Here is a 52,761-nt window from a genome sequence, read left to right as displayed (position 1 = left end):
TCACCTTCGTCACCATCGTTTTCGGCGAGCTGGTGCCCAAGCGCATCGGCCAGCTCTATCCCGAAACCGTGGCCATCGTGGTCTCACGGCCCATGACGTGGGTGGCGTCGGCAGCCAAGCCTTTTGTGCGGCTGCTGGCCTTCTCCACCCGCGCCATGCTGACCTTGCTGCGCATCAATGAATCGGCGGCACGCTCCGTGACCGAGGAGGAGATCGCGGCCAGCCTTGCCGAGGGCCGCGATGCCGGCGTCATCGAGGCCAGCGAACACCAGATGGTGCAGAACGTCTTCCATCTCGATGACCGCTCGCTGACGTCGATCATGGTGCCGCGCGGCGATGTGCAATGGCTGGATGCCGACATGACCGTCACCGAGGCATTGCAGGCCTCGGCCGATGACCACGCAAAGGGCGGCCATTCCTGGTATCCGGTGTGCCGCAATTCCCTTGATGACGTGGTCGGCATCATCAGCGTGGCGCGCCTGCTGGCATTGGGTCCCGATGCGGCGGGCTCCACGCTCTACGAGCATGTGCTGCCGGCCTCGTTCCTGCCCGAGACGCTCAGCGCCATGGAACTGCTGGAGCAATTGCGTGCCCGATCCGGGCGCATGGTGTTCGTGGTGGATGAATATGGCGTGGTGCAGGGCATCATGACGCCGCGCGATTTGCTGGAGGCGATTACCGGCGAGTTACAGCCTGTGACCGAAACGGAAGCATGGGCCATGCAGCGTGGGGATGGCTCCTGGTTATTGGACGGGCTGATGCCCATATCGGAGCTGAAGGCGCGCCTCGATATTCGTGACCTGCCCGATGAGCACCGTGGCCGATACAACACCGTTGCCGGCCTTCTCATGGCGGAAAGCGGTCATTTGCCGGTTCTGGGAGAGCGGATCAGCTGCGCGGGCTGGATCTTCGAGGTGATTGATCTCGATGGCAAACGCATTGACAAGGTGCTTGCCATTTCGGAATTATCCGAAGGGTCCTCGCTGCAATAGGCAACTGCGATATTGTGGATTTTGCTTACATGCGTCTTGCCCTGTAGGGCGATTATGTTTTTATAATGAAAGCTCTTAAACAACTTTCAAGGCGCACACCATGAGCTCTTACAAGGAATTGCTGAAGCAGCGACAGGAACTGGAGCAACAGATCCAGGAAGCGCGCAAGCGTGAACTGTCTGACGCCGTGGGCAAGGTTCGCAATTTGATTGCCGAATATGGCCTGACTGCGGATGACGTCTTTCCTTCGGCTCGTGGTCGCGGCAATGCGGGGGCAACGGGCACCAAGGTGGCGCCCAAGTACCGTGATCCCGCCACTGGCCAGACCTGGACCGGACGCGGCAAGCCGCCGAAGTGGATTCAGAATCAGGACCGCGAAAAGTTCGTCATCTGATTTTTCCATCGCGCATGTTGAAAGAGCCCGCCTTGTGCGGGCTTTTTTCATTGGCACGGCCATTTGTCAAAAATTGACTCGGTTGAGAATGACTATCATGCGCTGTGCAAAGCGTGGGCCTGTGCACGGACATTGCGCGGCGGCGATGCCAGGGGCGATTTCTGGCGGTAACGCAAAATGCACGGTGCCAGTGATGCACCTTGCGGCAGTTTGGAGCATGCGAGGTGGGTGTTTCCGGGTCGCGGCGTCTCAACGCATGGCGGATGCATGCGTGTTTCAGACAAATCCGATGATTTTTTGATTTTCTTCAGTGGTGGCCGACTTGAATATCCAGGCACCAGCCACCATGGGCGAAGGCAGGGGCACAATACGCGCATGAACAAGCAGGTGTTGATTGCCGGCGGCGGCATTGGTGGCCTGGCTGCCGCGATTGGTGCATCGCGGGCGGGCTGGGAAGTGCGTCTTTTCGAACAGGCACGCGTGCTCAGCGAAGTGGGGGCTGGAATCCAGCTGGGGCCGAATGTGGTGCGCCGCCTGCAGGCCTGGGGCCTGCAAAAGCCGCTGCAGCAGGTGGTGGCGCTGCCGGACAGCCTGCGGGTGCGCAGCGCCGCCACAGGGCAGGAACTGGGGCACATGCCTCTGGGCAGCGAGGCCGTGCATCGCTACGGCGCTGCTTACGCCACCATCCACCGGGCCGATCTGCAGCAGCTGCTGCGGGAAGCCGCTCAGACTTATCCGGGCATGCACCTGAACCTGGGCCAGCCCATCGAGAGCTTTTCCGAGACTGACGGCGTGGTCACCGTGCGAACCCAGGCCGGCAAGCTGATCGAAGGCGATGCCCTGGTCGCCGCCGACGGCGTGCGCAGCGTCCTGCGCCAGCAGCTGCTGGGCGACGGCCCGCCTCGTGTCACCGGGCACCTGGCCTACCGCGCCCTGGTGCACCAGGCCCAGTTGCCCAAGCGGCTGCGTGCCACCGATGTCACGGCCTGGCTGGGCTCGCGCATGCATGCCATCCAGTACCCCGTGCGCCGGGGCGAGCTGCAGAACCTGGTGGTCATCGTCCAGGGCCCGGCGCCCGAGGACCTGGCGAACTGGGACCACGCGGGCAATCTCGATGATCTGGTGCGGGTGCTGCAGGGCAGTTGCCCGCATCTGCTGGACCTGATCCAGCATGTGCCTGCCGCTGGCGGTGACTGGCGGCTGTGGCCGGTGGGCGATCGCCCGCCCGTGCAATCGGCCGCGCAGATGGCGCGCGGCGTGGTGGCCTTGCTGGGCGATGCCGCCCACCCCATGCGACCCTATCTGGCCCAGGGCGCCGGCATGGCGATTGAAGATGCAGCGGAGCTGCAGCGCGCCCTGTCCATGCATGACCTGGATGTGAACATGCGCCTGCGCCGCTACGCGCTCAATCGCTGGCAGCGCAATGCGCGCGTGCAGGCGCGCTCGCAGCGCAATGGCCGCATCTTCCATGCCACGGGTCCGGTGCGCTGGGGGCGTGACCTGTCGCTGCGCCTGCTGGGCTCCCGGCTGATGGATCTGCCCTGGCTGTACCGTGGCGATGGCTCGGCCGCCAACGCCTTGTAGAGGCACAGACTCCGGCCGCTAGGCGGATGCCTGGCGCAGCAGCGGCGAGGAGGGCAGGAAACGGAACGCGGTTGACGCGCCCACCAGCGTGGCCGCAATCGAGATCATCACGGCCTTGTAGGGCTCCACGCCCCAGGCCTCGGCCCAGGCCGCCACCCAGCCCGTGAACCATTGCACCAGGGCCACGCCCAGGAACATGGCCATGGTGAACAGCGACAGCGCGCGGCCGGTCATCTCGGGCGGGTAGGAGGCGCGCACATCGGCGTACTGCAGCACCGAATAGCCGGACAGCAGGCCCATGGCGAAGATCAGCGCCACATTGGTCCAGCCATGGTGCAAAAAGGCCATGAGCATGAACAGGCTGCCCATGAGCAGCGAGTAATTGGTGAGCCAGCGCCGGCGCCGCCCTGGGCCGGGATCCATGCGCCCGAAAATCGCGGGGCTGAACAGCGAGATCATCGATACGACCAGCGCCACATTGCCGCTTTCCACCAGCGAAAAGCCATAGCGATGGATGAGCAGCGGCCCCAGCCACAGGCCGCGCAGCGCCAGAAACGATGCATAGCAGGCCATGGCCAGCAGGACGATACCCAGGGTGTGCGGCAGCGTGAACAGCTCGGCCATGCGGCGTGCCGCCACGCCCCAGCTTTCCCGTGCGGCGGTCTGTGCTCCGCGGCGGACGGGCTCGTGCACGCGCCACCAGATCAGCAGCCACGACAGGGCCGACATCACGGCCAGCAGCGCAAAGCCCGAGCGCCAGCCGAAATGCTGGACCAGCCAGGCCAGCGGCGTGCCTGTGAACAGCAGCCCCAAGCCGCCCACGCCCATGCCCACGCCCGACAGAAAGGCGAAGCGGTCCATGGGAAAGTGGCGCGAGATGAACATGGTGCAGGCCAGGAAGGCCGGCGAGCAGCCCACGCCGATCAGCAACTGGCCCACCATCAGCCAGCCGTAATTGGGTGCGGCGGCAGACAGGGCCGATCCCGCGATCGCCAGCGGAAACGACAGCAGCACCGTGCGCCGCAGGCCGTAGAGGTCCATGCCGATGCCCATCAGCAGCTGGGCCACGCCGAAGGACAGTCCGAACAGGCCCGCAAAGGCCCCCAGCGACTGGGCCGTAAGCCCGAAATCCTGCTGCAGGCCGGTCGCCATGACCGAGGTCGTGGTGCGAAAGGCCTGGCTCAGCGCAAAGGCCGAGAGCAGGGCCAGCAGCATGGCCCACAGCAGCTGGCTGCGTGGCGGCGGTGCTGCGGTGGAGGTCTGCGAAGCCTCTGTGTGTGTGTTGTTGTGTGGGGGCTGTTGCGGCGCTGCGGACACGGTATTTCTCCTGGCGCCGCAGCTTACCCGTTTGCGCGCATGCGCGCTGTCGCCACCGCAGCGGTCTGCCGTCGGTGGCGCCCGCCAGTTCTTACAGCTCGGTGCGCAGCGCCCAGATTTCGGGGAACAGCACCACGTCCAGCATCTTGCGCAGGTAGCTGACGCCGCCGGTGCCGCCCGTGCCGCGCTTGAAGCCGATGACGCGCTCCACCGTGGTCAGATGGCGGAAGCGCCAAAGTCGGAAGGCGTCCTCGATGTCGGCCAGCTTTTCGCCGAGCTGGTACAGGTCCCAGTGCTGGTGGGGATCGCGGTAGACCGTGATCCAGGCCTGCTTGACGCCTTCGCTGGCCTCGTAGGGCTGGGTCCAGTCTCGCTCCAGCCGGTCGGCGGGCACCTCGATGCCCTCGCGCGCCAGCAGTTGCAGGGACACGTCGTAGAGCGAGGGCGAGCGCCATGCCGCCTCCACCTGGGCCAGCAGATCGGGCCGGTGGGCATGGGGCTGGAGCATGGCGGCATTCTTGTTGCCCAGGGAGAACTCGATGCAGCGGTACTGGTAGCTCTGGAAGCCGCTGGAGTTGGCCAGGTAGGGACGCATGGCCGTGTACTCGGGCGGCGTCATGGTGGACAGCACGGTCCAGGCGCTGACCAGTTGCTCCATGATGCGGCTGACGCGGGCCAGCATCTTGAAGGCGTCGGCGCGCGTGCCGCCTGCGATGGCGGCCGTGGCGGCGCGGACCTCATGCAGCATCAGCTTCATCCACAGCTCGCTGGTCTGGTGCTGGATGATGAACAGCATCTCGTCATGCGCGGGCGACAGCGGGTGCTGTGCCGTGAGGATCTGGTCCAGGTGCAGGTAGTCGCCATAGCTCATGGACTGGCTGAAGTCCAGCTGGGCGCGCTCCTCTTTGACGATGGATTCGGTGCGGCCGGAGCTGTTCATGGGACAGCCGGAGTGTTCGGTGGTCATGTGGGAGTCTCGCAAGTCTCGATGCGGAAAATGCAGGGCGCAGCGTAACCGAATCCCGCGCAGCAATCCTGCGGCTTGCAAGAAGCGGGATGCGCGCCCGCGCCGGGCTGCGTAGAGTAGGGCATCCGATGACCCTGAAAGACATGCCGTGTCCCACCAAGCCATGAATCAAGCCAGCGATGCCCCTGCCAACCCCGCTGCCCTGGTGGCCCGATGCTGCCGCTGGCTGGAGACCGAGGAGCCGCCCCCCGCCCTGGGCGCGCTGGCAGAACGCTCGGGGCTGAGCCCCTGGCAGCTGCACCGATTGTTCAAGCAGGCCACGGGCCTCACGCCCAAGGCCTATGCCAAGGCGCACCGCGCGCGTGCGCTGCGCCAGGCGCTGCAGCCAGGCCAGAGCGACTCGGTCACCGATGCCGCCTACCTCAGCGGCTATGCGGCCAGCAGCAGTTTCTACCGCGACGCAGGCGCCATGCTGGGCATGGCGCCCGGTGACTACCGGCGCGGCGGCATGCGCCAGACCATCCGCTTTGCGGTGGCCGAATGCACGCTGGGCAGCATCCTGGTGGCCAGCACCGATCGCGGCGTGTGCTGCGTGCTGCTGGGCGACGATGCCGAGGCCCTGGTCCAGGACCTGCAGCAGCGCTTTCCGCTGGCCGAACTGGTGGGCGGCGATGCCGGATTCGAGCACACCGTGGCCCAGGTCGTGGCCCTGGTCGAGCAGCCGCGCCGGGGCCTGGCACTGCCGCTGGATGTGCAGGGCACGGCCTTCCAGCAACGCGTATGGCAGGCGCTGTGCGCCATTCCCGCCGGGCAGACGCTGAGCTATTCGGAACTGGCCCTGCGCCTGGGCATGCCCACGGGTGCCCGGGCCGTGGCCAGCGCCGTCGCGGCCAACCCCATTGCCGTGGCCGTGCCCTGCCACCGCGTGGTGCGCAACGACGGCAGCATCTCCGGCTACCGCTGGGGCGTGGAGCGCAAGCGCGCCTTGCTGCTGCGCGAGGCGCGCCAGGCGCAGGAGGCGTCTGGCAAGGACGCTGGGCACGCACCGCTGCGCCAGGCAGGAAGCGCATGAGCGGGCAGGGGCAGGGGCGAGGGCGTGGCACCGGCCAGACCTATCAGGCGCAGCAGCAACTGACGCTGCCGGCCGGCTACCGCATGACCGAGTTCTGGGGCTTTCACCGGCGCGATGCCCAGCGCCTGTCCGAATGCGATCTGCAGGATGGCGGCACCATCCGCATGCACAAGGGCCTGATGTGGAAAGGCCTTCCCACGCTGCTCACCCTGGAGCTGAGGCAGCATTGCGAAGAGGCGGCCGTGGTGCAGGCCCGATGGCGCCTGCCCGCCGGTGCAGGCGCCATCGCCGGCATGGACGATGTGCTGGCCGCCATGCTGCGGCGCATGTTCGGACTGTCCCAGGATGTGGGGGAGTTCGAGCGCCGCTTTGGCCGCCATGAGCGGCTGGGACCGCTGCTGGCGCGCCAGCCTGGCCTTCATGTGCCCGCGGCCTGCACGCCCTGGGAGGCGCTGAGCTGGGCCGTCACCGGGCAGCAGATCAGCGTGGCGGCAGCCGTGTCGCTGCGCCGCCGCCTGATCGCTGCAGCCGGCCAGCCGGTGGCGCTGCACGATGGCCATGCCGACGCGCCGCAGCAGCTGTGGTGCATGCCGGAGGCCGCGCAGGTGGCGCAGCTGAGCGAGGACGACCTGCGCGCAGCCGGCTTTTCGCGGGGCAAGACGCACACGCTGCGCCTGCTGGCGCAGGCCGTGCAGTCGGGTGAATTGCCGCTGGACGACTGGGCGGCCTTGCCTGAACTGCCGGTGGCCGAGATCCGCGAGCGGCTGCTGGCTCTCAAGGGGATAGGCCCGTGGACCGTGAACTACATGCTGCTGCGCGGCTATGGCCACCTGGACGGCCCGCTGCACGGCGATGTGGCCGTGCGCCGCGCCCTGGCGCGGCTGCTGGAGACGGAATCCGTGGACGCCGCGCAGACCGAGTTGTGGCTGCGGGACTTCGCGCCCTGGCGCGCCCTGGTCGCGGCCCATCTCTGGGCCTCGCTGTCGTCCACGGCGTTCTGAAGGGCTGGCTCCAGGCTTCAGGTCACCGCATTGACGCGGTTGAACTCCGGCTTGCGCCATTCGCCCGATTCCAGCACCTGGCGCAGGTGCTCCACGGCATGCCAGACATCTTCGAATCCCACGTACAGCGGCGTGAAGCCGAAGCGCAGGATGTCCTTGTGCAGGCCCGTGCCGTCGCCCTTGCGGAAGTCGCCGATCACGCCGCGCGCGATCAGCGCCTGCACGATGGCATAGGCGCCGCTGTCCTTGCCGTCCACGCCCAGCCCCTCCTCGCGCGTGAGGCAGACCTGGGAGCCGCGCCGGCCGTGCTCGCGCGGCGTGGCCAGGCCCAGGCCGTGGCCCTGGCAGCGTTCCTCGACCAGGGCGATGAACAGGTCGGTCAGCGCCAGCGACTTGTTGCGCAGCGCGTCCATGCCGCCCAGCGGCTCCACGGCCGTGAACACATCCAGGCCGCACTGCAGCACGCTCAGGCTGACCATGGGCTGGGTGCCGCACAGGTAGCGCTGTATGCCCTGGGCCGGGTGGTAGTCCGGCACAAACTTGAAAGGCTCGGCATGGCCGAACCAGCCCGACAGCGGCTGCCAGAAGCGGTTGATCAGGCGTGGATGGGCCCAGACAAAGGCCGGCGCACCGGGGCCGCCGTTGAGGTACTTGTAGCTGCAGCCGATGGCGAAGTCGGCATTCGCGCCCTTGAGATCGACAGGCACGGCGCCCGCGCTGTGGCACAGGTCCCAGACGCAGAGAATGCCCTTGCCCTGCGCGGCAGCCGTCACGGCAGCCATGTCGTGCATGGCACCCGTGCGGTAGTTCACATGGGTGAGCATGCAGATGGCGACCTCGTCGGTCAGCGCATCGGCAATCTCCTCGGGTTCGAGCAGCACCAGCTCCAGGCCGTATTCCTGGCAGACCGACTGGGCGATGTAGAGGTCGGTGGGGAAGTTGCTGCGCTCGCTGATCAGGCGCTTGCGCTGCGGAGCGTCCTCGCGCGCGATGCGGGCCGCAGCCGTCAGCACCTTGTAGAGGTTGATGGAGGCCGTGTCGGTGAACACCAGCTCGCCCGCGCCCACGCCCAGCCAGGGGGCGAACTGGTCGCCCAGGCGCTGGGGCAGGCTGATCCATCCGGCATCGTTCCACGAGCGGATCAGGCCCTGGGCCCATTCCTGCTGCACCACCTCGGCCACGCGCGCGGCGGCGGCGCGGGGGCTGGCGCCCAGCGAATTGCCGTCAAGGTAGATCACGCCTTCGGGCAGCGTGAATTGGTCGCGCAGGGCGCGCAGCGGGTCTTGCGCATCGAGGGTGAAGCAGTCTTGCAGGCTCGTCACGGGGTCTCCTTGGGTATGGAAAAGGCGAAAGGCGAAAGGTGCGGCCCGGGAATCAGGCCAGGGCACGCAGCACGGCGCGCACGGGCGAGGCATCGGCCTCGACCAGCTTGAGCGGCAGGGCGATGAGCTCGTAGTCGCCCTCGGCCACCTCGTCCAGCACCAGGTTCTCCAGCACGCGCAGGCCGCGCCGGCGGATCACCTGGTGGCTGTCCAGGCTCTTGCTGCTGGCCGGGTCGATGCTGGCCGTGTCTATGCCGATGAGCTTCACGCCCAGGTCGGCCAGACGCTCGACCGTGGCCGGTGCATAGGCTGCCAGTTCCTGGTCCCAGGTGGCGGGGGCGCGCTCGTAGGTGCGCACCAGCACGCGGGCCGGAAGATGCTCCACGGCGTGGGCGATGTGCTCCCATTCGACCAGCGGTCCCTTGCCGATGGCGTGGATCACGCGGCAGGGGCCGAGGAAGGCGTCGAGATCCACGTTGCCGATGGATGCCCCGTCGGCGTCATAGTGCAGCGGTGCATCGGCATGCGCTCCCACATGGGGCGACAGCGTGATGGCGCTGACATTGACCGGGCAGCCCGGCCCGATGGTGGCGCACCATTGCTGGCTGTAGGCCGTGTCGCCGGGAAAGACGGGGCTGGCGGCCTGCACGGCCGGGGAGATGTCCCAGAGTCTGCGGGTCATGGTTTCACTCCTTCGGGGCGGTTCGGGCGGCCTGTGCGCGCGGCCGGTACCACAGCGCATACACCAGGGCCAGCAGGCCCAGGAAGGGCAGGCCCGTGAGCAGCGTCATGTGGAAGACCTCGGTGAAATAGGTGGTGACGATCACGCCCAGCATCAGCGCGGCGCCGGCCAGTGTGAACAGCGGATAGCCCCACATGCGGAACTGCAGGCGCTGGCCCGGATGCTCGCGCGACCAGCGCGCGCGGAAAAACAGATGGGTCACGAAGATCATGAACCAGGTGAACATGGCGCCGAACATGGACACGGACATCATCCACAGCAGCGAGCCTTCGGGCTTCCACAGGTTCACGGCCACGGCCACGGCAATGCCCAGGCAGGAGATGGCAATCGCCGCCACGGGCACGCCGCGGCTGTTCAGCCGCCCGAACACCGAGGGCGCATAGCCGCCGCGCGACAGGCTGAACATCATGCGCGAGGTCACATACAGCTGGCTGTTCATGGCCGACAGCGCGGCCACCAGCACCACGAAGTTGATGATGCTGGCAGCGCCCGGGATACCGATGATCTCCATCACCTTCACGAAGGGGCTCTTGTCCGTGCCGGCCTGCTGCCAGGGCACGATGGCCAGCATCAGCGCCAGCGTCAGCAGGTAGAAGATCACCAGGCGCGCCATGGTGGTGCGAAAGGCCCGGGTGATGGCGCGCTTGGGGTCCTCGGCCTCGCCGGCCGCCACGGCCACGGCCTCCAGGCTCAGGTAGCTGAAGATGGCGATGATCACGGCCACCCAGGTGCCCCACAGGCCCTTGGGGAAGAAGCCGCCATCGGCCGTGTAGTTGAAAAAGCCGATGCCCTGGGGCTGCGAGCCGAACACCACCCAGGCGCCGATCAGGATGAAGGCCACGATGGCGATGATCTTGACCATGGAAAAGCCGTACTCCACCTGGCCGAAGGCCTTGACGCTGCTGGCGTTGACGGCCACCAGCGCGCCCGAGAACACCACCACCCAGATCCAGCGCGGCACGTCGGGGAACCAGTAGCCCATGTAGATGCCTATGGCCGTCACCTCCATGCCCACGGCCAGCACCACGGCGGCCCAGTAGGCATAGCGGACCATGAAGCCGGCCATCGGGCTGATGTAGTGCTCGGCATAGGCGCCGAACGAGCCCGAGGTCGGATGGGCCACCGTCATCTCGGCCAGGCAGCCCATGAGCAGCAGCGAGATCAGCGCGCCGATGGCGTAGCTGACCAGCACGCTGGGGCCGGCGAATCCGATGGCGAAGGCGCTGCCCATGAAAAGGCCGGTGCCGATGGCGCCTCCGATGGCGATCATCACCATCTGGGCGGCGGACAGCTGCTGGCGCAGGCCGGTTTCTCGTTGCTGAATGTCTTGGAAGGCGGCCATGGTGCGCGGCGGTTGGGGGCTGAAAGCGGAAGGCGTAAGTATCTGCGCTTTCACCGCCGGCCCCGGGCTGGCCGCTGCAAAACCATGGGAGGGTCCGGCTCAGGCTCCGCGTGCGTAGCAGCCCGGCGTCAGCGCATGGTGGGCCTTGAAGGCGCGCTGCAGGTGGGCCTGGTCGGCAAAGCCCATGGCATAGGCCGCATCGGACAGCGCCGCCCCCGTGGCCAGCAGGCGGCGCGCGCCGTTGATGCGCAGGTTCAGGCGGTAGCTGCCGGGCGTCATGCCCGTGGCCGCCTTAAAGCGGCGGATGAAGCGCGTGGCGCTCATGCCGCATTCCTGGGCCAGGGACTGCACGGTCAGGCCTGCATCGGGTCCTGCATGCAGGCGCTGCAGCGCGGGGGCCAGGGCCGCCGCATCGCCGGGCAGGGGCAAGGCTGCGGGCTGGGCACAGCGGTCCAGCAGGTGCTCCAGGCCCAGGGCCAGGCGGTCGGCGGCGGCCGCGCCATCGACGGGGCGGCACAGGCCATCCACCAGGCGGGCGATGTCCGCATCCGTGAGCGTGCGCCGGGGAAAGCGCAGCGCGGCCACGCCCAGCCGCGCGTGCAGCCAGTCGGCATCGACAAACAGCATGCGGTAGGACCATGGCGCGCCGGGGTCGGGATTGCAGGCATGCCAGGCGCCGGGCTCGATCAGCACCACGCCGCCCGCCTCCACGGGCTGCGGGCCGTGGGCATGGTGGAACACGGTGCGGCCCGCGTCCACGATGCCGATCGAGTACTCGGCATGCATGTGCAGCCGAAAGCAATGCGGGGAGCGCGCACTGTCGCGCAGCTCGGCCCAGGGGGCGGCCGGATGGCGGTGGAATCGGTGGGGAGAGGCTGAAGTCATGGCGGCCAGCCATCATGCCAGCATGGCCGCCACGCTGGCGACCAGCAGCAGGGCCAGCAGGCGGTGGAACAGGCGCTGGCGGCGTTCGGTGCGCAGCCAGCCCGAAAGCAGCTGCCCCAGCAGCGCCCAGCTGCCGACCCCCACCAGGCAGGCCAGCAGCGAGATGGCGCAAAACTGCAGCAGCGCCCACGGCGCATTCGCATGGGGCAGCACGAACAGGCCCACGCCGGCCAGCGCCACCAGCCAGGCCTTGGGGTTGAGCGTCTGCACGGCCGTGCCCTGCAACAGTGCTTGCAGCAGGGCCTGCAGCGTGCGCTGCGATCCGCCGTTTTGCTGCCTCCCGGCCTGGCCCACAGGCGCATTGGCCAGCCGCCAGGCCAGCCACAGCAGATAGGCGGCGCACAGCCACTGTGCGGCCGTGGACAGCTGCGGCAGCGTCTGCAGCAGCCACTGTGCTCCCTGGCCCATGACCCAGACCACGGCCGCATAGCTGGCGCTTGCGCCCAGCACATAGGCGGCAGAGACCAGGCGCGAGCGGGCTGCGCCGTGGCGCAGGGCCAGCACATTGACGGGGCCGGGCGTGATGGCGCCCACGAGGGTGAAGACGCCCATGGCGAGCAGCGAGGAGGACATGAGATTTCGCGCGGACGCAGGACTGCACAAGGCACGCAGTCTCGTCCCGCACGCCGGCCCTGTATTGAACGCAATTGCGGGGCGCCGGCATGTCCGTCACAGCCTCTAGGGGAGCATGGCGTAGGCCACGATCTCCAGCTTCATGCCCGGCACCACCAGCGCCGAAATCCCCATGCTGGAGCGGTTGGGATAGGGCGCCTCGAAGAACTCGCGGTACACGGCGTCGATGGCCGGCATGTCGGCCACGTCGGTCATGTAGATCAGCACCTGGGTCACATGCGCCAGCGTGCCGCCTGCGGCCTGCAGCGCGTTGCGCAGGTTGGTGAAGGTCAGGCGCGCCTGCTGTTCGATGGGGCCGGTGTCGATGCTGCCGTCGGGCCGCACGGGGCCGTGGGCCGTGAACAGCATCTGGCCGCTGGCCTTGACGGCCCAGGAGAAGGGCTGCTTGAGCGGCGGCAGTCCCACGTCGATGATTTGCTTCATGGTGTCTTGGTTCTTGGTGGTTGTTGTCAGGCGGAAGGCCTTACAGCGCGGTTCTCACGGACCAGATTTCGGGGAACAGCACCACGTCCAGCATCTTGCGCAGATAGCTGACGCCGCCGGTGCCGCCCGTGCCGCGCTTGAAGCCGATGACGCGCTCCACCGTGGTCACATGGCGAAAGCGCCACAGGCGGAAGGCGTCCTCGATGTCGGCGAGCTTTTCGCCGAGCTGGTACAGGTCCCAGTGCGACTGCGGGTCGCGGTAGACCTGCGCCCAGGCGGCCTCGACCTCGGGGCTGGCCGTGTAGGGCTGGGTCCAGTCGCGTTCCAGGTGCCCGGCCGGAATGGCCAGCCCCTGGCGCGCCAGCAGGCGCAAGGCCTCGTCATAGAGCGAGGGCGCTCGCCATGCGGCCTCCACCCGCGCCAGCAGGTCCGGGCGGTGGGCATGGGGCTGGAGCATGGCGGCATTCTTGTTGCCCAGCGCGAACTCGATGCAGCGGTACTGGTAGCTCTGGAACCCGCTGGAGCTGGCGAGATACGGGCGCATGGCCGTGTACTCGGTAGGCGTCATGGTGGCCAGCACGGACCAGGCGCCGACCAGCTGCTCCATGATGCGGCTCACGCGGGCCAGCATCTTGAAGGCGTCGGCATGGCGGTCGTCCGCCACAGCGGCCGTGGCCGCGCCCAGCTCGTGCAGCATCAGCTTCATCCACAGCTCGCTGGTCTGGTGCTGGATGATGAACAGCAACTCGTCATGCGTGGGCGACAGCAGTTGCTGTGCGCCCAGGATGGCGTCCAGCTGCAGGTAGTCGCCATAGCTCATGGACTGGCTGAAATCCAGCTGCGCCCTTTCCTCGGCGACGATGCGCTCGGTCAGGCCGCCATGGACGGGGCAGCCGCTCATTGCGGCGACTCCAGCACCGTGGCAATGGCGTCGGCCACGTACTGCACGTTGGCGCCGGACAGGCCCGACATGCACATGCGGCCCGAGCGGATCAGGTACACGCCGTGCTCGTCGCGCAGGCGGTGGACCTGGGGCTCGGTGATGCCTGTGTAGCTGAACATGCCGCGCTGGGTCAGCAGGAAGCCGAAGTCGCGCCGCTCGCCAAAGCGTTCATGCAGCGCGCCGTGCAGCTGGGCGCGCATGTCCTTGATGCGGCCGCGCATCTGCGCCAGCTCCTGCGCCCATTGGGCGCTCAGTTCGGGCGACGCCAGCACCTGCTGCACCAGGCGCGCGCCACGGGTGGGTGGCGAGGAATAGTTGCTGCGCACCGTGGCCTTGAGCTGGCCCAGCACATTGCCGGCCGTGGACGTGTCGTTGCAGACCACGCTGAGGCCGCCCACGCGTTCGCCATACAGCGAGAAGTTCTTGGAAAACGAATTGGCCACGAAGGCCTGGGCGCCCGCGTCGGCCAGGGCGCGCACGGACCAGGCGTCTTCATCGAGCCCATCGCCAAAGCCCTGGTAGGCCATGTCCACAAAGGGGATCAGGCCGCGCTCCACGATCACCGGGATCAGTTGCTGCCACTGCTCGCGCGACAGGTCCACGCCCGTGGGGTTGTGGCAGCTGGCATGCAGCAGCACCACGCTGCCCGAGGGCAGTTCGCGCAGCGTCTGCAGCATGGCGTCGAAGCGCAGGCTGCCCGTGGCCGCGTCGTAGTAGGGATAGCTGTGGGTGCGCAGTCCCGCGCCCTGGAAGATGGCCAGGTGGTTGTCCCAGGTGGGATCGCTGAGCCAGACCTCGGCGCCGGGGAAATAGTGCTGGATGAAGTCCGCGCCCAGCTTGAGCGCGCCCGAGCCGCCCAGGGTCTGCACGGTGGCGATGCGCTGACTGCGCACGGCCTCATGACCGGCGCCGAACACCAGGTCCTGCACCAGCTGGCGGTAGGGAGCAATGCCTTCGATGGGCAGGTAGCCGCTGGGGCTTTGCTCGCGGGCCAGGGCATCGCCGGCCTGGCGCACGCAGTCCAGCACGGGCAGGCGGCCGGCCTCGTCGAAATACAGGCCGATGCTCAGGCTGACCTTGTCGGTGCGCGGGTCCTGCTGAAAGGCTTCCATCAGCGACAGGATGGGATCACCGGGGTAGGGAGGGACGTGGCTGAACATCGAGGCGCGGGCGGTATCGAGGGGGGCAAGAGTCGTCATGTGTCTAAGGCAGAGAGAGAAACGGGAGGCCGGATGTCACCGGGCGGGAACCTGGGCTTGGGTGGATGTTGGGGTCTGGGTTGGGGTTGGGGTCTGAGGGGAGGGCTGGCCGGCCGGCCGGCGATACCAGATGGCGTAGACGGCGGCCAGCAGCAGCAAAAAGGGCAGGCCCGTGAGCACGGTCAGGCGGAATACGTCGGTGAACAGCGTGGACACCAGGGCGGCCAGCATCAGCGCCGCGCCCAGCAGCGTCAGCACCGGAAAGCCCCACATGCGAAAGGCCAGCGGCCGGTTGCCCTGGCGCACCCAGTGGATGCGGAAGAACAGGTGGGTCACGAAAATCATGAACCACGTGAACATGGCGCCGAACATGGCCACGGCCATCATCAGCATGAAGGACTGCTCGGGATTGATGATGTTGAACAGCGTGGCCACGGCAATGCCCAGGCAGGACAGCAGCAGCGCCGGCAGCGGCACGCCGCGCGAGTTCACGCGGCCCAGCACGGCGGGCGCATGGCCGGCGCGCGAGAGGCTGAACATCATGCGGGTGGTGATGTACAGCTGGCTGTTCATGGCCGACAGGGCAGCCACCAGCACCACGAAATTGACCACGCTGGCCGCGCCGGGCAGGCCGATGATCTCCATCACCTTGACGAAGGGGCTGCCCTCCTTGCCGGCGGCCGACCACGGCACGATGGCCAGCATCAGCGCGATCGTGGCCAGGTAGAACACCACCAGGCGCACCATGGTGGAGCGGAAGGCGCTGGTGACGGCGCGCTGCGGGTCCTTGGCCTCGCCGGCGGCCACCGCGATCATCTCGATGCTCAGGTAGCTGAAGATGGCGATGATCACGCCCACCCAGGTTCCCCACAGGCCGTTGGGGAAGAAGCCGCCGTTGTTGACGTAGTTGGCAAAGCCCACGCCGTCCGGACGGGCGCCGAACACCACCCAGGCGCCGACCACGATAAAGGCCGCGATGGCGATGATCTTGATCATGGAGAAGCTGTACTCCACGGCGCCGAAGGCCTTGACGCTCATCATGTTCACGCCGATGAGCGCGCCCGAGAAGATCACCACCCAGGCCCAGCGCGGCACCTCGGGGAACCAGTAGCCCATGTACAGGCCCACGGCCGTCACCTCGGTGCCCACGGCCAGCACCACGCAGGCCCAGTAGGCATAGCGGACCATGAAGCCGGCCATCGGGCTGATGTAGTGCTCGGCATAGGCGCCGAACGAGCCCGAGGTCGGGTGGGCCACCGTCATCTCGGCCAGGCAGCCCATGAGCAGCAGCGAGATCACTGCGCCGATGGCATAGCTGATCAGCACGCTGGGCCCGGCAAAGCCGATGGCAAAGCCGCTGCCCAGGAACAGGCCGGTGCCGACGGCACCGCCGATGGCGATCATGGTCATCTGTCCGGCGGACAGCTGCTGTTTGAGTCCGGCTTCGCGCTGGACGATGTCTTCGAAGGCTGGCATGGGTTGTTGTCTCCGTTGCTGTGGGGGGCTTCGGAGGCGGATGCTATGGACGGCCTTCGCGGGGCGTTTAGTAGTTATCCCTAAATCGACTTGATCTTGGATAAGTTATTCTGTGAAACATGAATTCATAGGTGGTTTATGCCAATCGACATCGACAGAACGGACCGGCTGCTGATCCGCGCCCTGCAGGACAACGCGCGGCTGACCTCGGGTGAGCTGGCGCAGCGTGTGCATTTGTCGCAGTCACCGTCATGGCGGCGCATCAAGCGGCTGGAGGACGAGGGCGTGATCACCGGCTACCACGCCGCGCTGAGCCGGCGCGCCATAGGTTTTGGCGTGCTGGCCTTCGTGATGGTGGGTATAGACCACCAGAACGAGGAGTCCTCGCGCCATTTCCAGGAAGCGGTCTGCGCCATTCCCGAGGTCGTGATGTTCCATGGCATCTCGGGGCCGGAGGACTTCCTGCTGGTCGTCGTGGCGCGCGATCTCGACGCCTATTCCGATCTGCTGCTCAGCCGCCTGCACCGGCTGCCCGGCGTGCGCCAGGTGCACACGCATTTCTCGCTGCAGGAATTCAAGGGACAGCTGGCGGGGCTGCCGGTGGAATGACGGCTGGTGGCGCCTGGCAGGCTGCTAGAGCAGGCCGCTGTCCAGCGCCTGCATGCCATGGCGCACGCGCACGCGGTTGCAGGCATCGCTGCCGGCGGCGAACTCGCGGCAGGGCGAGGGGCGCCATTCATAGATGCCGCAATGGGCCTTCTCGCCCACCTTGCCGACCAGGGCCGCGCAGCGGGGACGCGCCCAGTCGGTTCCGCGCATGCGGCAGGTGTGGTCGGTGACTTCCTCGGCCAGCCCGGCTGGCACGCGGCCGCCCTGCGCCTGCGACTCGTGCACGGAAAAGTCCACGCGAAACGATGCGCAGCAGGCGCCGCAGCTCAGGCAGGGATGGGTCATGGCGTGGGGAGGGGAGTGCGCAAAGGCCGTGTCGGCGTCGGCCGCCATTGTGCCGCGCGCCGCCCGCCTGGGCCCGCCAGGGGGCAAAGCCGGGAACGCAAAACCCTGTCCCGCACTCCGATACCATGCGCGGTCCCGCCGCCCGGGTTCGATCAAAATCAAAATGAGAATAAAAATCAATTGATACAACACGCCATGCATTCGATGAACCCCGCGACGGACGCTGCGGCTCCGTCCACGCTGTCCGCGCCTCCCATGTCCTCCTCTGCTGCCGTTGCCGCCGTTGCTGCCACCACGGCCATCACCCTTGATGCCCTGCCCCGCCAGGTATCGGCGCGCGTGGTCGAGCTCCATGCCGCACGCGATGCCAGCGAGCAGGAACTGCTGCTGCGGCTCATGGAGATCGGCTTTCTGCCCGGCGAGCCCGTGCGCATCCTGGCCGCGGGCTTTCCGGGCGACGACCCGCTGGCCGTGCGCGTGGGCCAGACCACGTTCGCTTTGCGCCGCCATGAGGCGGCCCTGGTGCGCGTGGCGCCGGAGGCGGTGGCATGAGCGCGTCGTCCTCTCCCAAACTCATCCAGCCGCTGCAGCCTGCCCAGGGCGGCGGCGGCAGCGGTGATTCCGCACTGCGCCTGGCCTTGCTGGGCAACCCCAACTGCGGCAAGACGGCGCTGTTCAACCTGCTGACCGGCGCACGCCAGAAGGTGGCCAACTACGCGGGCGTGACCGTTGAGCGCAAGGAAGGCTGGCTGAGCACGGCCAGCGGCCGGCGCGTGCGCGTGCTGGACCTGCCGGGCACCTACAGCCTGCACGCCCACAGCGAGGACGAACGCATCACGCGCGACATCGTCTCGGGCCGCCATGCGCGCGAGGCGCCGCCCGAACTGCTGGTCTGCGTCACCGACGCCACCCATCTGCGCCTGAACCTGCGCCTGGTGCTGGAGGCCCAGCGCCTGGGCCTGCCCATGCTGCTGGTGCTCAACATGAGCGACATGGCCAGGCGCCAGGGCATCGATATCGACCGCGAGGCGCTGTCACGCGCCCTGGGCATGCCCGTGCTGTCCACGGTGGGCGTGCGCCAGGACGGCGCGCGCGAACTGCTGCAATGGCTGGACGGCCCCGAAGCCCGCGCCCTGGCGGCGCCGCAGCTGCAGGCCCCGGCCCGCCCGGGCGATGCGCGCGAGCAGGTGCTGGCCCTGCACCAGCAGGTGGCCCGCATCATGGCCGACTGCGTCAAGGAGCCCGTGGCGGATACCCGGCGCGACGACCGCATCGACGCCGTGGTGCTGCACCCGCTGTGGGGCATGCTGCTGCTGGCGGCCACGCTGTTCCTGATGTTCCAGGCCGTGTTCAGCTGGGCGCAGCCGCTGATGGATGGCATCGAGGGCGGCGTTTCGGCCGTCTCGGCTCTGGTCAACGAGCACATGCCCGAAGGCGCGCTGCGCAGCCTGCTGGCCGATGGCGTGATCGCCGGCACGGGCGCCGTGCTGGTCTTCCTGCCGCAGATCCTGATCCTGTTCCTGTTCATCCTTGCACTCGAGGATTCGGGCTACCTGCCGCGTGCCGCCTTTTTGCTGGACCGCATCATGGGCAAGGTCGGCCTGTCGGGCCGCTCCTTCATTCCGCTGCTGTCCAGCTTCGCCTGCGCCGTGCCCGGCATCATGGCCACGCGCTCCATCACCAGCTGGCGCGACCGCCTGGTGACCATCATGATCGCGCCGCTGATGACCTGCTCGGCGCGCCTGCCGGTCTATGCGCTGCTGATCAGCGCCTTCATTCCCGAGCGCACGGTGGGCGGCATCTTCAACCTGCAGGGCCTGGTGCTGTTCGCGCTGTACGTGGCCGGCATCGCCAGCGCCATGGCCGTGGCCGGCGTGGCCAAGCTGGTGGGCCGCAGCGCCGGCCCCACGCCGCTGCTGATGGAGCTGCCCTCCTACCGCTGGCCCAGCCCGCGCAGCCTGGCCCTGGGCCTGTACGAGCGCGCCATGATCTTCCTGCGCCGCGTCGGCGGCTTCATCCTGACCGTGAGCATCGTGCTGTGGTTCCTGGCCAGCTACCCGGCGCCGCCCGATGGCGTCACCGAAGCGGCCATCCGCTACAGCTTTGCAGGCCGCATCGGCGGCTGGCTGGAGGTGGTGCTGGCGCCGATCGGCTTCAACTGGCAGATCGCCATCGCCCTGGTGCCCGGCATGGCCGCGCGCGAAGTGGCCGTCAGTGCCATGGGCACGGTCTATGCACTGTCCGCTGCCAGCGACGAGGCCATGGCCGAGCAGCTGGGGCCGCTGATCGCCCATACCTGGTCCCTGGCCACGGCGCTGTCGCTGCTGGCCTGGTTCGTGTTCGCGCCCCAGTGCATTTCCACGCTGGCGGCCGTGCGGCGCGAGACCAATGGCTGGCGCTATCCGCTGCTGATGACGGGCTACCTGTTCGCGCTGGCCTACCTGGCCAGCTTCATCACCTACCGCGTGGCCCTCGCGCTGGGCGCGGGCTGAGGAGGGCCTTGAGCATGTGGCAAAACATCATCGTGGGCGTGATCGTGGTGGTGGCGGCCGTGTCCCTGGTCTGGCGCTACCTGCCGGCAAGTTGGCGGCTGAAGGCCGGTCAGCTGCATCCGTCGCTGGCGCCCAAGGACGGGGGGGGCTGTGGCGGCTGCAGCGCCTGCGGCGGAGACAGCTGTGCACCGGACAGGCGCCAGCCATAGCGCCAGATCGGTCGCCAGGCCGGTCGCCAGGCCGGTCGCCGGGCCGCCGGCCGGTTGCACGCTCAGGCAGCGGCCAGCCAGATGCGGGTGCCGTCATCCAGCGCAGGCAGGCCATGCGCCAGGCGCGCAGCGTTGCAGCGGTCCGTGCCCATCTCGAATTCCCGGCAGGTCGATGAGCGCTGCTCGTAGATGCTGCATGCCACCTGTTCGCCGCAGCGGCCCGTGAGGGCCGTGCAGCGCACGGGGCGGCGCTCGGTGCCGTTCATGCGCCAGCGGTTGCCGTGGACCTCATGGGCCAGTTCATCGGGAACGGTGCCGCCCATGGAGCGCAGCTCGTAGACGGAAAATTCGACACGGAAGTGTTCGCAGCAGACGCCGCAGTTCAGGCAGGGATGCAGGGCTTCGGACATGGAAGTTCTTCTTCGGGAGACAGCAGGGCACGCACAGGCTTGCCGCGCCCGGTGCCCGGGGCGGCGCATAAGGCTGGGAAGAGGGGGTGCGGCCCTAGGTATGGCCCTGGAGGAACTTCAGATAGAAGGTGTGGATGCGCACGAACAGCGCACGCACCCGGGCCGCGAAATGCCGGCGCGGCCCGAAGAACGAGGGCACGCGCGTATGGCGTGCAATGTGCGGATGGCGCAATGCGCAGCCGCCCAACGGAAACACCGCCTGGGGGCGCTTGGCCTGCAGGCGGTGTCTGGAGTGTTCGTGGCTCAGGTGCATGGGTGTGAGGGAATGCGCCTGGGCCAAAGGAGTGGGCGTGATCAGCCCGGCTGGCGGCCCAGCAGCAGGTACTCCATCAGTGCCTTTTGCACATGCATCCGGTTCTCTGCCTCATCCCAGACCACGGACTGCGGCCCGTCGATGACCTCGGCCTGCACTTCCTCGCCACGGTGGGCGGGCAGGCAGTGCATGAACAGGGCGTCGGCACGCGCGGCGGCCATCATCTCGGCATCCACGCACCAGTCGGCGAAGGCCTTCTTGCGGGCCTCGTTCTCGGCCTCGTAGCCCATGCTGGTCCACACGTCGGTGGTCACCAGGTCGGCGCCCTTGCAGGCGTCCAGCGGGTCCTTGAAGACCTTGTAGCAGCCCTCGCGCGGCGCCTTGCCGCCAAAGGCCAGCTTCTCGTCCACCTCGTACCCGCCCGGCGTGCTGACGTGGACGGTGAAGCCCAGCAGGTCGGCCGCCTGCAGCCAGGTGTTGGCCATGTTGTTGCCGTCGCCGACCCAGGCGACGGTCTTGCCCTGGATCGAGCCGCGGTGCTCGATGAAGGTGAAGATGTCGGCCAGGATCTGGCAGGGGTGGAACTCGTTGGTCAGGCCGTTGATGACGGGCACGCGCGAGTACTCGGCAAAGCGCACGATCTTGTCCTGGCCGTAGGTGCGGATCATCACCAGGTCGGTCATGCGGCTGATGACGCGCGCGCTGTCCTCGATGGGCTCGGCGCGGCCCAGCTGGCTGTCGCCCGTGGTCAGGTGGACCACCGAGCCGCCGAGCTGGTACATGCCGGCCTCGAAGCTCACGCGGGTGCGCGTGCTGGCCTTCTCGAAGATCATGGCCAGCGTGCGGTCGCTGAGCGTGTGGTGCTTTTCGTAGTTCTTGAACTTCTTCTTGATCAGGGCCGCGCGCTCGAGCACATAGGCGTACTCGTCGGCCGTGAAGTCGGAAAACTGCAGATAGTGCTTGATGGCAGTCATAGGCAGGTCCTCATTCGGACAGGAATTGCACGATCAGGGGCTTGAGCTTGGCGACCACTTCGTCGGCCTCGGCCTCGGTCATGATCAGCGGCGGCACCAGGCGCACCACGGTGTCGGCGGTCACGCTGAACAGCAGGCCGGCTTCGGCGCCACGGCCCAGCAGGGCGCCGCAGGGCTTGTTCAGCTCGATGCCGATGATCAGGCCCTGGCCGCGCACATCGACCACGCCCTTGACGTCGGCCAGCTCCTTTTGCAGCGTGGACTTCAGGCGGTCTCCCACCTTGGTGGCATGGGCCAGCAGGCCGTCTTCTTCCATGATGCGGATGGTTTCGATGCCCGCACGCATGGCCAGCGGATTGCCGCCGAAGGTGGAGCCGTGGTTGCCCGGCTGCAGCACGGTGGCCGCCTTGCCATGGGCGACGACGGCGCCGATGGGCACGCCCGAGCCCAGGCCCTTGGCCAGGGTCATCACGTCGGGGACGATGCCGGCCCACTGGTGGGCGAACCACTTGCCCGTGCGGCCCATGCCTGCCTGGACTTCGTCGAACATCATCAGCCAGCCGTTGGCATCGCACAGGGCGCGCACCTGCTGCATGTACTCGATGCGCATGGGGTGCAGGCCGCCTTCGCCCTGGATGGGCTCCATCATCACGGCAACCACGTCGGGGTTGCCGGCCGTGGCCTGCTGCAGCGCCTCGAAGTCATTGACCGGCACGCGCAGGAAGCCGTCGAGCAGCGGGCCGAAGCCGTCGCGCACCTTGGGGTTGCCCGTGGCCGTCATGGTGGCGATGGAGCGGCCGTGGAAGGCATGCTCGTAGACCACGATCACCGGCTTGGCGATGCCCTTGTCCACGCCGTACTTGCGCGCGATCTTGATGGCGGCCTCGTTGGCCTCCAGGCCCGTGCTGCAGAAGAAGACATTGGTCATCTTCGCGCGCTCGGTCAGCAGCTTGGCCAGCGTTTCCTGGCCGGGCACATGGTAGTAGTTGGAGGTGTGGATGAGCTTGGCCACCTGGTCCTGCAGCGCAGGCACCAGCTTGGGGTGGTTGTGGCCCAGCGTATTCACGGCAATGCCGCCCAGCGCATCGAGGTACTGCTTGCCGTTGACGTCCCACACGCGGCAGCCCTGGCCTCGCTCCAGAGCGATCGGTACGCGGCCATAGGTGTTCATCACGTGGGGCGAGGCAGCCTCGATGAAAGCGGTCATTGCAAAAATCTCCTGAGCTGGAAAGTAAACGGCATCCGGGCGTTGCCGCCGCAGATGCCTGAAAAACAGCGAAGCCCGATTCTAGGGGCCGCGCAATGGCCTACCGTTGCGGTTTGCGCATCACAGCCATGCAATGAACCTACGCCACACTTGGTTAGTGCGCTGCACAACGGTCCAGCTCTTATATAAGAGATAAAATGCCTGCTTGGCCTGCCGGCAGCGATCCTGTCTGCGGGCTCTGGCTTTTTTGAAGGACTTGCGCAAACAGGAAGTGGCAAGGTGCTGGGCCCCTTGGCAAGCCGCCTGTTTTGCTCCTTGTTGCGCAAGTCGTATTTTGGTGCGCATCCTGATGGTCTCTCCCTCCAGCAAAGAACTGTTCATCCAGGGCATCACCCACGAAGGCAAGACTTTCCGGCCCAGCGACTGGGCCGAGCGGCTGGCAGGCGTCATGAGCCAGTTCCGCCCCGGTGGTGCCCAGCGCGGCAGCCACCTGAGCTACTCGCCCTGGTGTGTTCCCACAACGCTCAACGGCGTCAAGTGCGTGGTCGTGCATCGCGACCTGCGCGACTACGAGCCCATGGCCTGGGATTTCTGCCTGAATTTCGCCAAGGACAACAACCTGCAGGTTGCCGAAGCCTGCCTGATACCGGACGAGCCGGCCCGCTGAGGCCGGCTTCTTTTTTTGCGGGGCCGGTTCCCGCCCGATGTGAAGCGCGCCTGGGGTGCGTTTTTTTTCGGCTGCGCTTTGCTGGTGGAGCCGGGCTTTTCCTTCGGTGCGATTGCCGATGGCGGCGCTTTTGTCCAGGCACAAAAAAACCGCCCGAAGGCGGTTTTCTCGTTCGCTGACAGCGCACCCGTTACAAACGGCAGATGGCCGGGGCCATCCGTGCGGTTGCCTAAGTGGATTAGGCGGCGGGGGCTGCCAGGGCCTTGACCTTGGCGGACAGGCGGCTCTTGTCGCGAGCGGCCTTGTTCTTGTGGAAGATGCCCTTGTCGGCGATCGTGTCCAGAACGGATTGGGCTGCGGCAAACAGTTCGGTTGCCTTGGCCTTGTCGCCAGTCAGAACGGCCTTCTCGACCTTCTTGACGGCGGTGCGGTACTTGGAACGCAGCGAAGTGTTGGCTGCGTTGAGCTTGACGTCCTGGCGGGCGCGCTTGCGGCCGGATGCCAGGCGGGGGTTCTTCTTTACGGGCTTGGATGCCATGATATGTATTCCTAGTGTCTGAGGATGTTGTCGGCGAAGCGCGGGATTATAGCATGCAGTCCCTCCAGGGCCTGTGGGCCCCAGGCCGCGCAATCGGGCCTGTTGCAACGGAGTGCAAGAGCCGTCCGGCCCGCCCGGGCACGCAACTGCGGTGGCCGTGCCAGCGCATACACTCCCCACGGTGTCACTGTTCAAAGCCGCCTCCACCGTTTCCCTGCTGACGCTGGCCTCCCGTATCACCGGGCTGGTGCGCGATCTGCTCATGGCCTCCATGTTCGGAGCCAATGCGCTGACCGATGCGTTCAATGTCGCGTTCAGGATTCCCAATCTCTTTCGGCGCCTGTTCGCCGAAGGCGCCTTCAGCCAGGCCTTTGTGCCGGTGCTGGCCGCCAGCAAGGCCAAGGAGGGGGAGGAGGCCACGCGCAGGCTGATCTCCCATGTGGCCACGCTGCTGTTCTGGGTGCTGCTCGTGACCTGCGTGCTGGGCGTGGTCGGCGCGCCGCTGCTGGTCTGGCTGCTGGCCAGCGGCCTGCGCCAGTCGCCCGAAGGCTATGACGCAGCCGTGCTGATGACGCGCTGGATGTTCCCCTACATCGGCTTCATGTCGCTGGTGGCGCTGTCGTCCGGCGTGCTCAATACCTGGCGGCGCTTTGCCGTCTCGGCCGCCACGCCCGTGCTGCTGAACCTGGCCATGATTGCCGCCGCCTTCTGGGGTGCACCCTGGCTGCAGGCGCGCGGCATAGAGCCCATCTATGCCATGGCCGGCGGTGTGATGCTGGGCGGCGTGCTGCAGCTGGCGGTACAGCTGCCGGCGCTGGCAGGCCTGGGCCTGCTGCCGCGCATCGGGTTTTCTCCAGCCGCCTTGCGCCAGGCTTGGCAAGAGGCCGGCGTGCGCCGCATCCTCAGGCTGATGGCGCCGGCGCTGCTGGGCGTGGGCGTGGCCCAGGTCTCGCTGATGATCAACACCCAGATCGCCTCCTATCTGCAGCCGGGCAGCGTGACCTGGCTGTTCTATGCCGACCGGCTCATGGAGTTTCCGACGGCGCTGCTGGGCGTGGCGCTGGGCGTGGTGCTCACGCCCCAGCTGGCCGCGGCCAAGGCGGCCGACGACTCGGAGCGCTACTCGGCCATGCTGGACTGGGGGCTGCGCCTGGTGGTGCTGTTTTCCGTGCCCTGCGCGGTGGGGCTGCTCACTTTCGCCGAGCCGCTCGTGGCCACGCTGTTCCACCGTGGCGCGCTGCAGGACAGCGATGTGGGCCAGATCGCGCTGGCGCTGGTGGGCTACGGCGCCGGCCTGGTGGGCCTGGTGGCCATCAAGGTGCTGGCGCCCGGCTACTACGCAAGCCAGGACATCCGCACGCCCGTCAAGATCGCCATCGTGGTGCTGATCATCACCCAGCTGCTCAACCTGGTGCTGGTGCCCTTCATGGCGCATACGGGTCTGGCGCTGTCCATCGGCCTGGCGGCCCTGGTCAATGCGGGCTGGCTGCTGTGGGGGCTGCTGCGCCGGGGCGTCTACCGTCCCAAGCCCGGCTGGGGGCGGCTGGCCTTGCAGGTGATTGCGGCCAGCAGTCTGCTGGCCGTGCTGCTGACCTGGGGAAGCCAGCATTTCGACTGGATTGCGCTGCGTGCCAACGGATGGCAGCGCGTGGGCCTGCTTGCCGGCCTGATGGCGGCCTCGGCCCTGCTGTACTTTGGCGCGCTGTGGGCAGCCGGGCTCAAGCTGCGGGCACTGCTGCGGCGCTAGCCCGAACCCGCATAATTGCAGGCCTGGGCGCTGCAAATTCACAAGGCATCATGAGCTGGAGCTACGACGACACGCCAACGGCCCTGCAATACTTTGCAGCGCTGGTGCAAAGCGATGAACACCTGCCGCTGATGGAGGCGGCAATCAGCATCGCCCAGGATGCCGTGCCCGATCTCGACCTGCAGGCGGCCAGCGCCGAACTGGACCGGCTGCAGGTGCGCCTGGTCCAGCGCCTGGCCGGCGAAACCGATCCGCTGCAGTGCCTGCGCGGACTCAACCAGTTCTTCTACGGCGAGCTGGGCTTTGGCGGCAATCTCAACGACTACTACGACCCTGCCAACAGCTACATCCACCATGTGCTGCAGACGCGGCGCGGCATTCCCATCAGTGTGGCGCTGATCTGGCTGGAGCTGGCTGCGGCCATCGATCTGCCGGCGCAGGGCGTGAGCTTTCCCGGCCATTTCCTGGTCAAGATGCGCCTGCCCCAGGGGCAGGTGGTGATGGACCCGTTGAGTGGCGAGTCCTTTTCGGCCAACAGCCTGGCCGAGCGGCTGGAGCCCTTCTGGCAGAGCGCGGGCCTGTCGGCCGAAGAGGCCGCTCCGCTGGGCATGTACCTGCAGGGCGCCTCGCCGCGCGACGTTCTGGAGCGCATGCTGCGCAACCTGCAGGAGATCCACCATGCCCGGCGCGACTGGCCGCTGCTGGTGGCCGTGCTCAACCGGCTGGCCGTGCTGCGGCCCGACATGCCCGAGATCCTGCGGGACCGGGGGCTGGCCTATGCGCAATGGGGGGTGACCGAGCGTGCGCTTGAAGACCTGGAGCGCTTCCTGCAGTCCCAGCAGGGCGCGCAGGCCGTGGCCGTGCGCGAGGTGATCCGGCGGCTGAGAGGGCTGTAGCCGCCCGCGCGTGGGCTGATCAGACCAGCCGGACGGCTTCCAGCTCTTTCTTGAGATAGGCGTAGAACAGCGGAGCCGCCACCAGGCCTGCAGGGCCGAACACCGATTCGGCCACGAACATCACCGCCAGCAGCTCCCATACGCCCATGTGCGTGCGCTGGCCCACGACCTTGGCGTTGATCACGTACTCGGCCTTGTGGATCAGGATCAGAAAGCCCAGGCAGGCGGCGGCGGCCACAGGGGACACCGACAGGCCCACGATGGTGATCACCGCATTGCACAGCAGGTTGCCCACGATGGGCACCAGGCCTGCAATGAAGGTCAGCGTGATCAGGGCTGGCGTGTAGGGCAGGGTCAGGTTCCAGTGCGGCAGCACGCCCAGAAGGAAGATGGCCGTGAGAAAGGTATTGAAGGCCGCAATCCAGAACTGGGCCGCCACGATCTGGCGGAAGGCCAGTCCCATGAGCCGGATGCGCTCGCGCAGCGCTGCCACCAGGGGCGGGCGGCGCGTGACCATGGGACGCACGGCGGCCAGGGCGCCGATGATCAGGCCCACGTAGGCATAGAGCAGGCCGGTGAGCCAGGCGCGGCCCGCATGGGCCAGGGCGCCGGCCTTGGCGGCCAGGTAGCTGGCCAGCAGGTGCTGGATTTCCTGTGCGCCGTCCGGCAGCTGGTCGGCCATGTCGGCCGGCAGCTTGTCACGCAGCTCCAGCACCGTGTGCGCCAGATAGTCGAGCAGCTCGCGGTACTGCTGTGGCGCGTCGGTGATGTAGGTGCGCGTGTGCGACAGCGCGCCGCTGAGCAGGGCCAGCGGCGCAAGAATGACGATGGTGGCTGCCACCAGTTGCGTCCAGCGCGGCAGCGAGCCGCGCCGGGACTTGGGCTGGGCGCGTGACAGCAGCCCGGCAAGCGCGCGCGTGACCAGAAAGCCCACGCAGACGCATAGCATGCCCGGCAGCAGCCCCTGCCACATGATCAGCAGCAGGGCGCCGGCCATCAGCACATAGCTGGACAGCGTCACGCCGCGCGTGGGCGCGGGCTGCGGGGAGATGATGGGCGAGGGCAGGTGCTGGGTCATGCGCTGCGGGCCCGTGGTCAGCGGACCTCGACAGGCTCGCCCTCGCCGCGTGCGGCGATGCGTCCGATGGTGTGGACCGTCTCGCCCAGCTTCGCGAGCGTGGCGGCCGTGGCTTCGGCAGCCTCGGCGGGCACGACAACGACCATGCCGATGCCGTTGTTGAAGGTGCGGTTCATTTCCACGGCGTCGATGCCGGCCGTCTTCTGCAGCCAGGCGAACAGCTCGGTCTGGGGCCAGCTGCCGGCATCCAGGTGGGCGGCCAGGCCTTCGGGCAGCACGCGGGGGATGTTCTCCAGCAGGCCGCCGCCCGTGATGTGGGCCAGCGCCTTGATGGGGTGCTGCTCCAGCGCCGCCAGCACGTTCTTCACGTACAGGCGCGTGGGTTCCATGATGGCCTGCTTGAACGGCTTGCCGTCCAGCGTGTCGGGCAGGCTGCCCTGGCTTTCGGCGCGCTCGATGCACTTGCGCACCAGGGAGAAACCGTTGGAGTGCACGCCGGCCGAGGCCAGTCCCAGCACCACGTCGCCAGCAGCCACGCTCTGGCCTGTGAGGATCTTGGACTTTTCGACGGCGCCGACGGCAAAGCCGGCCAGATCGTATTCGCCGGCCGGGTACATGCCGGGCATTTCGGCGGTTTCACCGCCGATCAGTGCGCAGCCCGACAGCTCGCAGCCGCGCGCAATGCCGCCTACCACGGCAGCGGCCGTGTCCACGTCCAGCTTGCCGCAGGCGAAGTAGTCGAGGAAGAACAGGGGCTCGGCGCCCTGGACCAGCACGTCGTTGACGCTCATGGCCACCAGGTCGATGCCGACGGTGTCGTGCATGTTCCACTCGAAGGCCAGCTTGAGCTTGGTGCCCACGCCGTCGGTGCCCGAGACCAGCACGGGCTCCTTGTAGCGCTTGGGCACCTCGAACAGTGCGCCGAAGCCTCCGATGCCGGCCATCACGCCTTCGCGCATGGTCTTCTTGGCCAGCGGCTTGATGCGCTCGACCAGCGCGTCGCCAGCGACGATGTCGACGCCGGCGTCTTTGTAGGAGATCGGGGTAGAGGAGGGGGCAGAAGAGCTCATGGATGGGTACGGTGCGGTAGGCCCGAGGCCGGGCTGGAACCCCGGGATTCTACGGCGCCGGCCGCCGGCAGGCGCGCGCGCCAGTGGGCTTCGAGGGGGCTTTCGTTGCACAAGCGGGCCGGCTGCCGCCGTGCCGTGCGCCGCGCAGACTAAAATCCCTGTTGCGCCCGGGAACGCCCCGGCGTCGCCCGCCTTGCCGCAGCGCTGCGGCAGGGCGGGCCTGTCTTTGCTATCAACCCAATGCCGTTGCCGATTCCTTTGCCTGCTTTTGCCGCATGGACCCGCCTGGACACAGGAAAGGGGGCGCTGCGCGTATGTCGCAGATGAAGCAGCTGGCTCTGGATATCAGCATGGCGTCGAGCCCGACGCTGTCGCGCTTTTTCGTCGGCCCCAATGCCGCGGTGATCGATCATTTGCGCCATTGGGTGGGCGATGGCCGCATGCAGACGGCCCGCACGCCAGTGCCCACTTATCTTTGGGGCGAATCGGGCTCGGGCAAGACCCATCTGCTCAAGGCCGTGCGCGAGGCCCTGCGCGAGCAGGGCGCCATGGTGGGCTGGATGGATGCCTCCACCCTGTTCCCGCCGCCCTTCGACGAGCGCTGGGCGGCAGTGCTGATGGACGATGTGGACATCTACACTCCGCTGCAGCAGGCGCGGGCCTTCAACTGGTTTGTGAATGCGACGAGCCCGGCCACGGGCTCGCCGCGCTGGGTGCTTGGGGCCGGCCCGCTGCCGCCGGCAGACCTCAAGCTGCGCGAGGATCTGCGCACGCGGCTGGGCTGGGGCCATGTGTTCCAGTTGCAGCTGCTCGACGAAACCGCGCGCCGCGCGGTGCTGCGCCAGGAGGCCGATGCCCGTGGCGTTTTTCTGGGCGACGATGTGATGGACTACATGCTCAAGCGCTTCTCGCGTGACCTGGGCAGCCTGATGCAGCTGCTCGACATGCTCGACGGCTTTGCGCTGCGCAACAAGCGCGCCATCACCATTCCGTTGCTCAAGACGATGCTGGAAACCGAATGAGCCCGCATTTTCTTGTGGGCAGGGACTGCGGGAGCCGGCGGAGCCTGCGTTGCAAGGGCAGCGCGGGACCCATTTTTTTAGGATATGCATGACCTCTGATCAGAAGCAACTCCGGCCCCGGCTGGCGTTGTTCGACCTGGACCACACGCTGCTGCCGCTCGATTCGGACTATGAGTGGGGCGAGTTCACGACGCGCATCGGCTGGACCGATCCGGTCGAGTTCGGCCGCCGCAATGCCGAGTTCTTCGCGCACTACCAGGCGGGCACGCTCGACGTGCACGACTATGTGCGCTTTGCCACCGAGGCCTTCTGCGCCCGTGGCGCGCAGCAGGCCGCCGAGGCGCACGAGCGCTTCATGCGCGAGGTGATCACCCCCGCCATCCGTCCCCAGGCACTGGAGCTGCTGCGTACGCACCAGCAGGCGGGCGACCAGATCATCATCGTCACGGCCACCAACGAGTTCGTGACGCGCCCCATCGCCGCCGCCCTCGGCGTGCAGGAATTGATCGCAGTGGAACTGGAGCGCGACGCGCAGGGCTGGTTCACGGGCGAGATCCGTGGCACGCCCAGCATGCGCGGCGGCAAGGTGCAGCGCATGCAGCAGTGGCTGGATGCGCGCGGCCTGCAGTGGAGCGGCGTGGAGACCTTCTTCTACAGCGACTCCTGGAACGACGTTCCCCTGCTCGAGCGCGTGGACCACCCCGTGGCCACCAACCCCGACACTCGGCTGCGCGCCCTGGCCCAGGAACGTGGCTGGCGCATTCTGGACCTGTTTGGCGAAGCACCATGATCAAGAACATCATCGACAAGCTGCTGGGCAAGGCCTCGGCCGCTCCACGGGCGCGCAAGTCGCCCTTCGGCAAGCGCCAGGAGGTGCCCGTGCAGGTGCACGGCATCGATCCCAACCTGGTGGACCGGCGTGCCCTCGACGTGGTCGAGACGCTGCAGGACGCTGGCTACGAGGCCTACATCGTCGGCGGCGCCGTGCGCGACCTGCTGCTGGGCCTGCGCCCCAAGGACTTCGACGTGGCCACCAATGCCACGCCCGAGCAGGTCAAGGGCCTGTTCCGCCGCGCCTTCATCATCGGCAAGCGCTTTCGCATCGTGCACGTGGTCTATGGCCGCGGGCGCGAGAACGAGGTCATCGAAGTCTCCACCTTCCGCGCCTTCCTGGACAACAGCGCGGCCGAGGCCGTGAGCGGCAACGAGCGCACCAGCAAGGCCCAGCTCGCCGGCATGCACCATGCGGTGGACGCCAGCGGCCGCGTGCTGCGCGACAACGTCTGGGGTCCGCAGGACCAGGATGCCACGCGCCGCGACTTCACGATCAACGCCATGTACTACGACCCGCGCACGCAGATCGTGGTCGACTATCACAAGGGCATTGACGACGCCAAGAAGCGCATGCTGCGCATGATTGGCGACCCGGCCACGCGCTACCGTGAAGATCCGGTGCGCATCATCCGCGCCGTGCGCTTCGCCGCCAAGCTGGCGGGCAAGGGCTTCAAGCTCGAGCCCAAGACGGCCAAGCCCCTGGTGGAGTGCGAGCCGCTGCTGGCCGATGTGCCGCAAAGCCGCCTGTTCGATGAAATGCTCAAGCTGCTGCAGACCGGCCATGCGCTGGCTTCGGTGGAGCAATTGCGCGGCCTGGGCCTGGCGCGCGGCATCTACTCGCTGCTGGATGTGGTGGTCGAGCGTGCCGAGCAGCCCTTCGTGCAGGCCGCTCTGACCGATACCGATCGCCGTGTCGAGGAAGGCAAGCCCGTGGCGCCCAGCTTCCTGCTGGCCTGCGTGCTGTGGCATGACGTGAAGACCGGCTGGGAGCGCCGCCTGAACCAGCGCCAGCACCCGTTCCCCGCGCTGCAGGAATCCATCGACGAAGTGTTCGACCAGCGCATCGGCGATGTCTCGGGCCGCGGCAAGCTGGCCGCCGACATGCGCGAGATCTGGGTCATGCAGCCGCGCTTCGACAAGCGCACGGGCGCCACGCCGTTCAGCCTGGTGGCCCAGCCGCGCTTTCGCGCGGGCTTCGATTTCATGCGGCTGCGCGCCGACATCGGCGAGGTCGAGGAAAGCCTGGCCAGCTGGTGGCAGGAGTTCCAGAATGCCGACGACGCGCGCCGCGACGACCTGATCGCCCAGGCGCGCGACGAGCAGCGCGCCCGCCAGCGCAGCGCCGAACCCAAGGTGCATCGCGTGCCCAAGGTCCGCCAGCCGCGCGATGGCGTGAACCTGGCGGAAGGCGTGCAGCCTGAGGATCCCGCGCCGGCACAGGCTGGCGGCGAGGAGGCTGCAGCGCCCAAGAAGCGGCGGCGCCGCCGCCGCAAGCCCCAGGGCGGGGGCGATGGCGGCATGGGCGGCGATGAATGAGCCAGGCCACTGGGTCGCCATCGGCCTGGGCGCCAACCTCGGTGACTGCGGCCAGGCCCTGGGCCAGGCCTTGAAGGCCATCGGCGGCCTGACGGGCACGCGCCTGCTGGCCGTCTCCTCGCTCTACAGCACGGCGCCCATCGATTCCAGCGGTCCCGACTATCTGAACGCCGTGGCCGCCGTGCGCACCACGCTGCAGCCGCTGGCGCTGCTCGATGCGCTGCAGGCCATCGAACTGGCGGCCGGGCGCGAGCGCCCCTACCGCAATGCGCCGCGCACGCTGGACCTGGACATCGAGCTGTGGGGCGACGAGCGCATCGCGCTGCCGCGCCTGAGCGTGCCGCACCCGCGCATGCACGAGCGCGCCTTCGTGCTCGTGCCGCTGGCCGAGATCGCGCCTGAGCGCGTCACGCCCGCGCAGCTGCAGGCCGTGGCGGGGCAGGGCATCTGCCTGGCGCACAAGCCTGGCTGGCATCTCCGGCAAGCCTGAATCCCGACAGTGGCCTGAATGAAAAAGCCGCAGCGCCCTGAGGGCGGCTGCGGCTTTTTGCCAGGCGGGACGCGGTGGATCGGCTCAGTCCACCTTCGCTCCGGAGGCCTTGACGATGGCCTGGTACTTGGCGCGCTCGGCCGCCATGAACCTGTCGAACTCGGCGGGCGTGGAGGACACGGGCTCGGCCATCAGGGTCTCGAAGCGGGTCTTGGTCTCGGGCGCGGCCAGTGCGTCGGCAAAGGCCCGGCTCAGCTTGTCCAGCACGGGCTTGGGCGTGCCGGCCGGGGCGACCAGGCCCCACCAGGTATCGATGGCAAAGCCGGGGAAGGTCTTGGACAGCGCGGGCACGCCGGGCAGCAGCGTGGTGGGGTTCAGCGAGGTCACGGCCAGCGCCTTGAGCTTGCCCGAGCGGATATTGGGCGCAGCGGCAGCCAGGTTGTCGATGTTGAAGTCCACCTCGCCCGACAGCAGGGCCAGCTGGGCCGGGTTGGCGCCACGGTAGGGCACGTGCAGGGCGAAGATGCCGGCTTTTTGCTTGAGCATTTCGCCCGCCAGGTGGCCTGCGCTGCCGTTGCCGCCGCTGCCGTAGTTGAGCTTGCCGGGGTGGGACTTGGCGTAGGCGATCAGGTCGGCCACGCTGTGGATCTTGAGCTGCTCGGCACGGGCCGCATTCATCACCAGCACGTTGGGCACGCGCACCATCTGGGTGATGCCCGCGAAGTCCTTGCCCGCGTCGTAGGGCATCTTGGTGTACAGCCAGGGATTGACGGCATGGGTGGCCGTGGCGGCCAGGCCGATGGTCATGCCGTCCGGCGTGGCGCGGGCAATGGCGTCGGCGCCGATGTTGCCGCCGGCGCCGGCCTTGTTGTCGATGATCACCACCCCCAGGGAGTCACGCACCCGCTCGGCCAGCGCGCGCGCGGTGATGTCCAGCGGACCGCCGGGCGCATAGGGCACGATCAGGCGGATGGGCTCTTGCGCCAGGGCAAGCGGGGAGGCCAGGGCAGCAGCGGCCGCCATGACCGAGAGAAGGCTGTTTCTACGGTTCATAGGGGCGCTATTGTGCAAAAAAATTGCGACACCTGGCTGCGCGCAGGTATGGGAAGCAGTTTTTCTGCGTATTGCTTGATCCGTGCCACCTTCTGCGCACTCAGGAAGCCTTGTCGGCCTCGGAGGTGAACGCGTCCGCGTAGAACTCTTCCGCCGGCAGGCCGCGTTGCTCCACATAGGCATGGCGTGCCGAATCGACCACGATGGGCGCACCGCAGGCATAGACCTGATGGCCAGACAAGTTGGCAAAGTCGTCCAGCACGGCCTGGTGCACGAAGCCCGTGCGGCCGGTCCAGCCGTCTTCCGGCAGCGCGTCGGAGACCACGGGCACATAGCACAGCTGGGGCATGGCCTCGGCCTGCTCGCGCACCCAGGCGTCGAGGTAGAGGTCCTCGGGCCGGCGTCCTCCCCAGTACAGGGTGACGGAGCGGGTGATGCCCTTGTGGCGGATGTGCTCCAGCAGCGCCTTGATGGGGGCGAAGCCCGTTCCCGAAGCCAGGAAGATGAGGGGCTTGTCGCTGTCCTCGCGCAGGAAGAAGCTGCCGAACGGGCCCTCCACGCGCAGGATTTCCTTTTCCTTCATGGCGCCGAACACGTGGTCCGTGAACTTGCCGCCCGGCATGTGGCGGATGTGCAGCTCCAGCCCCGGTGCCGTGTCCTGCACATGGGGGGCCGTGGCCATGGAGTAGGCGCGGCGGGCGCCGTCGCGCAGGATGAATTCCACGTACTGGCCTGCGTGGTAGCGGAACTTGTCTGCAGCGGGCAGCTGCAGGCGCACCTGCATCACGTCGTGCGACTTCTTCTCCAGCGTGGCCACGCGCACGGGCATCTTCTTGATCGGGAAGGCGCTGGCATCGGTCACCTGGCGCGACTCCAGCACCACCGAGGTGCTGGGCGTGGCGCAGCAGGTCAGCACATAGCCGTCGGCCTCTTCCTGGGCGGTCAACGCTTTTTCCGAGTGGGCGCCATGGGTGACCTCGCCGAGCAGCTTCTTGCACTTGCAGGAGCCGCAGGCACCGTCCTTGCAGCCATAGGGCAGGCCCACGCCGCAGCGGATGGCGGCGGCCAGGATGGTCTCGCTGCCCTGCGTGGCGAAGGCGCGGCCGCTGGGCTGTACGGTGATTTCGTGGGAAGCGTTGGCTATCTCGGTCATGTTCTCGGTATCCTCGGGGGCGCTGGCGGCGCGTGGAGCGCGCCGTCGATCTTCTTTCCCGGACGGACATGCCGCTGCCGCGACCGGCGGCGCGCGGGTGGCCGCCCTCGCAACAGGCCAGGATTTTGCCCTCAAACCAAAACCCATTGGGCGCGCTGCCGGCGCGCTTTCGACGCGAACGCGTGCTCATCGTCGGCTGCGGCGACGTGGGGCTGCGCGTGGCTGGTGCATTGGCGGGCGCGCCCGTCGCCCGTTCGGGTGCCGCACGACGGGGCCCGCGCGTGCTGGCCCTGACGCGTGGCGCCGAGCGCCTGCAGGATCTGCGCGGGCGCGGCATCACGCCGCTGCTGGGCGATCTGGACGCGCCTGCCACGCTGCGCCGTCTGGCCGGCCTGGCCACGCGCGTCGTCCACCTGGCGCCGCCGCCCAATCCGCCTGCCGGCGAAGATGGCTGGTGGCTGGACCCGCGCACCACGGCTTTGCTGCGCGTGCTGCGCCTTCGCGGCCGGCCGGCCAGCCTGGTCTATGGCTCGACCTCCGGCGTCTATGGCAACTGCGAGGGCGCCTGGATCGACGAAAGCCGCCCGCCCGCACCGGCCACGGCGCGTGCCCAGCGCCGCGTGAACGCCGAGCGAGCCGTGCGCTTTGCCGGGCGCGGCGGCCTGCGCGCCAGCATTCTGCGCATCCCGGGCATCTATGCGCCGGACCGGGAAAACGGCACGCCGCGCGGGCGCCTGCTGCGAGGGACCCCCCTGCTATGCGCCGCAGAGGATGTCTATACCAACCACATCCATGCCGACGACCTGGCCCGCGCCTGCGTGAGGGCGCTGTGGCTCGGCCGGCCGCAGCGCATCTACCACGCCAGCGACGATACGCAGCTGCGCATGGGCGACTACTTCGACCTTGCGGCCGATCTCTATGGACTGCCGCGCCCCGCACGCATCACGCGCGAGCAGGCGCAGCGCGAGCTGCCGGCCAGCCTGCTGAGCTTCATGGGGGAGTCACGCCGCCTGCGCAACCAGCGCCTGAAGGAGGAGCTGGGCCTGAGATTGCGCTACCCGACCGTGGAGCAGGGGCTGCGCGCCTGAATCAGCGCGGGTGGATGCCGCCGTTGGTGTCGTAGCAGCGGAACACGTTGCAGTGCGAGATGGGGGCCGAAGGCGGCAGCGGCTGCGGCGGCACGGGGCGTCCTATGATCCACGGCCGGTTGATGGCGTTGGGCTGCAATGCGCGCGATTGCTGCAGCTGTTCATAGGCCTTGGGGCCCAGGCAGGCCATCTCCATCTGCTGCTGGGCGGCCTGGCTGCGCGGGCCCCAGGTGGCGGGATCGGGATTGGCCTCGGCCAGGATGGTGTCCAGGCGGCGGCGCGCCTGCTGGCAGGCCGGGGAGTCGCCGCCGTCGCGCTGGGCCGAGTTCTCGCGCTCGCGCCGGCTGCGTGCCTCGCGCTCCTGCTGCTGGGCACGCGTGCGGCGCTCGGCCTCTTCGCGGGCCAGTTGCTGGTTCTTGCGCTCTATGGCGGCGGCGGACTGCGCGCGCTCGCGCTCCAGCTCTTCGGGGCTGGGGGCTTCCTGCACCTGCACGCGGTTTTCGCCGTCCTTGCAACTGCTGTTGGTGTAGGTGACGCGGCCGGTCTTGGCGTCCGTGCAGCGGATGACCTGGGCCGAGGCCGGGCCTGCGGTGAGCGCCAGCACCAGCGGTACAAACATCGGTACAAGCGCCGCCAGCGCCCAGCGCGCGGCCGCCGATGAACGGCGGCCGGTGTGGCCAAGGTCTTGGGTGCGGTGCATGGCGGTTTCCTTTCCCATCACAAGCGGCACAAGGATGTGGTGTATTGCCGATTATGGTGCGGCGCCCAGGGGCTGGAAATGCCGCCGGTCAGCCGTTCAGCGCCAGTGGCGCGGATCCTGGGTGGGGTAGGGGTTGCCACCGCCCTGGCTTTCGCGCTGCATGCGCTCGATGGCGCGTTGCTGCTGCTCGCGGTCACGCTGCTGCTGCTCCCGGTCCCGTTGCTGGCGTTCGCGCTCGCGCTGCTGCTGGCCCTGGTCGCGTTCGCGCTCCCGCTGCTGGCGCTCGGCTTCGCGGCGCTGCTGCTCCTGCATGCGCTCGCGCAACTGGCGGTCGCGGTCCTGGGCCTGGCGGTCACGGTCCCGGTCGCGCTCGCGCATTTCACGCTCACGTTGTTGGCGGTCACGCCAGGCATCGCGGTTGCGTTCCTGCTGGATGCGCTCGCGTTCGTATTGCAGGCGCTCACGTTCGCGCTGCAGGCGCTGGCGCTCGTACCAGCCGTTGTCCGGATAGGCGGGCTGCGTGGGATACGAGGGGTAGACGACGCCGCCCGACGGATAGCTGGGATAGGACGGGTAGCTGGGATAGCTGGGGTAGCCGGAGCCCATGTCCGAATAGCCATCGGGCGGCACGGCGCAGGCGGTGACCAGGGCTGCAAGGCCAAGGCCGGCCAGCAGGCGCAGGGGGCGCAGGCCAGGCTGCGGGCGCTGCTGCGTGGGGGAGGCGTTGGTTCGGGTCATGGTGTGGTGTCCGGGCAAAGGCGTGTTTCCTGTCTGGATCTCTTCATATGACGTTTGACAGGCCTCGATGGTTGACCTGGATCGTCCTGACGAGGCAACGACGGCGACAGCGGGACTTCTATTTTGATAGCAATTGGTCCATGTACTGTAGGTGCTTCCAGATGAAATCCGCAGGCACAGCGCGCAATGGCTGCGGTCGCCCCGATCGCCGCAATGGCATCTGGGCGGGACTAGAATGGCCGCTGTCTTTGGCGGCGCGCAGTCCGTGCGCCGCAAAGCAGCGTTCTCAGGGCGGGGTGAAATTCCCCACCGGCGGTATCTGGATCTGTCTTTCGGCATGTGTCCAGCAGCCCGCGAGCGCCCGGCTAGCCGCAAGGCCGGCCGGGGTCAGCAGATCTGGTGAGATGCCAGAGCCGACGGTCACAGTCCGGATGAAAGAGATCGCGCAGCACCTGCATGGCAGGCGCCATGCCCATGGTTGTCCCATGGGCTGTGCCGCGCCATGCGGCGCCATGGCGCGCGCCCTGATTCATTTGTCTCATCTCGAAAGAGCACCATGAATCAGACTCCTGTCTCCTTGAACTTCTCCGCACACGGCACGGCCTCGGGCACGCCGTGGAAGGCCGTCGCGGGCCGCAGCCGCGTGGCCGTGATCTGCGCGAGCTGGCATACCGATGTCGTGCACCAGGCGCGCGACTCCATGGCGGCCGAGCTGCAGGCCCAGGGAGTGGCCGCGCAGAACATCAGCCACTTCAACGTGCCCGGCGCCTTCGAGATCCCGCTGCTGGCCAAGAAGCTGGCCGACAGCGGCCGTTTCGACGCGGTCATCGCCTGCGCGCTGGTGGTCAACGGCGGCATCTATCGCCACGAGTTCGTGTCCTCGGCCGTGATCGACGGCCTGATGCGCGTGCAGCTCGATACCGAAGTGCCGGTGTTCTCGGCCGTGCTCACGCCGCGCGATTTCCACGAACATGGCGACCATGTGGAGTTCTTCCGTGCCCACTTCGTGAAGAAGGGCGTGGAAGTGGCGCATGCCTGCCTGGCGGCGCTGGACCAGCTGGCGCAGGTACAGGCACTGGGCCAGGCGCGCGCGGCCTGAGCCGGCCAGCCTCCCAGCACAGCTTTGGTTGGGGATGGATTCTCGTAAACACTGAGTTGGGGCCGAGTGTCGCGGTCCCGTCACGCGGCGTGACGCGCCATTGCCAAGCCGCGATGACGGGAATAACGTGACGGCCTGTTTCAACTGAGGAGTGCGCGATGAAGATGTCCCGGAAGTTGTGTATTGCGGCCGTCGTGGCCGGCATGGGTGGCGTGGCCATGGCCCAGGAGCAGGTGATCCGCATCGGCCACATCGGCCCCGTGTCCGGACCCCAGGCCAATTTCGGCAAGGACAACGAGAACGGCGTGCGCATGGCCATTGACGACCTCAATGCCAAGGGCATGGAGATCGCCGGCAAGAAGGTCAAGTTCCAGCTGGTGGCCGAAGACGATGTGGCCGATCCCAAGCAGGGCACGGCCGCTTCGCAGAAGCTGTGCGACGACAAGGTCGCCGGCGCCGTGGCCTTCCTCAACTCGGGCGTGGCCATTCCCTCGTCCAAGGTCTTCCAGGACTGCGGCATTCCCATGATCACGGGCGCGGCCACCAACCCCGACCTGACCAAGCCCGGCTGGAACACCACCTACCGCGTGATTGCCAATGACAACGCGCTGGGCGCGGCGCTGGCCAAGTACGCGGCCGAAACGCTAAAGCTCAAGACCGTGGCCATCATCGATGACCGCACGGCCTACGGCCAGGGCCTGGCCAATGTGTTCAAGAAGGATGCGGAAAAGCTGGGCGTGAAGGTCGTGGCCTCGGAGTTCACGAACGACAAGGCCACGGACTTCATGGCCATCCTGACCTCGATCAAGGCCAAGAAGCCCGAAGGCATCTTCTACGGCGGCATGTATGGCCAGGCCGGCCCCATGCTGCGCCAGATGGCCCAGCTGGGCATGAACGATGCCAAGTACTTCGGCGGCGACGGCCTGTGCGTGCCCGAGCTGGCCAAGGTGGCCGCCGGCGCCAAGCCGCTGGACAACGTGATCTGCGCCGACGGCGGCGCCTCGCTGGCCAAGATGCCTGGCGGCACGGAATGGAAGAAGCGCTACGACGCCAAGTACCCCGGCCAGTTCCAGGTCTACAGCCCGTACTTCTACGACGCCACCATGATGCTGGCCGACGCCATGAAGCGCGCCAACTCCTGGGACCCCAAGGTCTACATCCCCTTCCTGCAGAAGGCCGACTACTCGGGCGTGACCTCCAAGATCGCTTTCGAGAAGAACGGCGAGATGAAGAACCCTTCGTACACGCTGAGCATGTTCAAGAACGGCCAGAAGACGGCCCTCGACTGAGAGCCTGTCCTCCCTTCGTTTTCATGCCCGCCTTGTGCGGGCTTTTTTTATCGGCCCGGGACCTCGGCCGGGGCCTGCGCCGGCGCATCGACCACGCCGGGCAACTGCGCCAGATAGGCCTGCAGCGCGGCAATGGCCTGGCGCACCTTGGCGGGCTGGGCCTGGCGCTGCGGGGTGACGGCCCAGATGTCCAGGCCGCCGAAGTCCCAGTCGGGCAGCAGGCGCACCAGGCGTCCTTCGGCCACCGCGTCGGCAACGTCCATGCTGCCCAGCAGGGCCAGGCCCAGGCCGGCCTCGCACATCTGCTGGAGGGACAGTTGGTTGTTGCTGGCCACATGGGGCTGCACCTGCAGGCTGTAGGTCTCGCCCGTGGCCGGGTGGCGTGCCTCGGCCCGCAGGGCCTGGCCCTGGCCTTCGCGCGCAAGGCCCAGCCAGCGCGCGCTGGCCAGCGGTGCCGGGTGGCGCCAGGCCGCGCCGCCGCCGTGCTCCTGTATCCATGCGGGCGAGGCGCACAGCCAGTTGCGCATGGCGCCCAGGCGCCGGGCCGCCCAGCCTGAGTCGGCCAGACGGCCAAAGCGCAGCGCCAGGTCGATGCGGCTTTGGATGAGGTCGATGGGCGCATCGTCCACATCCAGGTGCAGGCGCAGTGCCGGATGCCGGGCCAGCCAGCTGCCCAGGGCCGGCGCGATGTGGCGCGCAAAGCCCACGGTGGCCGACAGGCGCAGTTCGCCGCCGGGCTCGTCGCGCGCGGCGGCCAGCTCGGCCCGCGCCTGGCTGGCGGCCTGTGCCATGGCGGCGCACTGCTGGTAGTAGCGCTCGCCCGTGTCGGTGAGGGCGATCTGCCGGGTGGAGCGGTGCAGCAGGGTGACGCCGCCGTCGCGCTCGAGCTGGCGCACCTGCTGGCTCACGGCCGAGGGGCTCATGCCCAGGGCGCGCGCGGCGGCGCTCATCGATCCGTGCTGCACCACGGCGGCGAAAACGGCCATGCGTTTGTAGTCGTCCATGGGCTGTATTGTGAAGTGGTGCTTCAAGGTGTTGGTGAAAACTGCCGTCTTCCGCAGCGATTGTGAACGACGTAATCTCAATGCCATCGTGAACAGGCGCCCAGGCGCCGCAAAGGAATGAAGATGAAAGTGGCACTCATTGGCGCAACCGGCTTTGTGGGTTCGGCGGTATTGAAGGAGCTGCTGCAGCGCGGCCACGAGGTCGTGGCCCTGGTGCGCGACCCCGCCAGGCTGGCGGCCCAGCCGCATCTGCACGCCGTGCAGGCCGATGTGCTGGATGCCGCCGTCGTGCAGCGGGCCGTGGCAGGCGCGGACGCCGTGGTCAGCGCCTACAACGCGGGCTGGGGCAATCCCGACATCTATGAGGACTTCATGCGCGGCTCGCGCGCCATCGTGGCGGGCACGAAGGCGGCTGGCGTCAAGCGCTATCTGGTGGTGGGCGGTGCGGGCAGCCTCTACATCGCGCCCGGCAGGCAACTGGTGGACACTCCCGAGTTCCCGGCCGCCATCAAGCCCGGCGCCTCGGCTGCGCGCGATGCCCTCAACGATCTGCAAAAGGAGCAGGGCCTGGACTGGACGATGCTGAGCCCGCCGATTGCCCTGCACCTGGGTGACCATGGCGAGCGCACGGGCCAGTACCGCACGGGCAAGGATGAGCCGTTGATGCAGGCCGACGGCCAGCCCGGCACCATCTCCGCCGCCGATCTGGCCGTGGCCCTGGTCGATGCGCTGGACAAGGGCCTGCACCTGCGCGAGCGCTTTACCGTCGCTTACTGAGCACCGGGGGCTCCCGGCTGGTGCGCAGGCGGCCTCCATGGCATGCTGGTGCCTGTCACGAACAGGCAGGAGCGCCGCCATGATCGACCACACGGGAATCCTCGTATCGGACTTCGACCGCAGCCGGGAGTTTTATGCGCGGGCGCTGGCTCCCCTGGGCTACGAGATCCTGATGGAGCTGTCCGCCGAGCTCACCGGCCACGGCGACACGGCCGGCTTTGGCGAGCCGCCCAAGCCTGATTTCTGGATCACCGGCGGCGAGCCCAACCAGCCGCCCATCCATGTGGCCTTTCGCGTGGACAACCGCAACATGGTCGATGATTTCCACGCGGCCGCCCTGGCCGCAGGCGGGCGCTGCAATGGCGAACCCGGCCTGCGACCGCACTACCACGACGACTATTACGCAGCCTTCGTGCTCGACCCCGACGGCCACAACATCGAGGCCGTCTGCCACCTGCCTCCCGCCTAAGTCTCCCTGGCGGCACTGGGGCCTGCGCGGCAGCTGACATCAGGCGGTCGCATGGCGCAGCACAATATTGCGCTGCAACAAAAAAGGCCCCACGTTCCCCATGCCCCCTTCCGTTTCCGCTGCGGCCGGCTCCGTTTCCGCGTCATCCACACCCACGGCCGCCCAGGCCTGGCTCAGCGTGATCGCGCTGGCGCTGGGCGCCTTCGTCTTCAATACCACCGAGTTCGTGCCCGTGGGCCTGCTCAGCAGCATTGGCGCGAGCTTTGGCATGCCCACCGAGCAGGTCGGGCTGATGCTGACCATCTATGCCTGGATCGTGGCCCTGGCCTCGCTGCCCTTCATGCTGCTCACGCGCAATGTGGAGCGGCGCAAGCTGCTGATGGGCGTGTTCGCGCTGTTCGTGGCCAGCCATGTGCTGTCGGGCGTGGCCTGGAGCTTTGCCTCGCTCATGGTCAGCCGCATCGGCATCGCGCTGTCGCATGCGGTGTTCTGGTCCATCACGGCCTCGCTGGCCGTGCGCGTGGCGCCGCCCGGCAGGAAGGCCGTGGCGCTGAGCCTGCTGGCCACCGGCACCTCCATGGCCATGGTGCTGGGCATTCCGCTGGGCCGGATCGTGGGCGAATGGCTGGGCTGGCGCACGACGTTCCTGGCCGTGGGCGGGGTGGCCGCCATCGTCATGGTGGCCCTGGCCCGGCTGCTGCCGCGCCTGCCCAGCGAGAACGCGGGCAACCTGGCCAGCGTGCCCATGCTGCTGCGCCGTCCGGCGCTGCTGTCCATCTACATCCTGCTGGTGGTCGTGATCACCGGGCAGTTCACGGCCTACAGCTATATCGAGCCCTTCGTGCAGGACATCGCGGGCTTCGAGGGCAAGGTGACCACGGCCGTGCTGCTGCTGTACGGCGGCATGGGCATCGTGGGCAGCGTGATGTTCAGCTGGTGGGGCCTGCGCCATCCGCGCGGCTTTCTGCTGGCCGCCATTGGCGTGCTGTCGGCCAGCCTGCTGATGCTGGTGCCGGCCTCGGGCCATGAGGCCTCGCTCTATGTGATGAGCTCGGTCTGGGGTGTCGCCATGATCTGCTTCGCCCTGGCCATGCAGTCCCAGGTGCTCAAGCTGGCAGCCGACGCCACCGATGTGGGCATGTCCATGTTCTCGGGCATCTTCAACATCGGCATTGGCGGCGGCGCGTTGCTGGGCAGTCAGGTCAGCATGCATGCGGGCATGCAGAACATCGGCTGGATCGGCGGCGGCCTGGTGGCGCTGGGCCTGGCCTGGTGCGTCTGGGCCTTCGTGCGCTGGTCTGCCGGCTTCCAGGCAACGGCGCACTGAAGCGGGTCAGCCGCCGGGTGCCCGCATGGCCTGGGCGTAGCGCTGCGGTGCCAGGCGGGACACCAGTACGCAGACCACGAGCACGGCGGCCATCTGGGCCAGCCAGCCGGCGCCGAATCCGCCCGTGAACTGGTGCAGCCGGGCGATCACATAGGGCGCCAGCGCCGCAATCAGAAAGCCGCCGCCCTGCATCAGTGCGTTGAGCGCACCGGCCTGCGTGGGGTGGGGAAGATGGTCCAGCGCCACCACCATCATCAGCGCGAAGCAGCCACCCAGGCCGATGCCGAGGATGACGATGTTGAGCAGCGGCGCCGCATCAGGCCACCAGGCCAGCGCGGCCAGGCCGATGATCTGGCACAGCAGCGTGAACCCCAGCCATGGCCGCCGGTCGGCTTGGCGCGAAGCCAGCACGGGCAGGCCCAGCGCGGCGCCGGCCTGGGCCACCGACAGCAGGGCCACCAGACCGCCGCTTTGCGCGGGGCTCCAGCCGTGCGTCTGGTAGAAGGGCGCAAGCCAGGCCACCATGGCCGCATAGCCGCCGTTGATGAGGCCGAAGCAGGCCATCAGCATCCAGGTGCGCGGGCGCCGGCGCAGCCAGCCGGTGTCTTGCGTGGCGTTGGCCCCTGCCATGGGCGCCGGAGCCGGCAACGCACGCAGCGCATGCCGCGCCAGCGCCAATGCCAGCAGGGCGGGCGCAGTCCACAGCGCCAGCGCAAGGCGCCAGTCCAGTCCCCATTGCACGGCCAGCGGCGAAATCTGGGCGCCCAGGGCGCCGCCGCCCATGAGCGCGGCCGAGTACAGCCCCATCATCTGCGCCATGCGTGCGGGCGACTGGCGCTTGATCAGGCCCGGCAGCACGCCTTGCACCAGGGCCACGCCAGCGCCGCACAGCGCGGCCGTGGCCAGCAGGGTGGCCGCACTGGAGCCCGCCACGCGCAGCGCGCAGCCCAGCGCAATCACCGCCAAGGACCCGACCACGGCGCGGCGCGGACCCAGGCGCTGAAGCGCGGCCGGGGCCAGCCAGGCGCCCAGGCCCATCAACGCCATGGGCAGCAGGGTCAGCCAGGACAGCGTGGACAGATCCATGCCGGTGGCGGACTGGATCTGCGGTCCCAGCGGGCCGATGGCCGTGAGAAACGGGCGCAGGTTCAGCGTGACCAGCACGACGGTGGCCAGCCACAGCGCCGTTGGAATGGCGTGTGCCGCGGCAGGGGTCTCGGTGTGCGCAGGCGCAATGGACGACATGGCTTCAGGCCCAGGGGGCGTTGCCGTACAGCTGGGCCGCCGTGATGCCCGTGTCCAGCCGCCTCAGGGGCAGCGGTGGCGGCTGCAGCGGCATGCGCAGCCGCTGGTAGGCGCCCTCGCTGGACAGGCCATACGGCTGGGCATCCGCGTTGTCGAAGGCGAAGAAGACCTGCTCGGCCCCGGCCATCACCAGCGCCGCCAGGCACATGGGGCAAGGGTGGCCGCTGGCGTAGATGGTGCAGCCGGCCAGGCTGGCGTTGGCCTGGGCGCGCGTGCCCGCGCGCAGCGCCTGCATTTCTGCGTGGGCACTGGGGTCATGGCTTTGCACGATCTCGTTGACGCCCGTGGACAGGATCTGCCCCTCGCGCGCGAGCAGGGCACCGAAGGGCCGGCCGCCCCGCAGGCGGTTGTCGTGCGCCAGCTGCACGGCATGGCGCAGCAGGCGGATGTGTTCTTGTTCTTGCATGGGGATGGCTGGGCAATCGGGAGCTGAGGCCGCAGTCTAGGACGGGGGTCATCAATTGGAAAATTAAATGATCAAATGCCAGGCAGTGACAAAGCCACTGAAATTCGCCCAAGCCCCATGCAGCCCTCTTCCATAGACCCCACCCTGCTGCGCAGCTTCTGCGCCGTGGCCGAAACCGGCAGCTTCACGCGCGCGGCGCAGGGCGTGCACCTGACCCAGTCCACGGTCAGCCAGCAGATCCGCAGGCTGGAGGAGCAAATGGGCTGCACGCTGCTGGACCGCAGCGGGCGCCATGTGGAATGCACGCTGGAAGGAGAGCGCCTGCTGGCCTATGCGCAGCGCATCCTCGCGCTCATGGACGAGGCCGTGGAGCAGTTGGCTGGCGCCACCGAAGCCGTGCTGCGCATCGGCGTACCAGAGGACTTTGCCGGCAATGCCTTGATGCCCGCCTTGGGCGCGCTGGCGCGCAGCCAGCCGCAGTTGCGCCTGGAGCTGACCAGCGGGCTGTCGCAGGCGATATGGCAGCAGTTCCAGTCCGGCGAGCTGGACCTGGCCATCGTCAAGCAGCGCAGCGGCAGCACGCCCGGCATGGCGCGCTGGCCTGAACCGCTGGCCTGGATAGACAGTGCGCTGCATCCCTGCCACGGGATGGATCCCTTGCCTTTGGTGGTGTTTCCACAGGGCGGCCTGTACCGCAGCGAGATGACGCATGCGCTGGATGCCGCAGGCCGGCGCTGGCGCCTGGCCTATGTGAGCGCCAGCCTGGCCAGCCTGGAAGCCGCCGTGGAGCAGGGCCTGGGCATCAGCCTGCTTCCGCGCCGGCTGGTCCGGCCCGGCCACCGCCTGCTTGACGGCATGGCCGGCTTCGCCCCCGTGCCTGATGTGGAAGTGGCATTGCACGTGCGCGCCCAGTTGTCGGCGCCGGGCCGGCGTCTGGCCGGGCGCCTGTGTGAGGTGTGCGAGGCGTTGCTGGGCGTGTCTTAGTCGAACAGCTCGGCGTGCGTGCCGGCTCGCACGAAAATGATCGATTCGTTGGCGCCCTGGCCATCGAGCCGGTAGATCAGCAGGAAATCGCCCCCCACGTGGCACTCCCTGTGATCGGCCCAGTCGCCGGTGAGGGCATGGTCAAGCCACTGAGGCTCCAGGGGGGCGTCGTTGGCAATCAGCAGCAGCATGGCCTCCTTCAACCGCTTCATGTCATGGCGGCCGGAATGCGACAGCCGGACCCAGTCCTTGGCGAAAGCTTTGGTCCGGTCCGATGCGCGGGGAAGGACTGCGCGCTTACTGCTCGCTGCCTTTTTCGAGGTCATGGAGCAAATCGTCCGCGGTGGCAAAGCGTGCCTTGCGCATGGCGCGTGCCTCCTGCATGGCTGCGCGCGTCTCGGCGTTGGGTGCCCTGAGGTCGAAGGGCAATTGCTGGTCGGCCACCACGCGCATCAGGAAGACACGTACGGCATCCGACACCGTCAAGCCCATGCCGGCCAGGGTTTCGGCGGCCTGTGCCTTGATCTCTTCATCCACGCGCACGTGGATCATGGTGGTGGTTGCCATGGTGTGCTTCTGCAAAAATGGGTGAGATACATTGTATCTCGCAGGGCAAAAGACAGGTAAGCAGGCAGGTTGCTGGGATGTCGCTTGGCGGCTCCCGCCTTCGAGCCCTCCAGCAAAAATCCCCGCCGTGGCGGGGATGGTCGGCGGGTGACGCGCTGGCTCAATCCATCGTCAGGTTCTGCTTTTGCACCACGTCCTTGTAGACCGCCAGTTCGGCCTTGATCTCTTCAAAGAAATGCTCGGGCGTGTCGGCCACGATCAGCGAGCCGGTTTCCTCGATGCGCTTCTTGATGGCGGGGTCCTGCAGCACCTTGCGCGTGGCGGCGTTGACCTTGTCCACGATGTCGCGCGGCAGGTTCTTGGGGCCGACGATGCCGTAGTAGGCCATGCGGTTGACGGGGGCCAGGCCCACTTCCTTGAAGGTGGGCACATCGGGCAGCGCTGCCAGACGCTGAGGCGCGGCCACCACGATGGGCACCAGGCGCTTTTCCTTGACGAAGCCCAGGGCGGAGGGCAGGTTGTCGAAGATCAGCGGAACCTGGCCGGCCACGGCGTCGTTCAGCGCGGGGCCGCTGCCACGGTAGGGCACGTGGGTGATGTCGGTGCCCGTGGACAGCTTGAACATCTCCATCATCAGATGGGTGATGCTGCCGTTGCCGGGCGAGGCGTAGGAGTACTTGCCGGGGTTCTTCTTCACCTCGGCCAGGAACTCCTGGTAGTTCTTGCCCGCGAACTTGGGGTGGGCCGCAATGATGTTGGGCGTGGCCGCGATGTTCACGATGGGCGTGAAGTCGGTCAGCACGTTGTACGGGATCTTGGGGTTGATCGCCGGGTTGGTGGCCGTGGTGGACACGGTGGCAATGCCCAGGCTGTAGCCGTCGGGCTGGGAGCGCGCCGTCTCGGCCGCGCCGATGCTGCCGCCGCCGCCGCCCTTGTTCTCGACCACCACGGGCTGGCCCAGGGCGCGGCCCAGCGGCTCGGCCACGATGCGCGCGATCAGGTCGGTGGTGCCGCCGGCCGCGAAGGGCACGAGCAGCTTGATGGGTTTGGCAGGGTAGCCCTGGGCATGGGCTGCGCCCGACAGCGCGAGGGCGCCGAGGATGCCGGCGAGCGCGATGCGAGTGGTGTGAGTCATGGTGTTGTCTCCTTGAATGGATGTTGTGAGCGTTTGTTGTGAGGCACCGACGGGTGGGAAGGCTGGGTTTTTTTAAGACATTCGTATGGCGGTGCTTGAGGAAAAAGATGTGGAGGAGGCGGTGTTGCCTGGCGCAGGCGATCAGACCACGCCGCGCGAGCGCAGCGCCTGGATGGCCATGGGCGCAATGCCCAGCTCGCCCAGTACTTCATCGGTGTGCTGGCCCAGGGAGGGCGGTGCGCTGCGCAGCACGGGCGGGGTGTCGCTCAGCCGCATGGGGCTGGCCACGCCGGCGATGCGCGAGATGCCGTCGCCGGCCTCGCGCGGCAGCTCGACGCGTATGCCGCGTGCGCGCACCTGCGGGTCGTCGAAGGCCTGGGCGATGGTGTTGATGGGGCCGCAGGGCACGGCCTTGTCTTCCAGCAGCGCAATCCATTCGGCCGTGCCGCGTGTCTTCATGAGGGGCACCATCCGCTCCAGCAGCGCCTGGCGATTGCGCACGCGCGCGGTGTTGGTGGCAAAGCGCTCGTCCTGCGCCCAGCCGGCTTCGCCGACGGCGGCGCAAAAGCGCGCGAACTGGCCGTCGTTGCCAATGGCCAGCAGCACGTTGCCGTTGGCCGTGGCGAAGTCCTGGTAGGGCGCCAGGCTGGGGTGGATGTTGCCGGCGCGGCCCGGCGATTCGCCCGTGGCCAGAAAGCCGGCGGCCTGGTTGGCCAGCACGGCCATGCCCACGTCGAGCAGGGCCATGTCGATGTGCTGGCCCCGGCCCGAGGCCTGGCGCGCATGCAGCGCGGCCAGGATGGCATTGCTGGCATACAGGCCCGTGAAGACATCGATCACGGCCACGCCCACCTTGAGCGGGCCGCCTCCGGGCGCCTCGTCGGCATGGCCGGTGATGCTCATCAGCCCGCACATGGCCTGCACCATGAGGTCGTAGCCCGCGCGCTCGGCATACGGGCCGGTCTGGCCGAAACCCGTGACCGAGCAATAGATCAGGCGCGGGTTGAGCGCCTTGAGGCTTTCGTAGTCCAGCCCGTACTGGGCCAGGCCACCGACCTTGAAGTTTTCCACCAGCACGTCGGCCCCGGCCGCCATCTGGCGAATCAGCTGCTGCCCATCGGGGGTTGACATGTCGATGGTGACCGAGCGCTTGTTGCGGTTGCAGGCCGTGAAATAGCTGGCCTCCTGCGTAGCCTGCCCATCGTCGCGCGGCAGGAACGGAGGCCCCCAGTGGCGCGTGTCATCGCCGGCCACGGGCCGCTCGACCTTGATCACATCGGCGCCCAGGTCGGCCAGCGTCTGCGTGCACCAGGGCCCGGCCAGCACGCGGGAAAGATCAAGCACCTTGATGCCGGCCAATGCGGCCGGCGCGGAGGATGTGGAGGACATGAGAGGGAAGAAATATGAGCGCGCCCGATGCCGCTGGTAGTTCAGCTCAGGGCTTGAGCTTCCATCACCCATAGCGTGTGACATGGGCGTGGAACAGGCCAGGGACGCCGAGCAAGAGCCGCCTCGCGGCGAGGGCGTCGTCCCCCTCCGCGAAGCGAGAAGGGGGAAGGCGCGAAGCGCCTCAGGGGGTCAGTTGGCAAAAGCTGCGATGCCGGTCTGAGCCCGGCCCAGGATCAGCGCATGCACGTCGTGCGTGCCTTCGTAGGTGTTGACCACTTCCAGGTTGACCAGATGGCGGGCCACGCCGAACTCGTCGCTGATGCCGTTGCCGCCCATCATGTCGCGCGCCATGCGGGCAATGTCCAGCGACTTGCCGCAGTTGTTGCGCTTGATCAGCGAGGTGATCTCGATCACGTTCTGGTGCTCGTCCTTCATGCGGCCCACGCGCAGCGCGGCCTGCAGGCCCAGGGTGATCTCGGTCTGCATGTCGGCCAGCTTCTTCTGCACCAGCTGGTTGGCGGCCAGGGGGCGGCCGAACTGCTTGCGGTCCAGCGTGTACTGGCGCGCCGTGTGCCAGCAGAACTCGGCTGCGCCCAGGGCGCCCCAGGCAATGCCGAAGCGTGCGCTGTTCAGGCAGGTGAAGGGGCCCTTGAGGCCGCGCACCTCGGGGAAGGCGTTTTCCTCGGGGACGAAGACATCGTCCATCACGATCTCGCCCGTGATGGAGGCGCGCAGGCCCACCTTGCCGTGGATGGCCGGGGCCGACAGGCCCTTCATGCCCTTGTCCAGGATGAAGCCGCGGATCTCGCCCACATGGCCGTCCTCGGTCACTTCCTTGGCCCAGACCACGAACACGTCGGCCACGGGGCTGTTGGTGATCCACATCTTGTTGCCCTTGAGGCGGTAGCCGCCGTCCACCTTGTAGGCGCGGCTGGACATGCTGCCGGGGTCGGAGCCGTGGTCGGGTTCGGTCAGGCCGAAGCAGCCGATGAACTCGCCGCTGGCCAGCTTGGGCAGGTACCTGTTCTTCTGGTCTTCGGTGCCGAATTCATTGATGGGCACCATCACCAGCGAGCTTTGCACGCTGGCCATGGAGCGGTAGCCCGAGTCCACGCGCTCGATCTCGCGCGCCACCAGGCCGTAGCTGACATAGTTCAGGCCCGCGCCGCCGTACTGCGTGGGGATGGTGGGGCCCAGCAGGCCCAGCTCGCCCATCTCGCGGAAGATGCTCACGTCGGTCTTTTCATGGCGGAACATTTCCAGCACGCGGGGCGCCAGCTTCTCCTGGCAGTAGGCATGGGCCGCGTCGCGGATCATGCGCTCGTCTTCGCTCAGTTGCTGGTCGAGCTGGAAGGGGTCATCCCATTGGAAGCTGTTGCGGGCCATGGCGTGGTTTCTCCAAAAAACAAAGAGGTCAAGGGCGGTCGCTGCCATATGCCAAAGCCGGGCAGGCTGTGGCCATGGAGCGTTGTTGCGACGCATCTTAGAAGCGGGCCTGCGCGTGGCGCAAACGATGTTTGTTCATCCATGAATGCGTAAAACGCATGTATGAATGGGTTGTTGCGGGTTATTCCCTATGATGTGAGGCTCTGAAGTGCATTGAATTCATGAGATATGCGTAGAGCCCTGCCATCCACCCAAGCCCTTGCCTGCTTCGAGTCGGCCGCCCGCCACATCAGCTACACGCGTGCGGCGCAGGAGCTGTCGCTCACGCAAAGCGCGGTATCGCGCCAGATCATTGCGCTGGAGGAGTTCCTGGGCGTGCAGCTGTTCCGGCGCACGCGCCACGGCGTGCTGCTGACGGAGGCCGGCACGCAGTACGCCCAGCAGGTCTCGCGCTGGCTGCACGGCCTGGAGCGCGACACGCTGGACATCATGGCCCACCAGGGCGAGGGAGGCCCGCTCAACCTGGCGGCCGTGCCCACCTTCGCCACGCGCTGGCTGCTGCCGCGCCTGCCGCAGCTGGCGCGCGAGCATCCCGAGGTCACCGTGCACATCGATGTGCAGACGCGGCCCTTCCTGTTTGCCGATACCGTTTTCGACGCTGCGCTCTATGCAGGCACGCCCGAGCAGGTGGCACGCTGGCCCGGTGTGCAGGCGCAATGGCTGATGGACGAAGAGGTGGTGCCCGTGTGCAGCCCGCAACTGCTGGCCACGGCCCAGGCGCGCGAGCCGGGCCGGGCCTGGCTGCCTGTGGGGGCGGACATCGTGGCCCGGATGCCGCTGCTGCAGCAAAGCACGCGGCCCTACGGCTGGCAGCAGTGGTTCGATGCCATGGGCGTGGCCGCGCCGCGCGCGCTGGATGGCATGCGGCTGGAGCTGTTCTCCATGCTGGCCGTGGCCGCCAGCCAGGGCCTGGGCGTGGCGCTGATGCCGCCTATGCTGATCGAGCAGGAGCTGGCGCGCGGCGACCTCATCATTGCCTGCCCCCAGCCGCTGCGCGGCAACCGCGCCTACTACCTGGTCACCCCGGCCCTGGCGCCCGATGCCCAGCCCGCGCCCGCCCTGCGCGTGTTCTCTTCATGGCTGCAGCAGCGCGCCAGGGAGCACCGGCCTGCCTGATAATTAAGCAGGCCTTGGATTGTTCAACGATGACAGTCACTTAACTGACTTATCCTTGCTGCTGGCGGCGCTTGTCCACAGGCTTGTGGGGGTGTCTCTGGGGAAAACCCGCAATCGCGCTCAAAACCAGGGCAGCACGGCCAGGCACAGCGGCATGACCACGGCCGTGGCCACGCCGTTCAGGCCCATGGCCAGGGCCGAGAAGGCGCCCATGGTCGGATTCACCTGCAGCGCGCGTGCCGTGCCGATGGCGTGGGCCGTAAGTCCCAGGGCAAAACCCTGCACGGCCGGGTCATCGCTGCGCACCAGGCGGATCAGCAGCGGCGCCATCATCGTGCCCGCAATGCCGGTGATGGCCACGGCCACGGCCGCCAGCGAGGCCGGCCCGCCAAAGCGCTCGGCCATGGGCAGGGCGATGGGAATGGTGGCCGACTTGGGCGCCAGCGCCACCAGCGTCTGCACCGTCGCTCCCAGGCTCCAGCCAATCAGCAGTGCCGACAGCAACGCCACCACGCAGCCCACGGCCAGCGCCACGCTGATGGGCAGCCACAGCGCGCGGATGCGCTCGCGCTGGGCGTACAGCGGAATTGCCAGCGCGACGGTGGCCGGGCCGATCAGCAGTCCCAGCAGCGAGACGCCGCTGCGATAGCTGGCATAGGAGGTGCCCGTGGCCAGCAGCACGCCCACGATGACGACCACGGCCGTGAACACGGGAATCAGGAGCGGATGGTTGCCGCTTCGGCGGTACAGCGCCATGGCCGCCAGGTAGACGGCCATGGTCAGCACCAGCCAGGGCAGGTGGGCGGTGGAGGCATTGCCGGACAGCGACTGCCAGGCGCTGTGCCAGTGGGTGGTGAGCGCGCTCATGCCTTGTCTCCCTGGCTGGCGGCCGCCTCGCGGGCGCGCTGGCGCTCCAGGCACCAGCGG

The 52,761-nt window shown here is 67.8% G+C and carries 57 protein-coding genes and 1 riboswitch (2 of these 58 only partly in view); of the genes, 24 read left to right on the top strand and 33 right to left on the bottom strand.

Annotated features, from left to right (window positions below; translation table 11 throughout):
- The 3 genes from HFGMBDPB_RS21145 to HFGMBDPB_RS21135 form a co-directional block, all read left to right on the top strand.
- Positions 1-992, top strand: the 3' portion of a protein-coding gene (locus HFGMBDPB_RS21145) for a hemolysin family protein (RefSeq protein ID WP_016449005.1). It extends 322 nt beyond the left edge of the window; 992 of the gene's 1,314 nt are visible here — the last part of the coding sequence; the start codon falls outside the window, past its left edge; the stop codon is at positions 990-992.
- A gap of 100 nt (positions 993-1,092) precedes the next feature.
- On the top strand, positions 1,093-1,386 hold the full coding sequence (locus tag HFGMBDPB_RS21140) for an H-NS histone family protein (protein ID WP_016449004.1): 294 nt from the start codon (positions 1,093-1,095) through the stop codon (positions 1,384-1,386).
- Between the two features lie 375 nt (positions 1,387-1,761).
- On the top strand, positions 1,762-2,970 hold the full coding sequence (locus HFGMBDPB_RS21135) for an FAD-dependent monooxygenase (protein ID WP_016452603.1): 1,209 nt from the start codon (positions 1,762-1,764) through the stop codon (positions 2,968-2,970).
- Between the two features lie 18 nt (positions 2,971-2,988).
- Here the strand turns inward: HFGMBDPB_RS21135 and HFGMBDPB_RS21130 are convergent, their stop codons facing one another.
- Together HFGMBDPB_RS21130 and kynA (HFGMBDPB_RS21125) are read right to left on the bottom strand one after the other, a co-directional pair.
- On the bottom strand, positions 2,989-4,287 hold the full coding sequence (locus HFGMBDPB_RS21130; RefSeq protein ID WP_126312427.1) for an MFS transporter: 1,299 nt from the start codon (positions 4,285-4,287) through the stop codon (positions 2,989-2,991).
- A 91-nt stretch (positions 4,288-4,378) separates the two neighbouring features.
- Complete coding sequence (gene kynA, locus HFGMBDPB_RS21125; protein ID WP_212646168.1) at positions 4,379-5,254, bottom strand: tryptophan 2,3-dioxygenase; 876 nt, start codon at positions 5,252-5,254, stop codon at positions 4,379-4,381.
- A gap of 163 nt (positions 5,255-5,417) precedes the next feature.
- Between kynA (HFGMBDPB_RS21125) and ada the strand changes: the two genes are divergently transcribed.
- On the top strand, positions 5,418-6,326 hold the full coding sequence (gene ada / locus HFGMBDPB_RS21120) for a bifunctional DNA-binding transcriptional regulator/O6-methylguanine-DNA methyltransferase Ada (protein ID WP_016449000.1): 909 nt from the start codon (positions 5,418-5,420) through the stop codon (positions 6,324-6,326).
- Positions 6,323-7,327, top strand: coding sequence for a DNA-3-methyladenine glycosylase family protein (locus HFGMBDPB_RS21115; protein WP_212646167.1), 1,005 nt, complete (start codon positions 6,323-6,325; stop codon positions 7,325-7,327). The genes ada and HFGMBDPB_RS21115 overlap by 4 nt, the downstream gene beginning before the upstream one ends.
- A 17-nt stretch (positions 7,328-7,344) precedes the next feature.
- On the opposite strand, the gene kynU is transcribed toward HFGMBDPB_RS21115, so the two are convergent.
- From kynU to HFGMBDPB_RS21070, 9 genes are all read right to left on the bottom strand, one after another.
- The gene (gene kynU / locus HFGMBDPB_RS21110) at positions 7,345-8,649 is read right to left on the bottom strand and encodes a kynureninase (protein ID WP_133073988.1); all 1,305 of its coding nucleotides are present in this window, start codon (positions 8,647-8,649) and stop codon (positions 7,345-7,347) included.
- 52 nt (positions 8,650-8,701) lie between these two features.
- Positions 8,702-9,331: an arylformamidase gene (gene kynB, locus HFGMBDPB_RS21105; RefSeq protein WP_203399830.1), complete on the bottom strand. Its 630-nt coding sequence runs from the start codon at positions 9,329-9,331 to the stop codon at positions 8,702-8,704.
- Between the two features lie 4 nt (positions 9,332-9,335).
- Complete coding sequence (locus HFGMBDPB_RS21100; protein ID WP_016448996.1) at positions 9,336-10,733, bottom strand: amino acid permease; 1,398 nt, start codon at positions 10,731-10,733, stop codon at positions 9,336-9,338.
- A 99-nt stretch (positions 10,734-10,832) separates the two neighbouring features.
- Positions 10,833-11,618 carry a helix-turn-helix domain-containing protein gene (locus tag HFGMBDPB_RS21095; protein ID WP_016448995.1) on the bottom strand — a complete coding sequence of 262 codons (786 nt, stop codon included), beginning with the start codon at positions 11,616-11,618 and terminating at the stop codon, positions 10,833-10,835.
- Between the two features lie 12 nt (positions 11,619-11,630).
- Positions 11,631-12,251, bottom strand: a complete 621-nt coding sequence (locus tag HFGMBDPB_RS21090; RefSeq protein ID WP_192366967.1) for a LysE family translocator — start codon at positions 12,249-12,251, stop codon at positions 11,631-11,633.
- Positions 12,252-12,356: 105 nt separating this feature from the next.
- On the bottom strand, positions 12,357-12,734 hold the full coding sequence (locus HFGMBDPB_RS21085) for a RidA family protein (protein WP_013803668.1): 378 nt from the start codon (positions 12,732-12,734) through the stop codon (positions 12,357-12,359).
- Between the two features lie 40 nt (positions 12,735-12,774).
- On the bottom strand, positions 12,775-13,635 hold the full coding sequence (gene kynA, locus HFGMBDPB_RS21080) for a tryptophan 2,3-dioxygenase (RefSeq protein ID WP_212646166.1): 861 nt from the start codon (positions 13,633-13,635) through the stop codon (positions 12,775-12,777).
- Positions 13,632-14,837 carry an amino acid aminotransferase gene (locus tag HFGMBDPB_RS21075; protein ID WP_212646196.1) on the bottom strand — a complete coding sequence of 402 codons (1,206 nt, stop codon included), beginning with the start codon at positions 14,835-14,837 and terminating at the stop codon, positions 13,632-13,634. Before HFGMBDPB_RS21075 ends, kynA (HFGMBDPB_RS21080) begins: the two co-directional genes overlap by 4 nt.
- Before the next feature lie 75 nt (positions 14,838-14,912).
- On the bottom strand, positions 14,913-16,352 hold the full coding sequence (locus tag HFGMBDPB_RS21070) for an amino acid permease (RefSeq protein WP_212646165.1): 1,440 nt from the start codon (positions 16,350-16,352) through the stop codon (positions 14,913-14,915).
- Positions 16,353-16,490: 138 nt separating this feature from the next.
- Here HFGMBDPB_RS21070 and HFGMBDPB_RS21065 point away from each other — a divergent pair, with 138 nt between their 5' ends.
- Positions 16,491-16,961 (top strand): Lrp/AsnC family transcriptional regulator, encoded by a 471-nt coding sequence (locus tag HFGMBDPB_RS21065; RefSeq protein ID WP_016448991.1) that lies wholly within the window; start codon positions 16,491-16,493, stop codon positions 16,959-16,961.
- Between the two features lie 24 nt (positions 16,962-16,985).
- On the opposite strand, the gene HFGMBDPB_RS21060 is transcribed toward HFGMBDPB_RS21065, so the two are convergent.
- Positions 16,986-17,306, bottom strand: coding sequence for a YkgJ family cysteine cluster protein (locus tag HFGMBDPB_RS21060; protein ID WP_026062772.1), 321 nt, complete (start codon positions 17,304-17,306; stop codon positions 16,986-16,988).
- 195 nt (positions 17,307-17,501) lie between these two features.
- Here HFGMBDPB_RS21060 and HFGMBDPB_RS21055 point away from each other — a divergent pair, with 195 nt between their 5' ends.
- From HFGMBDPB_RS21055 to HFGMBDPB_RS21045, 3 genes are read left to right on the top strand one after another with little or no spacing between them, the layout of a single operon-like run.
- A complete protein-coding gene (locus HFGMBDPB_RS21055; RefSeq protein ID WP_016448989.1) occupies positions 17,502-17,858 on the top strand; it encodes a FeoA family protein in 357 nt (118 codons plus the stop codon).
- Positions 17,855-19,798 carry a ferrous iron transporter B gene (feoB, locus tag HFGMBDPB_RS21050; protein ID WP_212646164.1) on the top strand — a complete coding sequence of 648 codons (1,944 nt, stop codon included), beginning with the start codon at positions 17,855-17,857 and terminating at the stop codon, positions 19,796-19,798. Before HFGMBDPB_RS21055 ends, feoB begins: the two co-directional genes overlap by 4 nt.
- A 14-nt stretch (positions 19,799-19,812) precedes the next feature.
- Entirely contained in the window at positions 19,813-20,007 is a 195-nt protein-coding gene (locus tag HFGMBDPB_RS21045) for a hypothetical protein (protein ID WP_034365348.1), read from the top strand.
- 62 nt (positions 20,008-20,069) lie between these two features.
- On the opposite strand, the gene HFGMBDPB_RS21040 is transcribed toward HFGMBDPB_RS21045, so the two are convergent.
- From HFGMBDPB_RS21040 to HFGMBDPB_RS21025, 4 genes are all read right to left on the bottom strand, one after another.
- The gene (locus HFGMBDPB_RS21040; protein WP_034365357.1) at positions 20,070-20,417 is read right to left on the bottom strand and encodes a YkgJ family cysteine cluster protein; all 348 of its coding nucleotides are present in this window, start codon (positions 20,415-20,417) and stop codon (positions 20,070-20,072) included.
- Positions 20,418-20,511: 94 nt separating this feature from the next.
- Entirely contained in the window at positions 20,512-20,730 is a 219-nt protein-coding gene (locus tag HFGMBDPB_RS21035) for a hypothetical protein (protein ID WP_016448985.1), read from the bottom strand.
- 41 nt (positions 20,731-20,771) lie between these two features.
- Positions 20,772-21,704, bottom strand: a complete 933-nt coding sequence (gene argF, locus HFGMBDPB_RS21030; RefSeq protein ID WP_016448984.1) for an ornithine carbamoyltransferase — start codon at positions 21,702-21,704, stop codon at positions 20,772-20,774.
- Between the two features lie 10 nt (positions 21,705-21,714).
- On the bottom strand, positions 21,715-22,911 hold the full coding sequence (locus HFGMBDPB_RS21025; RefSeq protein WP_016448983.1) for an aspartate aminotransferase family protein: 1,197 nt from the start codon (positions 22,909-22,911) through the stop codon (positions 21,715-21,717).
- Between the two features lie 349 nt (positions 22,912-23,260).
- Here HFGMBDPB_RS21025 and HFGMBDPB_RS21020 point away from each other — a divergent pair, with 349 nt between their 5' ends.
- The gene (locus HFGMBDPB_RS21020) at positions 23,261-23,578 is read left to right on the top strand and encodes a DUF3579 domain-containing protein (protein WP_012204103.1); all 318 of its coding nucleotides are present in this window, start codon (positions 23,261-23,263) and stop codon (positions 23,576-23,578) included.
- Positions 23,579-23,816: 238 nt separating this feature from the next.
- Here the strand turns inward: HFGMBDPB_RS21020 and rpsT are convergent, their stop codons facing one another.
- Entirely contained in the window at positions 23,817-24,116 is a 300-nt protein-coding gene (gene rpsT / locus HFGMBDPB_RS21015; RefSeq protein ID WP_016448982.1) for a 30S ribosomal protein S20, read from the bottom strand.
- A gap of 181 nt (positions 24,117-24,297) precedes the next feature.
- Between rpsT and murJ the strand changes: the two genes are divergently transcribed.
- Entirely contained in the window at positions 24,298-25,863 is a 1,566-nt protein-coding gene (gene murJ, locus HFGMBDPB_RS21010; protein WP_016452589.1) for a murein biosynthesis integral membrane protein MurJ, read from the top strand.
- Between the two features lie 50 nt (positions 25,864-25,913).
- A complete protein-coding gene (locus HFGMBDPB_RS21005; protein ID WP_016448980.1) occupies positions 25,914-26,759 on the top strand; it encodes a SirB1 family protein in 846 nt (281 codons plus the stop codon).
- A gap of 19 nt (positions 26,760-26,778) precedes the next feature.
- Here the strand turns inward: HFGMBDPB_RS21005 and HFGMBDPB_RS21000 are convergent, their stop codons facing one another.
- Together HFGMBDPB_RS21000 and purM are read right to left on the bottom strand one after the other, a co-directional pair.
- Positions 26,779-27,837, bottom strand: a complete 1,059-nt coding sequence (locus HFGMBDPB_RS21000; protein ID WP_016448979.1) for an AI-2E family transporter — start codon at positions 27,835-27,837, stop codon at positions 26,779-26,781.
- Positions 27,838-27,854: 17 nt separating this feature from the next.
- Positions 27,855-28,907: a phosphoribosylformylglycinamidine cyclo-ligase gene (gene purM, locus HFGMBDPB_RS20995; protein WP_074921603.1), complete on the bottom strand. Its 1,053-nt coding sequence runs from the start codon at positions 28,905-28,907 to the stop codon at positions 27,855-27,857.
- Positions 28,908-29,230: 323 nt separating this feature from the next.
- On the opposite strand from purM, the gene hda reads away from it, so the two are divergent.
- The 4 genes from hda (at position 29,231) to folK (ending at position 32,789) form a co-directional block, all read left to right on the top strand.
- A complete protein-coding gene (gene hda, locus HFGMBDPB_RS20990) occupies positions 29,231-29,929 on the top strand; it encodes a DnaA regulatory inactivator Hda (RefSeq protein WP_026062235.1) in 699 nt (232 codons plus the stop codon).
- A gap of 88 nt (positions 29,930-30,017) precedes the next feature.
- Positions 30,018-30,719, top strand: coding sequence for a histidinol-phosphatase (locus tag HFGMBDPB_RS20985; protein WP_016448977.1), 702 nt, complete (start codon positions 30,018-30,020; stop codon positions 30,717-30,719).
- Positions 30,716-32,299: a polynucleotide adenylyltransferase PcnB gene (gene pcnB, locus HFGMBDPB_RS20980; protein WP_133072797.1), complete on the top strand. Its 1,584-nt coding sequence runs from the start codon at positions 30,716-30,718 to the stop codon at positions 32,297-32,299. Before HFGMBDPB_RS20985 ends, pcnB begins: the two co-directional genes overlap by 4 nt.
- Positions 32,274-32,789, top strand: a complete 516-nt coding sequence (folK, locus tag HFGMBDPB_RS20975) for a 2-amino-4-hydroxy-6-hydroxymethyldihydropteridine diphosphokinase (RefSeq protein WP_034365366.1) — start codon at positions 32,274-32,276, stop codon at positions 32,787-32,789. The genes pcnB and folK overlap by 26 nt, the downstream gene beginning before the upstream one ends.
- Positions 32,790-32,873: 84 nt before the next feature.
- Here folK and HFGMBDPB_RS20970 read toward each other — a convergent pair whose 3' ends face one another.
- Entirely contained in the window at positions 32,874-33,842 is a 969-nt protein-coding gene (locus tag HFGMBDPB_RS20970; protein ID WP_026062233.1) for a Bug family tripartite tricarboxylate transporter substrate binding protein, read from the bottom strand.
- Positions 33,843-33,942: 100 nt separating this feature from the next.
- Positions 33,943-34,995, bottom strand: a complete 1,053-nt coding sequence (locus HFGMBDPB_RS20965; RefSeq protein ID WP_016448973.1) for a CDP-6-deoxy-delta-3,4-glucoseen reductase — start codon at positions 34,993-34,995, stop codon at positions 33,943-33,945.
- A 68-nt stretch (positions 34,996-35,063) separates the two neighbouring features.
- On the opposite strand from HFGMBDPB_RS20965, the gene HFGMBDPB_RS20960 reads away from it, so the two are divergent.
- Complete coding sequence (locus HFGMBDPB_RS20960; RefSeq protein ID WP_016448972.1) at positions 35,064-36,083, top strand: SDR family oxidoreductase; 1,020 nt, start codon at positions 35,064-35,066, stop codon at positions 36,081-36,083.
- Position 36,084: 1 nt separating this feature from the next.
- Here HFGMBDPB_RS20960 and HFGMBDPB_RS20955 read toward each other — a convergent pair whose 3' ends face one another.
- Both HFGMBDPB_RS20955 and HFGMBDPB_RS20950 read right to left on the bottom strand, forming a co-directional pair.
- Complete coding sequence (locus HFGMBDPB_RS20955; RefSeq protein ID WP_070080583.1) at positions 36,085-36,783, bottom strand: DUF4124 domain-containing protein; 699 nt, start codon at positions 36,781-36,783, stop codon at positions 36,085-36,087.
- A 96-nt stretch (positions 36,784-36,879) separates the two neighbouring features.
- Positions 36,880-37,521 (bottom strand): hypothetical protein, encoded by a 642-nt coding sequence (locus HFGMBDPB_RS20950; RefSeq protein WP_016448970.1) that lies wholly within the window; start codon positions 37,519-37,521, stop codon positions 36,880-36,882.
- A gap of 278 nt (positions 37,522-37,799) precedes the next feature.
- Positions 37,800-37,968, top strand: a riboswitch (FMN riboswitch).
- A gap of 109 nt (positions 37,969-38,077) precedes the next feature.
- On the opposite strand from HFGMBDPB_RS20950, the gene HFGMBDPB_RS20945 reads away from it, so the two are divergent.
- Entirely contained in the window at positions 38,078-38,620 is a 543-nt protein-coding gene (locus tag HFGMBDPB_RS20945; RefSeq protein ID WP_016448969.1) for a 6,7-dimethyl-8-ribityllumazine synthase, read from the top strand.
- Positions 38,621-38,778: 158 nt separating this feature from the next.
- Positions 38,779-39,909 (top strand): branched-chain amino acid ABC transporter substrate-binding protein, encoded by a 1,131-nt coding sequence (locus HFGMBDPB_RS20940; RefSeq protein ID WP_212646163.1) that lies wholly within the window; start codon positions 38,779-38,781, stop codon positions 39,907-39,909.
- 47 nt (positions 39,910-39,956) lie between these two features.
- On the opposite strand, the gene HFGMBDPB_RS20935 is transcribed toward HFGMBDPB_RS20940, so the two are convergent.
- Complete coding sequence (locus tag HFGMBDPB_RS20935) at positions 39,957-40,913, bottom strand: LysR family transcriptional regulator (protein WP_016448967.1); 957 nt, start codon at positions 40,911-40,913, stop codon at positions 39,957-39,959.
- A 123-nt stretch (positions 40,914-41,036) separates the two neighbouring features.
- On the opposite strand from HFGMBDPB_RS20935, the gene HFGMBDPB_RS20930 reads away from it, so the two are divergent.
- The 3 genes from HFGMBDPB_RS20930 to HFGMBDPB_RS20920 all read left to right on the top strand — a co-directional run bounded on the left by HFGMBDPB_RS20930 (position 41,037) and on the right by HFGMBDPB_RS20920 (position 43,486).
- Complete coding sequence (locus HFGMBDPB_RS20930) at positions 41,037-41,690, top strand: NAD(P)-dependent oxidoreductase (protein ID WP_074921600.1); 654 nt, start codon at positions 41,037-41,039, stop codon at positions 41,688-41,690.
- Between the two features lie 79 nt (positions 41,691-41,769).
- Positions 41,770-42,159 (top strand): VOC family protein, encoded by a 390-nt coding sequence (locus HFGMBDPB_RS20925; RefSeq protein ID WP_016448965.1) that lies wholly within the window; start codon positions 41,770-41,772, stop codon positions 42,157-42,159.
- A 100-nt stretch (positions 42,160-42,259) separates the two neighbouring features.
- Entirely contained in the window at positions 42,260-43,486 is a 1,227-nt protein-coding gene (locus HFGMBDPB_RS20920) for a sugar transporter (RefSeq protein WP_016452582.1), read from the top strand.
- A 6-nt stretch (positions 43,487-43,492) separates the two neighbouring features.
- Here the strand turns inward: HFGMBDPB_RS20920 and HFGMBDPB_RS20915 are convergent, their stop codons facing one another.
- Together HFGMBDPB_RS20915 and HFGMBDPB_RS20910 are read right to left on the bottom strand one after the other, a co-directional pair.
- Positions 43,493-44,731 (bottom strand): cyanate transporter, encoded by a 1,239-nt coding sequence (locus HFGMBDPB_RS20915; RefSeq protein ID WP_209800889.1) that lies wholly within the window; start codon positions 44,729-44,731, stop codon positions 43,493-43,495.
- 4 nt (positions 44,732-44,735) lie between these two features.
- Entirely contained in the window at positions 44,736-45,197 is a 462-nt protein-coding gene (locus HFGMBDPB_RS20910) for a nucleoside deaminase (protein WP_047217797.1), read from the bottom strand.
- Positions 45,198-45,314: 117 nt separating this feature from the next.
- On the opposite strand from HFGMBDPB_RS20910, the gene HFGMBDPB_RS20905 reads away from it, so the two are divergent.
- Positions 45,315-46,181 carry a LysR family transcriptional regulator gene (locus tag HFGMBDPB_RS20905; RefSeq protein WP_212646162.1) on the top strand — a complete coding sequence of 289 codons (867 nt, stop codon included), beginning with the start codon at positions 45,315-45,317 and terminating at the stop codon, positions 46,179-46,181.
- On the opposite strand, the gene HFGMBDPB_RS20900 is transcribed toward HFGMBDPB_RS20905, so the two are convergent.
- From HFGMBDPB_RS20900 to HFGMBDPB_RS20880, 5 genes are all read right to left on the bottom strand, one after another.
- Complete coding sequence (locus tag HFGMBDPB_RS20900; RefSeq protein WP_026062230.1) at positions 46,178-46,507, bottom strand: type II toxin-antitoxin system YafQ family toxin; 330 nt, start codon at positions 46,505-46,507, stop codon at positions 46,178-46,180. The genes HFGMBDPB_RS20905 and HFGMBDPB_RS20900 overlap by 4 nt on opposite strands.
- A complete protein-coding gene (locus HFGMBDPB_RS20895; protein ID WP_061288290.1) occupies positions 46,479-46,748 on the bottom strand; it encodes a type II toxin-antitoxin system RelB/DinJ family antitoxin in 270 nt (89 codons plus the stop codon). The genes HFGMBDPB_RS20900 and HFGMBDPB_RS20895 overlap by 29 nt, the downstream gene beginning before the upstream one ends.
- A gap of 160 nt (positions 46,749-46,908) precedes the next feature.
- Entirely contained in the window at positions 46,909-47,883 is a 975-nt protein-coding gene (locus HFGMBDPB_RS20890; protein WP_016452578.1) for a tripartite tricarboxylate transporter substrate binding protein BugE, read from the bottom strand.
- A gap of 141 nt (positions 47,884-48,024) precedes the next feature.
- On the bottom strand, positions 48,025-49,272 hold the full coding sequence (locus HFGMBDPB_RS20885) for a CaiB/BaiF CoA transferase family protein (protein WP_013803646.1): 1,248 nt from the start codon (positions 49,270-49,272) through the stop codon (positions 48,025-48,027).
- A 189-nt stretch (positions 49,273-49,461) separates the two neighbouring features.
- Entirely contained in the window at positions 49,462-50,658 is a 1,197-nt protein-coding gene (locus tag HFGMBDPB_RS20880; RefSeq protein WP_016448959.1) for an acyl-CoA dehydrogenase, read from the bottom strand.
- 228 nt (positions 50,659-50,886) lie between these two features.
- Between HFGMBDPB_RS20880 and HFGMBDPB_RS20875 the strand changes: the two genes are divergently transcribed.
- Positions 50,887-51,834, top strand: a complete 948-nt coding sequence (locus HFGMBDPB_RS20875; protein ID WP_012204131.1) for a LysR substrate-binding domain-containing protein — start codon at positions 50,887-50,889, stop codon at positions 51,832-51,834.
- 120 nt (positions 51,835-51,954) lie between these two features.
- On the opposite strand, the gene HFGMBDPB_RS20870 is transcribed toward HFGMBDPB_RS20875, so the two are convergent.
- Positions 51,955-52,701 (bottom strand): LrgB family protein, encoded by a 747-nt coding sequence (locus tag HFGMBDPB_RS20870; protein WP_047217793.1) that lies wholly within the window; start codon positions 52,699-52,701, stop codon positions 51,955-51,957.
- Positions 52,698-52,761 carry the final stretch of a CidA/LrgA family protein gene (locus tag HFGMBDPB_RS20865; protein WP_017407068.1) on the bottom strand. It continues 314 nt past the right edge of the window, so 64 of the gene's 378 nt are visible here — the last part of the coding sequence; its start codon lies beyond the right edge, outside the window; the stop codon is at positions 52,698-52,700. The genes HFGMBDPB_RS20870 and HFGMBDPB_RS20865 overlap by 4 nt, the downstream gene beginning before the upstream one ends.

Source organism: Delftia sp. PE138 (assembly GCF_018320755.1).
Taxonomy (GTDB): domain Bacteria; phylum Pseudomonadota; class Gammaproteobacteria; order Burkholderiales; family Burkholderiaceae_C; genus Comamonas; species Comamonas tsuruhatensis.
This window is presented reverse-complemented; position numbering and strand designations above follow the sequence as displayed.

What these genes read in the sequence shown, in the direction of transcription:
- HFGMBDPB_RS20895 (WP_061288290.1), bottom strand. Translation starts at nt 46,748, where the DNA reads ATGGCAACCACCACCATGATCCACGTGCGCGTGGATGAAGAGATCAAG.
- HFGMBDPB_RS21005 (WP_016448980.1), top strand. Translation starts at nt 25,914, where the DNA reads ATGAGCTGGAGCTACGACGACACGCCAACGGCCCTGCAATACTTTGCA.
- HFGMBDPB_RS21085 (WP_013803668.1), bottom strand. Translation starts at nt 12,734, where the DNA reads ATGAAGCAAATCATCGACGTGGGACTGCCGCCGCTCAAGCAGCCCTTC.
- HFGMBDPB_RS20940 (WP_212646163.1), top strand. Translation starts at nt 38,779, where the DNA reads ATGAAGATGTCCCGGAAGTTGTGTATTGCGGCCGTCGTGGCCGGCATG.
- HFGMBDPB_RS20920 (WP_016452582.1), top strand. Translation starts at nt 42,260, where the DNA reads ATGCCCCCTTCCGTTTCCGCTGCGGCCGGCTCCGTTTCCGCGTCATCC.
- HFGMBDPB_RS21065 (WP_016448991.1), top strand. Translation starts at nt 16,491, where the DNA reads ATGCCAATCGACATCGACAGAACGGACCGGCTGCTGATCCGCGCCCTG.
- pcnB (WP_133072797.1), top strand. Translation starts at nt 30,716, where the DNA reads ATGATCAAGAACATCATCGACAAGCTGCTGGGCAAGGCCTCGGCCGCT.
- HFGMBDPB_RS20880 (WP_016448959.1), bottom strand. Translation starts at nt 50,658, where the DNA reads ATGGCCCGCAACAGCTTCCAATGGGATGACCCCTTCCAGCTCGACCAG.
- kynA (WP_212646168.1), bottom strand. Translation starts at nt 5,254, where the DNA reads ATGACCACCGAACACTCCGGCTGTCCCATGAACAGCTCCGGCCGCACC.
- rpsT (WP_016448982.1), bottom strand. Translation starts at nt 24,116, where the DNA reads ATGGCATCCAAGCCCGTAAAGAAGAACCCCCGCCTGGCATCCGGCCGC.
- HFGMBDPB_RS21040 (WP_034365357.1), bottom strand. Translation starts at nt 20,417, where the DNA reads ATGTCCGAAGCCCTGCATCCCTGCCTGAACTGCGGCGTCTGCTGCGAA.
- HFGMBDPB_RS20930 (WP_074921600.1), top strand. Translation starts at nt 41,037, where the DNA reads ATGAAAGTGGCACTCATTGGCGCAACCGGCTTTGTGGGTTCGGCGGTA.
- HFGMBDPB_RS21055 (WP_016448989.1), top strand. Translation starts at nt 17,502, where the DNA reads ATGCATTCGATGAACCCCGCGACGGACGCTGCGGCTCCGTCCACGCTG.
- hda (WP_026062235.1), top strand. Translation starts at nt 29,231, where the DNA reads ATGAAGCAGCTGGCTCTGGATATCAGCATGGCGTCGAGCCCGACGCTG.
- HFGMBDPB_RS20885 (WP_013803646.1), bottom strand. Translation starts at nt 49,272, where the DNA reads ATGTCCTCCACATCCTCCGCGCCGGCCGCATTGGCCGGCATCAAGGTG.
- HFGMBDPB_RS21025 (WP_016448983.1), bottom strand. Translation starts at nt 22,911, where the DNA reads ATGACCGCTTTCATCGAGGCTGCCTCGCCCCACGTGATGAACACCTAT.
- HFGMBDPB_RS21095 (WP_016448995.1), bottom strand. Translation starts at nt 11,618, where the DNA reads ATGACTTCAGCCTCTCCCCACCGATTCCACCGCCATCCGGCCGCCCCC.
- feoB (WP_212646164.1), top strand. Translation starts at nt 17,855, where the DNA reads ATGAGCGCGTCGTCCTCTCCCAAACTCATCCAGCCGCTGCAGCCTGCC.
- HFGMBDPB_RS20985 (WP_016448977.1), top strand. Translation starts at nt 30,018, where the DNA reads ATGACCTCTGATCAGAAGCAACTCCGGCCCCGGCTGGCGTTGTTCGAC.
- kynB (WP_203399830.1), bottom strand. Translation starts at nt 9,331, where the DNA reads ATGACCCGCAGACTCTGGGACATCTCCCCGGCCGTGCAGGCCGCCAGC.
- HFGMBDPB_RS20915 (WP_209800889.1), bottom strand. Translation starts at nt 44,731, where the DNA reads ATGTCGTCCATTGCGCCTGCGCACACCGAGACCCCTGCCGCGGCACAC.
- HFGMBDPB_RS20905 (WP_212646162.1), top strand. Translation starts at nt 45,315, where the DNA reads ATGCAGCCCTCTTCCATAGACCCCACCCTGCTGCGCAGCTTCTGCGCC.
- HFGMBDPB_RS20970 (WP_026062233.1), bottom strand. Translation starts at nt 33,842, where the DNA reads ATGAACCGTAGAAACAGCCTTCTCTCGGTCATGGCGGCCGCTGCTGCC.
- HFGMBDPB_RS20965 (WP_016448973.1), bottom strand. Translation starts at nt 34,995, where the DNA reads ATGACCGAGATAGCCAACGCTTCCCACGAAATCACCGTACAGCCCAGC.
- HFGMBDPB_RS21035 (WP_016448985.1), bottom strand. Translation starts at nt 20,730, where the DNA reads ATGCACCTGAGCCACGAACACTCCAGACACCGCCTGCAGGCCAAGCGC.
- HFGMBDPB_RS21100 (WP_016448996.1), bottom strand. Translation starts at nt 10,733, where the DNA reads ATGGCCGCCTTCCAAGACATTCAGCAACGAGAAACCGGCCTGCGCCAG.
- folK (WP_034365366.1), top strand. Translation starts at nt 32,274, where the DNA reads ATGGCGGCATGGGCGGCGATGAATGAGCCAGGCCACTGGGTCGCCATC.
- HFGMBDPB_RS20890 (WP_016452578.1), bottom strand. Translation starts at nt 47,883, where the DNA reads ATGACTCACACCACTCGCATCGCGCTCGCCGGCATCCTCGGCGCCCTC.
- HFGMBDPB_RS21075 (WP_212646196.1), bottom strand. Translation starts at nt 14,837, where the DNA reads ATGTTCAGCCACGTCCCTCCCTACCCCGGTGATCCCATCCTGTCGCTG.
- kynA (WP_212646166.1), bottom strand. Translation starts at nt 13,635, where the DNA reads ATGAGCGGCTGCCCCGTCCATGGCGGCCTGACCGAGCGCATCGTCGCC.
- HFGMBDPB_RS21070 (WP_212646165.1), bottom strand. Translation starts at nt 16,352, where the DNA reads ATGCCAGCCTTCGAAGACATCGTCCAGCGCGAAGCCGGACTCAAACAG.
- purM (WP_074921603.1), bottom strand. Translation starts at nt 28,907, where the DNA reads ATGAGCTCTTCTGCCCCCTCCTCTACCCCGATCTCCTACAAAGACGCC.
- HFGMBDPB_RS21060 (WP_026062772.1), bottom strand. Translation starts at nt 17,306, where the DNA reads ATGACCCATCCCTGCCTGAGCTGCGGCGCCTGCTGCGCATCGTTTCGC.
- HFGMBDPB_RS21090 (WP_192366967.1), bottom strand. Translation starts at nt 12,251, where the DNA reads ATGTCCTCCTCGCTGCTCGCCATGGGCGTCTTCACCCTCGTGGGCGCC.
- HFGMBDPB_RS20910 (WP_047217797.1), bottom strand. Translation starts at nt 45,197, where the DNA reads ATGCAAGAACAAGAACACATCCGCCTGCTGCGCCATGCCGTGCAGCTG.
- HFGMBDPB_RS20870 (WP_047217793.1), bottom strand. Translation starts at nt 52,701, where the DNA reads ATGAGCGCGCTCACCACCCACTGGCACAGCGCCTGGCAGTCGCTGTCC.
- HFGMBDPB_RS20955 (WP_070080583.1), bottom strand. Translation starts at nt 36,783, where the DNA reads ATGCACCGCACCCAAGACCTTGGCCACACCGGCCGCCGTTCATCGGCG.
- ada (WP_016449000.1), top strand. Translation starts at nt 5,418, where the DNA reads ATGAATCAAGCCAGCGATGCCCCTGCCAACCCCGCTGCCCTGGTGGCC.
- HFGMBDPB_RS20935 (WP_016448967.1), bottom strand. Translation starts at nt 40,913, where the DNA reads ATGGACGACTACAAACGCATGGCCGTTTTCGCCGCCGTGGTGCAGCAC.
- HFGMBDPB_RS21140 (WP_016449004.1), top strand. Translation starts at nt 1,093, where the DNA reads ATGAGCTCTTACAAGGAATTGCTGAAGCAGCGACAGGAACTGGAGCAA.
- HFGMBDPB_RS20925 (WP_016448965.1), top strand. Translation starts at nt 41,770, where the DNA reads ATGATCGACCACACGGGAATCCTCGTATCGGACTTCGACCGCAGCCGG.
- HFGMBDPB_RS20900 (WP_026062230.1), bottom strand. Translation starts at nt 46,507, where the DNA reads ATGACCTCGAAAAAGGCAGCGAGCAGTAAGCGCGCAGTCCTTCCCCGC.
- HFGMBDPB_RS20950 (WP_016448970.1), bottom strand. Translation starts at nt 37,521, where the DNA reads ATGACCCGAACCAACGCCTCCCCCACGCAGCAGCGCCCGCAGCCTGGC.
- HFGMBDPB_RS20945 (WP_016448969.1), top strand. Translation starts at nt 38,078, where the DNA reads ATGAATCAGACTCCTGTCTCCTTGAACTTCTCCGCACACGGCACGGCC.
- HFGMBDPB_RS20875 (WP_012204131.1), top strand. Translation starts at nt 50,887, where the DNA reads ATGCGTAGAGCCCTGCCATCCACCCAAGCCCTTGCCTGCTTCGAGTCG.
- HFGMBDPB_RS20960 (WP_016448972.1), top strand. Translation starts at nt 35,064, where the DNA reads ATGCCGCTGCCGCGACCGGCGGCGCGCGGGTGGCCGCCCTCGCAACAG.
- HFGMBDPB_RS21045 (WP_034365348.1), top strand. Translation starts at nt 19,813, where the DNA reads ATGTGGCAAAACATCATCGTGGGCGTGATCGTGGTGGTGGCGGCCGTG.
- argF (WP_016448984.1), bottom strand. Translation starts at nt 21,704, where the DNA reads ATGACTGCCATCAAGCACTATCTGCAGTTTTCCGACTTCACGGCCGAC.
- HFGMBDPB_RS21115 (WP_212646167.1), top strand. Translation starts at nt 6,323, where the DNA reads ATGAGCGGGCAGGGGCAGGGGCGAGGGCGTGGCACCGGCCAGACCTAT.
- HFGMBDPB_RS21020 (WP_012204103.1), top strand. Translation starts at nt 23,261, where the DNA reads ATGGTCTCTCCCTCCAGCAAAGAACTGTTCATCCAGGGCATCACCCAC.
- HFGMBDPB_RS21135 (WP_016452603.1), top strand. Translation starts at nt 1,762, where the DNA reads ATGAACAAGCAGGTGTTGATTGCCGGCGGCGGCATTGGTGGCCTGGCT.
- HFGMBDPB_RS21000 (WP_016448979.1), bottom strand. Translation starts at nt 27,837, where the DNA reads ATGACCCAGCACCTGCCCTCGCCCATCATCTCCCCGCAGCCCGCGCCC.